This is a genomic window from Rhodoluna sp., from assembly GCF_024641065.1.
Taxonomy (GTDB): Bacteria; Actinomycetota; Actinomycetes; order Actinomycetales; family Microbacteriaceae; genus Rhodoluna.
In genome coordinates, this window is record NZ_JAHEDV010000001.1 from 1 (window position 1) to 57,671 (window position 57,671).

Below are 57,671 nucleotides of genomic sequence, written 5' to 3' on the forward strand. Positions count from 1 at the left end.
GCTAAGACCTCCAGCGCCGATGGTACTGCAAGGGTGACCTTGTGGGAGAGTAGGACACCGCCGGACTTAATTTATGGCAATGGCCACCTTTCGAGGTGGCCATTGTCGTTTAACATGCATATATAAATACTGAGGAGTCATTCATGAGCGATCGCGATTACGGTAAGCGTCCGGCAGACGGACGTTCGCGTCGTGATGACCAGCCACGTGAACGTAGTGCTGGCACGGGCACTGGACGTGGAGGATATGACAAGCGCCAGGATGCGCCATCGGGTCGCGCACAGCGCGGCGAGGGCAATGCTCCACGCCCGGCTTGGCAGGACCGAGTCGCGCGTCCTTTCAATCCTGATAAACCCAAGAGCCCGGTAATCCCAGATGAAATCACTGAACAAGACTTAGAGCTTGGTATTCGAGTTCAGCTAAAAACTCTTACTCCTGAGAACGCTGAGAAGGTTGCAAGACATTTGGCTATGGTTGGCTTGTTGATTGACCAGGATCCTGACCTTGCACATCGTCATGCACTTGCGGCTGCGGAACGCGCTGGTCGAATTGCAATGGTGCGTGAGGTTGTTGGCGTTACTGCATACACAGTTGGCGACTTCGCTCTAGCGCTACGAGAGTTGCTTACCCATCGCCGAATTTCAGGTTCAAATGATCAGCTGCCGCTAATTGTTGATTCAGAACGTGGGCTTGGTCGACCTGAACGCGCATTGGAAGTTGGTCGTTCAGTTGACCGAAACACTCTATCTGCTGGTGTGCGCGTAAACCTTGCCATCGCAATGTCTGGTGCCCGCCTTGACAAGGGTGAAAATGATTTGGCGCTTGCCGAGTTGCAGATTCCTGAGTTAAACCCTGAGAGAGTCTTTAATTATTCGCCCGCATTATTCCGTGCCTATGCCGACACTCTAGATGTGCTTGGCCGTGACGCAGAGTCAAAGCGCTGGTTTGAACTTGCTGATCGTGCAGATTCGGCACTTCTTGGCAACCCTGGTCCTGAAGATGAAGTTTTCCAGGTTCTTGAAGAAATTGAGATTCCAGTTCTAGCCGAACGCAAGGTTTGGGAACCTCGCGAGGGTGAAGAGGATCGTCCTAGACGTGAAGGCTTCGCCCCAAGACGCGAATCATCAGATTCTCGCCGCGACGGTGCGGCACCGAGACGAGACGGCTCTGCACCTCGCCGTGAAGGTTCAGCACCTAGACGCGAGGGGTTTACTCCGCGTCATGATGATGAGCGTCAGGCTCGCAGTTTCAACTCCGATTCGGATCGACCGGCTAGAAGTTCAAGTCGTGACTCAGAGCGTCAGCCTCGCAATTTCGGTAAGCGCCCAGGTGGGTTCCGTGACCGCTAAAGTTTGGGGCCAATACGACGTTCTTCTGTCTGATTTAGACGGAGTTGTATTTGAAGGCTCAAAGGCCATTGCTGGTGCGCCCGAAACTTTAAACACGCTAGCCAACCAGGGACTACCTATTGGTTATGTGACCAATAATTCCTCGCGTAAACCTGAGGCCATCGCCGATCAATTAGCTGGTTTCGGTCTAACCTGTTTGCCTGAAAACATCATTGGTTCTGGCAAAACGGCCGTTGAAATGCTGTCACAAATCATCCCTGCCGGAGCCAAAGTTTTGGTTGTTGGAGGCGACGGCTTGCGTGCTCGCGTTCTTGAGGGTGGATTCATCCTTGCCGAGAATTCTGATGACAGACCTGCTGCGGTGGTTCAGGGTTTTGCGCCCGATGTCGCATGGAAGCATTTGGCTGAAGCAGCGTATTCGATTCAGGCTGGCGCGAAGTGGGTAGCCACAAATCAGGACTGGACTCTGCCACAAGAAAAAGGCTTAGCTCCGGGCAATGGAACATTGGTTTCGGCCGTGCACACTGCTGTTGGTCAGCTGCCGCTTGTTGCCGGAAAGCCTGAGCCAGCGATTTATCACACTGCAACCAATCACTTTGGCGCAAAGAAAGCTTTGTTCATCGGAGATCGCATTGATACCGACATCATTGGTGCCAATCGTGCTGGTATGGATTCGGTTCTGGTTTTGACTGGTGTAAGCACTAGAAAAGAAGTTCTGGGTATCAAACCCGAGGGCAGGCCGACCTACATTGTTGGCAACCTGTCGGAATTGCTCGCGCCATATGACCAGCCGAAAAAGACCAAACGCGGATTCTCATGTGCTGAAGCTGAAGTTGAATTGCTTGGTACCAAAGTGGTTGTTACGCATGGCGACCCTAAGTCTTTGAGCGCGCTGAGAGCTGCCTGCGCAGTTATTTATTCGAGTAATACACCGATTTATGGTTTGGATGTTGAACCAGCGCTTTACGAATAGGCTTAAGTCATGTCAGATGAATTGGTTTCACAGGTAAAAACTGAAGTGCAGAGAATTTCTGAGCTTGAACTCGAAGAACAGCCTTCGGCATTTGCCAGCGTTAGAGAGCAGCTTGAGGCGGTTCTAAACGCAACTCCGAATTCAGCACAAAACTAATGCGCGTTGACTTGGCATTGGTCGAGCGAGGGCTTGCCCGCTCGAGAAATCACGCTGCTTCGCTGGTTGATGCTGATCGTGTTTTGGTAAACGGAAAAGTAGCCCGTAAGGCGTCACAGGGCATCCTTGAAACCGACCGCATTAGTGTGCTCGACGCCGTTGATTACGTTAGCCGGGCCGGTTTTAAATTGGCCAAAGCCTTGGATGTCTTCACCGAGATTGAACTGGTTGGAAAAACCGCGCTTGATGTTGGCGCCTCAACCGGTGGCTTCACCGATGTCTTGCTGCGTCGGGGTGTTTCTCGAGTATTTGCAATTGACGTTGGGCATGACCAAATGGTGCCTGAATTGGTCGAGAATAGCCACGTAATTAGCATCGAGGGCTTCAACGCCCGTGAATTGTCGCTTCAAACGCTGTCAGAGCGCAGCAATGTGCCAGTTTCTGACATTTCGATAGACATAGTTGTTGGTGATTTATCTTTCATCTCGTTGACCCTGGTTTTGGAGCAAATTCGAGACACTGCGCCGAACGCTGAAATGGTATTGCTGATAAAGCCTCAATTCGAAGTCGGAAAACAGTCACTGAGTGCACACGGTTTAGTAACAGACCACCGTTTGCGTGCTGGAGCAATAAAACAGGTCATCGATGAGGCGCACAGACTGGGTCTTGGTATCCGTGGAATTGAAAAATCAGAACTGCCGGGCACTCACGGCAACATCGAATACTTGCTGTGGATTAGTGCGAAAGAACCGGTTAATCGGTCAAAATGGACGGACAGGATTGAATCGCTCGCCAAGGAGACCAAATGAACGAACCTAGGTTTGTTTTAGTTGTTTCTCACACCCGACGCGATGATGCAATTGCCGCTGCTCAGGTAACCGTTCAGCAGCTAGTTGCCGCTGGCATCACTCCTGTAATGACTTCAATTGAACTTCAGGAGTTTAAAAATCACGCACGTGACAGTGAATTGTCACCAGACATTGTGGCTAAAGTTGCCGAATTGGGTAATGGGTGCTTGGAGTCTCAACTAGAGCTAGTGATGGTTCTCGGTGGTGATGGCACTATTTTGAAAGCTGCAGAGATCGTTCGAAGCGAAGCGGTGCCAGTCATGGGCATCAACCTTGGTCACATTGGTTTTCTCGCCGAGAGTGAACGCGATGGCTTATCTGACACTGTTCAAAAAGTTGTTGACCGTGAATATGTGATTCAGGATCGATTGGCTCTTGATGTCTCGGTGATAGTCGGTGGCGCTGAGGTTTACAGAACTTGGGCACTAAACGAGGCAACCATCGAGAAAAGCGCTCGCGAGCGAATGCTGGAGGTTGTGGTCGAGGTAGAAGGAAACCCACTGTCAACTTTTGGTTGCGATGGAATTGTAGTTTCAACCCCTACCGGTTCAACTGCCTACGCGTTTTCTGCCGGGGGCCCGGTTGTCTGGCCATCTGTTGAAGCCCTTCTGCTTGTGCCTCTTAGCGCGCATGCTCTTTTTGCAAGGCCTCTGGTTATCAAGCCTGATGCAAAACTGGCAGTTGAGGTTCTGTATCGAAGCGCCGGTCACGGCATTCTCTGGTGTGACGGAAGAAGATCTTGGGAGTTACCTCCTGGTGCTCGCGTCGAGGTCATGAAGTCAGCAACTCCGGTAAGACTTGCGCGTGTTCATGAGAGTAGTTTCACAAACCGTTTGGTCAGTAAATTTTCACTCCCAGTTGCTGGTTGGCGAGGCCCTGATGAAAGGGCAACCTCTTGATCGAAGAGATTAACATCCGTGACCTCGGAGTTATCGAAGAAGCGCGGCTAACTTTCAAATCGGGTCTGAATGTCTTGACAGGTGAAACCGGTGCCGGCAAAACCATGGTCTTAACGGCCTTGGGTTTGTTACTTGGTGAGAGATCAGATAGCAGTTCTGTTCGCCGTGGCCAAGAATCGGCTTCGGTGGAGGGTCGATGGTTTCTGAACAACTCAGATGACATTTCAGCTCGACTTGATGAGGCTGGAGTTTCACTGGACGAAGGTGAATTAATTCTCAATCGATCAGTTTCTTCTGAGGGACGAAGTCGTGCATCGGCTGCAGGTAGAGCAGTTCCAGTAAATCTACTAAGCGAAATTGGGCAGCGCCTGGTCGTGGTGCATGGTCAATCTGATCAAATTCGACTGAAGTCTGCAGTTGCCCAGCGTGAGGCATTAGACCAGTTCGCAGGGCCGGATTGTGACAAAGCTTTGTCTGCTTACCAGTCGACGTTTAGAAGCTGGCGAGCTTGCTCAGAAGAGCTAGCCGAGCTCAAAACCTCACTGGCTGCCAGGTTAAGTGAAGCTGAGGAATTACGAGCTACCGTTGCAGAACTTGAGGCGGCAAACCTTCAGCCGGGTGAAGATGCTCTGCTTGCTGAGCAAGCAGCAAGACTCGGGTTTACCGAGGAGCTTCGCGTAGCTGCCACCAGCGCGCATGAATACTTATCCACTGAAAATTTTGATGACTCTACAGATGCTGTCTCGTTGTTGGGTAGTGCCCGAAAGTCACTCGAATCGGTAGCAAATCACGACCCTTCTCTGGCATCACTGGCTGAGCGATTGCGAGAAATTGGTTTTCAGGTCAATGATTTGGCTGCTGAAATTTCTTCATACCTAACCGACCTTGAGTCGGAGGGGGCTTTGAATCTCGAGGCCATTCAGGAGCGTCGAGCGCTGATAAATGGCTTGAAGCGCAAACATGACGTTGATTTCGATGAACTGTTAACTTTGGTGGAATCCTCTTCAGATCGCTTGCTGTCGCTAGATTCTTCGGGTGATCGCATCAGCCTTCTAGAATCGCAGGAATCAGAACTCCGCGCCCAGCTCGAGAAAGATGCTCAAAACCTCCATAAAATTCGTGAAACCGCAGGCCAAAGTTTGGCTAGCCAGGTAACCAAAGAACTGGCTACATTGGCAATGGGCGGCGCTACTTTGGTGGTTCAAGTTGTTTCGACCGAATCCTTCACGATTTTTGGTTCTGATTCGATTGAGATTTTGTTGTCTTCTTACCCAGGCGCTGAACCGAGACCACTCGGTAAAGGTGCCAGCGGCGGTGAACTTTCAAGAATCATGCTTGCCATCGAAGTAGTTCTTGCACAAAGCGAGCAAGCACCGACTTTCATTTTTGACGAAGTTGATGCCGGAGTCGGCGGTGCTGCTGCAATCGAGGTCGGCAGGCGACTGGCGAAGTTGGCACAACAGGCCCAGGTGATTGTGGTTACCCACCTCGCGCAAGTTGCTGCCTTTGCGACCCACCACCTCCAGGTGATGAAAAACACCTCTGATTCATTCACAGCCAGCGATGTTCGATCGCTCTCGAATGATGCTCGAGTAGGGGAGTTGGCTCGAATGCTCTCGGGTCTGGCCGATTCCGATTCAGCACGTGTGCACGCAAGCGAACTTCTAGAGCTTGCTCGCGCAGAATTTACTTAAACACGCGATCCTTTTACGCGTTTCGGTCAATCCGGCAGTGCTCTTTTGATAAACTGATATTCCATGGCAGAGACTATGGATTCCGGTATTACACGTCACATTTTCGTCACCGGAGGTGTTGCATCATCACTCGGTAAGGGCTTGACCGCCTCGAGTTTAGGCAACCTTTTACGAGCACGCGGCTTGAAAGTCGTTATGCAGAAACTAGATCCGTACCTAAACGTTGATCCAGGCACTATGAACCCTTTTCAGCACGGTGAAGTCTTTGTCACTGATGATGGTGCTGAAACCGACCTTGACATCGGCCACTACGAGCGCTTTCTAGACATTAACCTTGGGCAGTCAGCCAACGTGACCACTGGTCAAATTTACTCAACGGTCATCGCTCGCGAGCGTCGTGGTGAATACCTTGGTGACACTGTTCAGGTAATTCCTCACATCACTAACGAAATCAAGCGTCGCATGCGCCTGCAGTCCCACGATGTGCCGGCTCCAGATGTAATCATCACCGAAATCGGTGGAACAGTTGGCGACATCGAGTCTCAGCCTTTCATCGAAGCTGCTCGTCAGATTCGCCATGAAGTCGGCCGCGACAACGTGTTCTACATCCATGTTTCACTGGTGCCGTATCTGGCTGCCTCTGGTGAGCTAAAAACCAAGCCAACTCAGCACTCAGTTGCGACTTTGCGATCAATTGGTATTCAGCCTGACGCGGTGGTTTGTCGTTCAGACCGCGCCCTGCCTGATTCAATCAAGAACAAGATCGCCCTGATGTGTGACATCGATGTCAAGGCTGTAATCACAGCCGCAGATGCGTCAAGCATCTATGACGTTCCGACTGTTTTGAATGAAGAAGGTCTCGATACCTACGTGATTGAGCGCCTTGGGCTTGGCAACAAAGCTGGCGAAGTTGACTGGAGCCGTTGGCAGGGTGTGCTGGATGCTGTTCACCACCCTAAGCACCAGGTAACCATTGGTTTGGTGGGTAAGTACATTGACCTGCCTGACGCCTACCTATCGGTGACCGAGGCTATCCGTGCCGGTGGTTTTGCAAACATGGCCAAGGTGAACATCAAGTGGATCGCCTCAGACAGCTGTGAAACCGAAGAAGGCGCTCGTGAAGCCCTTGCTGACGTTGACGGAATTTGTATCCCAGGTGGTTTCGGTGTTCGTGGAATCGAAGGCAAGCTTGGCGCACTCAAGTTCGCCCGCGAAAACAAGATTCCTACGCTTGGTCTCTGCTTGGGACTTCAGTGCATGGTCATTGAATACGCCCGCAACATTGTTGGTCTAGAAGGTGCATCGTCGACTGAGTTTGACGCTGACGCAAAGTACCCGGTAATTGCAACCATGGCAGAGCAGGTAGACATTCTTGCTGGTGGAGACATGGGTGGCACAATGCGCCTCGGTCTCTACACTGCAAAATTACAGCCTGGTTCAATCGTGGCTGGAGTTTACGGTTCTGAAAGTGTCGAGGAGCGTCACCGTCACCGCTACGAGGTGAACAACAACTATCGCTCACAGATCGCCGAAGCTGGCTTGGTGTTCTCTGGAACTTCACCAGACGATCACCTAGTTGAGTTTGTCGAGCTCCCTCGAGAGGTTCACCCATATTACGTAGCGACACAGGCGCACCCTGAGTTCCGTTCTCGACCTACCAAGGCTCACCCGCTTTTTAGCGGCCTTGTCGTAGCAGCGATTGACCGTCAAGCATCAAATAAGTTGTTTGAGGTAAAGGATGCCTAAAGATCAACCTGTCACGCTCGAAGTATCAGGGCGTGAGGTTGTCTTTTCGGGCCGCATCTGGGATGTGGTGCGAGAAACTTTTGATTACCAAGGTGAGCAGCTCAAACGTGAATTTGTGAAGCACACCGGAGCTGTCGCTGTGCTCGCTATTAATGAAGCGAACGAAGTGCTGCTGATTAAGCAATACCGTCACCCGGTTCGGGAATATCTTTGGGAGATTCCTGCCGGTTTGCTAGATCAACCGGGCGAGTCAAAGCTAGAAGCTGCCAAGCGCGAGTTGCTTGAAGAAACCGGCTACATTGCAAATTCCTGGGATGAACTAATCTCGTTCCACACAACTCCTGGCGGTAATGATGAAACCATAAAGATTTTCATCGCGAAAGAGCTACGGCATCAGGGCTATGACCAGCCACTTGAGGGTGAAGAGGTTGACCTCGAAATCACCTGGGTGTCATTCAACGAGGCCCTGACCAGCGTTTTGGCTGGAGACATGAAGAATCCGAGTGCCGTTGTTGGCATCATGGCCGCAGCATTGAAACTGGGTATAACTGCCTAATGTCAAAACTTGACGATGCAATTGGGGTTTACCTCAGACACTTGGCCATCGAAAAAGGTTCTGCGAAAAATACCCTGAAGGCTTATAAAGCGGACCTGCAAAGATATTCAGATTTTCTAGTCACGAAGTCGATTTCGGCACCTGAACAAATCACTGAATCTCACATCCAAGCGTTTGTAATTTTTCTTGGAGCAACCGACGGATTGATTTCAACTTCAATTGCCCGGGTGCTAGCTGCCGTTCGAGGGTTGCATAGATTTTGGCTTTTTGAAGGCATCACCAGTCAAGATGCAGCAGCGCCAATCAAACCGCCCAAGTCGCCAAGAAATATTCCAACAGCAATTTCAATCGAGGCTGTCGAGAGATTGCTGTCTGCAGCAGGCCCAGATGCTCTGACAAGTTCCTACACAGCAGAAATTGGTCTGGCTCAGGTAGACCCCTCACGAGTTCGAAACCGGGCTTTGCTCGAATTGCTCTATGCAACCGGAGCCAGAGTAAGCGAAGTTGTGAACCTAGATCTTGACGACTTGCTTGACCCAACATTGATTCGGCTATTTGGTAAAGGTTCAAAGGAACGAGTGGTTCCGGTAGGTAAATACGCCCAGGCGGCACTTGATGCCTACCTGGTACGAGCACGACCGTTTCTCGTCAGTAAAAACACCGGCACTCCGGCACTGTTTCTCAATCAGCGTGGTTCAAGACTGAGTCGCCAAAGTGTGTGGCAAATCATTTCAGATGCCGCCGCAGATGCTGACCTTGACTCCGAAATCTCTCCGCACACACTTAGACACTCATTCGCCACTCACTTACTTGAAGGCGGCGCGGATGTTCGTGTCGTGCAAGAACTACTTGGTCACGCATCGGTCGCAACCACCCAGATTTACACACTTGTGACAGTTGATCGACTTCGAGAAATTTATGCAACTGCTCATCCAAGGGCAAGGCGCTAGCTAGCTGTGGCGGTAGGCTATTACAAGTAAGTGGTAGCGGAATTTCGGGAGGAAATCATGGCTGAATCTAAGAAGAAGGCAACGGACACTCGTTTTCCTACGCCTAAGCGATTGGCTAACCACGGCCCAGCGAGAATCATCGCTATGTGCAATCAAAAGGGTGGCGTTGGTAAGACCACTACCTCAATCAACATGTCTGCTGCGCTCGCCGAATACGGCCGCAAGGTTCTGCTAGTAGATTTCGACCCACAAGGTGCTTTGTCAGCTGGGCTCGGTGTTAATGCTCACGAGACCACCACAATATATGACCTGATGTTGGATCGCAATCTTGATCCACATTCAGCAATTCAGCAAACTTCGGTGAAGAATCTCGATGTAATTCCAGCCAACATCGAACTGTCTGCAGCTGAGATGAAGTTGGTAAACGAAATTGCTCGCGAGCAGATTCTGGCGAAAATTTTGAAACAGGTTGCCGATGATTACGACCTAATCATCATTGACTGCCAGCCATCACTAGGCCTTTTGACAGTTAACGCACTAACCGCTGCTCACGGCGTAATCATTCCTCTGGCTACCGAGTTCTTTGCACTCCGAGGCGTGGCTATTCTTGAAGACATTATTTCGAAGGTCAAAGAAGGCCTGAACCCAGCTCTTCAGCTTGATGGCATTCTCGCAACGATGTATGACCCACGCACACTCCACTCACGTGAGGTGCTAGAGCGTCTGCACGATGCCTTCGGTCAAAAGGTGTTCCGCAGCGTTATCAATCGCACCGTGAAGTTTCCGGATGCAACGGTAGCGCAGTCTCCAATTACGTCTTTTGCGCCTGATTCTGAGGCTGCAAGTTCTTACCGCACAGTAGCCAGAGAGCTGGTTGACCGTGGTTGCGCTCCTTAACCAAGAAGCGACTGAATCACTAGAAAGCGCTGGCGGCTTTGCCGTATCCCTCGGAAACTTCGAGGGACCTTTCGACCTTCTTCTGTCGCTGATCTCAAAGCACGAGATGGACATCACCGAAGTCTCGCTAAGCAAAGTCACTGATGAGTTCATCTCGTATCTAAAGGGGCTTGACGATGCTGAGGAACTTGACCAAGCCAGCGAATTTCTCGTGATTGCTGCGACTCTGCTTGACCTAAAGATCGCCGGGCTGCTCCCTAAGGGCGAAGTCGTAGATGCTGAGGACGTGACCCTTCTCGAGGCTCGCGACCTACTCTTCGCAAAGTTGCTTCAGTACCGTGCGTTTAAAGAAATCAGTAGTTGGTTTTCAACGGCCATTTCGCTTGAAAGCAATCGAGTGGCGAGAGATGTGCGCATCGAATCGCGCTTTAGAAACCAGCGACCTGAACTTGTTTGGTCACTTTCCTTGGATGAATTCGCCAAGCTGGCTCAAGAGACGCTGACTCCCCGGGAAATTCCTTCAGTAGGTCTCACACATTTGCATGCACCTAGGGTGAGCATTCGCGAGCAGGCGGCCGAAGTTGTCTCGATGCTCAGAAAAGCTAACTCGCTGACCTTTCGAGACTTGATCGGAAGCGTCAAAGATCGCGCTGTCGTAGTGGCGAGATTCTTGGCAGTGCTCGAGCTCTACCGCTTGGCAGCAATCAGTTTTGAACAGGACTCACCGCTTGGCGATTTGAAACTTGCCTGGCGTGCTGAAAACTTTGATGATGAAAAACTAGCCACGCTTGGAGCTGACTATGACTCTTAGAAATGATTTACCTGAGATTTCTGAGGTGAATGCCGACAACCTTCGCAGTGCAGTCGAAGCAATTCTTATGGTTACCGACGTGCCGCTTTCAATTGTTGCGTTGGCGTCGGCACTAGAGATTCCAGTAGCAGAGGTTCGCGAGGCTGTTGTCGCGCTGAAGCTTGATTATGACGGTGCTGCAGGTGGCCCAGTTCGAGGATTCGAGCTTCGCGAGGTTGGTGGCGGCTGGAGAATTTTCGTTCGCGAAGAATTCGACTGGGCAGTAAAAATGTTCATTTCAAATGAGAATCCCACCAAACTAAGCCAGGCGGCCCTAGAAACACTTGCGGTAATCGCCTACAAACAGCCAATTTCTCGAGGCCAAATCGCCTCTATCCGTGCCGTCAATGTTGACTCGGTTGTACGGACACTTTTGAGTCGTGGATTGATTACCGAGTTGTACACCGACTCTGAATCAGGCGCTATTCACTATGGAACCACCGAGCTGTTGCTTGAAGTTCTTGGCATTAACTCCCTTGATGAGATGCCACTCATCAGCCCATATCTACCGGATGCGAATAGTGATTTTGATGCCAAACTTTGAACAAGAGCCTGAGGGCGTAAGACTACAAAAGGTCATGGCTGCCGCTGGCGTTGCCTCAAGACGAGTTTGCGAAGACTTTATTGTGCAGGGGCGAGTCAAAGTAAACGGTCGCGTCGTAACTGAGCTTGGCACCCGCATCAATCCTGAGGTTGACAAAGTCACCGTTGGTGGAACGCCTGTTCAGCTGGACAATTCACGCGTTTATCTGGCGCTGAATAAACCAAAGGGTGTCGTGAGCACGATGGCTGATGAAAATGGACGAATGGATCTTTCGCAGTTTGTGGGTGGATTCGATCGAGTTTTCAATGTTGGTCGACTTGACTCTGAAACCACTGGTTTGATCATCATGACCAACGACGGAGAAGTTGCACACAAACTTGCGCACCCAAAATTCGGAGTCACTAAAACCTACGTGGCACGTGTCGAGGGTGTAATCACCCAAACAGAAATTCACAAGCTGCTGAGCGGTTTTGATCTCGAAGATGGCTTTATCAAAGCTGACAAAGCACACCTGATCGACGTTCAGCCGGGGGAGTCGCTGGTTGAAATCGTATTGCACTCGGGTCGCAACCGAATCGTGCGCAGAATGTTCGACTTTATTGGGCACCCGGTAGTTGGTTTGGTCCGTCGTCAATTTGGACCAATTCAGCTGGGGCCTCTGAAAGAGGGCCGAATTCGCGAACTTAGTAAAGTAGAAATCGGGGCATTGCTCAAGGCAGCTGAGGGTAAACCTGAGCGCGCACCGCGCCCGCCCAAGTCAAATAAGCAGTCAAGTGCAAAGCAGAAAAGGCGATAAAAATGGCTATTCGCGCAATTAGAGGCGCCATCCAGCTAGACCAGGATGAGCGCGAGCACCTGCTCAAGTCAACCGCTGAACTGCTTACCAAAATGTTGCATGCAAACAGCATCGAAAATGGTCAGTTAATTTCTATTCTCTTCACAGCTTCTCCTGACATCACCAGCGAGTTTCCGGCGCTGGCTGCCCGTGAACTGGGTATGGATGACGTTCCACTCATGTGTTTTGTTGAGATGAATGTGGCTCACGCACTGCCTAGAACCATTCGCATCATGATCAATGCCGACATTGAAAAATCGCGTTCAGAAGTTCAACATGTTTACCTTCGTGGCGCAACTGCGCTAAGGGCGGATATCGCAAAGTGAGTTCTGAAATCGGTTCGGTTCGCATCGTTGGTGCGGGCCTCCTCGGAACCAGCATCGGCTTGGCTTTATCCAAGCTTGGCGTTGACGTCAGTATTGATTCGAAATCGCGTAAAAGCGTAGAACTCGCTTGCGAGTATGGTGCCGGTCGACCGGCAGTGGCGACTGACAAACCTCAGATTGTTGTGGTCTGTGTTCCACCACAGCTCACGGCAGCAAAGGTCCTAGAAGCTTTAGAGGCTTTCCCGGATGCTGTTGTCACCGACGTAGCGAGCGTTAAGGGCAGTGTCTTGAAAGAATTGACCGATTCAGGTCAGGCGATTTCTAGATATGTTGGTTCTCACCCAATGGCTGGACGTGAACGTGGCGGTGCAATCGCTGGGCGAGCCGATCTTTTTGTCGGTCGCCCTTGGGTAATCACGAGCACTCCTAATACGAATTCTGAAGCGGCCGAGTCTATCCGTGCGCTCGCTTTGACACTGGGTGCGGCACCGGTTGATGCCACCACTGAACAGCACGACAGGGCGGTTGCTCTTGTCTCGCATGCGCCGCAATTGATTTCTAGCCTGCTTGCTTCACGCTTGGTCGATGCTGAAGACGCTGATCTTGCGCTAGCAGGGCAGGGCCTTAGAGACACCACACGAATTGCGGCTAGCGACGGTCAGCTTTGGAAACAGATTATTGCTGCCAATGCTGAACAGATTTTGCCGGTGCTTGAGAATTTCGCCGAAGATCTTGTTTCGCTATTGAATGCTCTGGCAAATGCAGACGAACAAATCGACGAGATTCTAGAAGTAATTACCGAGGGCAATTTGGGGGTTTCGCGCATTCCTGGAAAGCACGGCGGTAAGCACGCTGATTATGCACAGGTTGTCGTCATGGTAGACGACAAGCCGGGCGAGCTTGCCCGACTGCTTACCGAAGTAGGACAAATCGGAATCAACCTTGAAGAGCTAAAACTTGAACACTCGCCAAGTGCCCAAATTGGTTTAGTCGAACTTTATGTTTTGCCATCGGCTGAGTCGAAACTGATTGATGATCTAGTTTTGCGTGGTTGGAGAATCGCGGGTTGAGTAAATTCATCTTGGCCGTCGACGGCCCAGCAGGTTCAGGAAAGTCAAGCGTCAGCAAAGAAGTAGCCCGACGCCTAAATTTTGGCTACCTTGACACCGGTGCCGCTTATCGGGCGCTTGCTTGGGCGGTTTTAAACCTTCCTGATTTCAATCTTGAAACCTTAAATTCAGCAAATCTGATGAAAACTTTTGACTACGAGATTTCACTTAATCCGGATGAGTTCTGGGTAAAAGTTGGTGGGCAAGACGTCACAGTGGCAATTCGTTCTTCTGAAGTAGCCGAATTCGTCAGTCAGGTGGCAAGAATTCCTGAGGTACGCGGCTTCATGAAAGAGCTGACCCACAAGCTGATAAATGAGTCCAAGCTCAATGGAGTAGTGGTTGAAGGGCGTGACATAACCACTGTGGTTGCGCCAGAGGCGGAATTAAGAATTCTCATGACAGCCAGCGAAGAGGTTAGACTTAAACGACGTTCGGCAGAGCTTGATAAGGCAACTGTTGAGAGCGTCATGCGTCAAGTGTCAGAACGAGACGCCAGCGACTCTAAAGTCGTTGACTTTATGACACCAGCTCCTGGTGTCCAACTAGTGGATTCAACTGATCTCAACTTCAATCAGACGGTTTCAGCCGTGCTGTCTTTGGTCGACCAGGTGAGTTCTAAGGAATCTAATGATTGATGAAGAATTTGGCGACGTGCCTGCGAACCCTGAGTTCGTAGAACGTTTGCAAGCCATGAGCACCGATGAAGAGAACAACCGTGTTCGCGTTTTGCGATCAGGGCTTGAAGACTACGACCTTGATGACGAAGACTTCAGCGTCATTGACACCGAGCTTGACCTGGATGAGGGCCCTCGCTACCTTCCTGCCCTCCCAGTGTTGGCCATCGTTGGTCGACCAAACGTGGGTAAATCAGCTCTGGTCAACCGAATTCTCGGTCGCCGCGAGGCTGTTGTAGAAGACAAGCCGGGTGTTACTCGTGACCGCATTTCTTATAAAGCTGAGTGGAACGACAGAAAGTTCACCCTGGTTGACACCGGTGGCTGGGAGCCTGATGCCAAAGGCATCGACCGCTCGGTAGCCCTTCAGGCAGAAATTGCAGTCGAACTTGCTGACGCAGTCTTGTTTGTTGTCGACGCCATGGTTGGCGCTACGAGCACAGACGAGCGCGTTGTAAAAATGCTTCGAGCCTCTGGAAAACCAGTAGTTCTCATCGGAAACAAGATTGACGATGCTCGCCAGGAACCAGAAGTTGCTTCACTGTGGAGCCTCGGACTCGGCGAGCCTTGGCCAGTTTCAGCACTTCATGGTCGAGGCGTGGCTGACATGCTCGACGCTGCGATGGCAGTGTTGCCAAAAGTCTCAGCGGTTGCCAAAGAAGAGTTCGGTGGCCCTCGTCGCGTAGCGCTGATCGGCCGACCTAATGTTGGCAAGTCATCGCTTCTAAACAAAGCAGTGGGCTCAGAACGAGCCGTGGTCAACGATCTCGCTGGAACCACCCGTGACCCGATCGATGAGCAGGTCGAACTTGGTGGCAAAATCTGGCGCTTTGTTGACACAGCTGGTATTCGACGTCGCGTTCACCTAACCACTGGTGCAGACTTCTATGCATCGCTTCGCACTGCTGCAGCTCTTGAACGCGCTGAAGTAGCTGTGGTCTTGTTCGACGTAACTCAGCCAATCAGTGAAGCCGATATTCGCATTGTCGATATGGCGCTTGAATCTGGTCGAGCATTGGTTCTCGCTTTCAACAAATGGGATGAACTTGACGACGAACGTCGCCGCTATCTCGAGCGTGAAATCGAGCAAGACCTGGCGCACGTTGATTGGGCGCCACGAGTTAACATCTCGGCCAAGACTGGTCGTCACCTAGAAAAGTTGGTTCCGGCGCTTGAAGTTGCCTTGGACTCATGGGATCAGCGCATTGCCACTGGCAAGCTGAATGCCTTTGTTCAAGAGCTGGCTATGGAAACTCCGCACCCAGTTCGCGGTGGCAAGCAGCCTCGAATCCTATTCGCAACTCAGGCAAGCAGCCGTCCGCCAAAGTTTGTTCTCTTCACCACCGGGTTCTTGGATGCCGGTTACCGTCGATTCATTCAGCGCCGCCTTCGTGAGACTTACGGTTTCGAAGGCACGCCAATTGAAGTTGGCATGCGCGTGAGAGAGAAGCGCAAGCGTTCATAAAAACATGTCTATTCAATCGGGGTTATCAATGAGGCAGCAGTTTGCAACACTGCCTAACTTGCTGAGCCTTCTTCGTTTGGCGCTTGTTCCGGTTTTTTTGATTCAGTTAATATCGCGCCATTTCGAAATTGCCATCCTGGTTTTGGCATTGGCAAGTCTCACCGATTATCTGGATGGGTACTTCGCAAGAAAATGGAACCAGGTAACGCGCTTGGGGCAGTTGCTCGACCCAGCAGCCGATCGACTTTATATTTTCTCCACGCTGGTTGGGCTTGCTATAGCAGGCATCATCCCTGTTTGGCTGACCTTGGTAATCATCGGCCGTGATTTGATGTTGGCGATTGTTTATCCGGTGCTTGCAACCCACGGATACGGTCCGCTTCCGGTGCATTATCTGGGTAAGGTTGCGACCTTCTCGTTGCTCTACGCGTTCCCGCTTTTGCTCATGGCTGAGATCTGGGAGGCAGTGGCTTGGCTATTGCCACTTGCCTGGGCGTTTGCGCTTTGGGGCGTTGGTTTGTACTGGTGGGCTGGCTACGTTTACGTGCGCCAAGCTATTCAAGTTGTCAGAAATGACCGAGAGAATATTCCAGTAATCTAGTCGGGAGGAGACAAGAATGAATTTTGCAGAATCGGGCTTTGGGGGCTCGCCAGATGAAGTGCAGTCAACCCTTCGTTTCAACGACGACCTAATTGCAGATCTTGGTCCTCAGGTCAGCAGCGAGGCTGCAGCAGCTATTGCGGCTCTGCCATCTGGTTCGGCGCTACTTATCGTAAAACGCGGCCCTGATGAGGGTTCTAGATTCTTGCTTGACCAAGATCGAACCACTGTTGGGCGTCACCCGAATGCAGATATCTTCTTGGATGACGTAACTGTTTCTCGCCGTCACTCAGAATTCATTCGCAACGGCAAGGGTTTTCGTGTTGTAGACCTCGGGTCGCTAAACGGAACTTATTACCAAGGTGCCCGTATCGACATCGCCGACCTCGAGGACGGCTCAGAGGTACAGGTAGGTAAGTTCCGTATGACTTACTACGCATCAAGATCAGATCTTCCGCAGGTTAGCTAATGGCTCAGCCCGCAACAACGAATCTTTTTGCGGCCAGACCGGTAAAGCTTTACAACATCGGTCATGTGCTGTCAGTTCTAAGCCCGAATTTTCCAGACTTGACCCCTTCAAAACTTCGCTTTCTTGAAGAGCAGGGTTTGGTCTCTCCGCAGCGCACGGCTTCGGGTTATCGTAAATTCACAGACCTTGATGTCGAGCGAATTCAGATCATTCTTGAGTTGCAGCGTGACCAATACCTACCGCTCAAGGTAATTCGTACTTACCTTGCCGATTTAGACGCCGGTAAACAACCGAGCCTTCCGAGTGGCCAGGTCAACAGCCAGCATTTGCGTCAAGGGCGCTTGAAGAAGTTCAGCCGCATTGAACTAATTGCTGAAACTGCCATTACCGACGCTCTAATTGCAGAAGCCCAGGATGTCTCGCTGCTTGGGCAAGAACCCTTTGACGGCTCAGAGGTAGAGATAGCAAAGGCAATCATGCACCTGCAGCGCTTCGGAATTGCACCTCGTCACCTTCGCGGTCTAAAGGCATCTGCCGATCGCGAAATCGGAATCATCGAGGGCGTAGTTGCCCCAGTGCTTAGCAAAAATGACACCGCAAGTCGTTCAAGAGCGGCTCACTACGCAGCTGAAATCGAGAATCAGTTTGCGTCAATTCGATCTGAAATTATTCGGTCGGTAATTGGCAAATTCGACGCCTAAATCCGCGTCATATCTGGCGACACGCCGAAGGTCTTAATTAACAGAGCTAAGTGTCAAAACAGGGCAAGAATTAAACCTGTACTTGAACGTTAGAAAATCTGAGAGGAGCCTGGATGTCTGACCAAGAATCTGGCACTCAGATTGACTATTCGCAAAACATGCTGTTCACCGACGGTTTGCCATCGAGCGACCCAAAGGTTGGATATCGTGGAACTTCTGCGGCTTCTGCCTGCGGCATCAGCTATCGCCAGTTGGATTACTGGGACCGTACCGGTCTAGTTCAGCCAAGCGTGCGGGGTGCTGCTGGTTCTGGTAGCCAACGCCTTTATGCATTCCGCGACATCTTGGTTCTAAAGCTTGTTAAGCGCCTGCTAGACACTGGTGTTTCTCTGCAGCAGATTCGTATCGCTGTAGACCAGCTTCGCGCCGCTGGAATCAATGACTTGGCCGAGATCACCTTGATGTCTGACGGTGCTCGCGTTTACCTCTGCACAACTCAAGACGAAGTGATGGACCTTCTAGGTCGCGGTCAAGGTGTATTTGGAATTGCCGTTGGACGTGTGCTTCGCGAGGTTGAGGCCAGCTTGGTCAACATGAAAGAAAACCACATTGACGACCTCGATGAGCTGGCAGCTCGTCGACAGGTTCGCAAGGCTGTTTAGTCGCCTAGTTGCTCATTTTTGAGCTGCTCAAATTGACTGCGCAGTTGCGCAAAAGCATCGTCTGAGTTTTCAAGTGATTCTTTATCCATTGAATCAATATCAGATTGTTCTGTGATGTCTATGTCAACGGCTGACTCTGATTCTGGGTTTACCAGCGGAACATAAGCCTGAGCTGGTTCAGACCCCTCGATCTGAGTGGCAGTTGCCAAGACTTTCTCAAGACTTTGGCCTCTTCTAATTCTTGAAAGCGCGTTTTTCTTTTCAGATTTTCCGGAGCGCTTGCCAATCGAGTCGCTAAATGAGTCAAGAGCAGCTTCAAGAACCTGGTCGAAAACCTGTGCCGTTTCGGCGGCGATATCGCCTGGCCAGGTGTGAATCGGGCGAGCAGCACCTTGAGCTTGCTGAATAGTGGCTCGTTCTTCAAGGCGAACTTTCAGTAAGTTTTCGCCAAACATGTCCGAAAGTTCATTGGCGCGGAACTCGTGTTCTTTTGACTTTGGTCGAAGTCGGTTGATAACTACACCGAGTGCCTGAAGACGCGGGGTAAGGCCTCGGCGAAGCTCATCAATTGCACGCATGGCGCGTTCGGCTGCCACCACAGAAAAGATCGAAGGCTCAGAAACAATCAAAACGCGGTCACTGGCAACCCAGGCGGTTCGGGTCAAGCCGTTGATTGAAGGGGGAGTGTCGATAATTACCAAGTCGTATTCATCTTCGACGCGACTTAGAGCTTCTTCGAGTTTCCAAACATCACGGATGGTTGGATTCGGGGTGTCAAAGTTGAGCGCCTTCGGGCTGCCTAACATTACATCTATGTGACCAGACCGAACTTTGCCCCAACTACTCGATACGATTGACTGGTGCACAATGTTGTGCCGAGGGCTTTGGAGAACATCGGCAACGGTTTTTCTGAATTCCCCGATGGCGCCTAGGCCTGTAGACGCATCGCACTGAGGATCAAGGTCAACGACCAAGGTTCTGAGACCGCGGGCAAAAGCAGCAGAAGCTAGACCAAGAGAAACGGTGGTCTTGCCGACGCCTCCCTTTAGGGAGCTAACGCTAAGTACATGCACATAAATAGGCTACCTTTTTATTTAGAGCGCCATGCATCCATGTTCGCTAATACGACGCTTGAGGAACCAATGTTCAAGAAGATTCTGGTCGCCAACCGAGGCGAAATTGCGGTACGTGCTTTTCGTGCTGCCTATGAGCTCGGAGCGAAGACTGTTGCTGTTTTCCCTTATGAAGACCGCAACTCTACTCACCGTCTAAAAGCTGACGAGGCTTATCAGATTGGAACAGTAGGCCACCCGGTTCGTGCCTACCTCGATGTATCTGAAATTATCCGTGTGGCACTTGAATCAGGTGCTGACGCAATTTACCCGGGATACGGTTTTCTTTCAGAGAACCCAGAGCTTGCTGAGGCTGCCAAAGCTAACGGCATCACCTTCATTGGTCCATCATCAGACGTACTAGAGATGGCCGGTAACAAGGTAATCGCCAAAGAGGCAGCCATTCGTGCCGGCGTCCCTGTTCTCAAATCTTCACCATCATCATCAGATGTTGACGAGTTGCTTGGCCACGCTGAAGAAATTGGTTTTCCGATCTTCGTAAAGGCCGTTGCTGGTGGTGGCGGTCGCGGAATGCGTCGCGTGGCTGCACAGGCAGATTTGCGCGCAGCGCTGGTTGAAGCGTCTCGTGAAGCCGAGAGCGCGTTTGGCGACCCTCGCGTATTCCTTGAGCAGGCAGTCATTCGCCCGCGTCACATTGAAGTTCAGATACTTGCCGACACCCACGGCAATGTTGTTCACCTGTTCGAGCGCGACTGCTCAATTCAGCGACGTAACCAGAAGGTTGTCGAGATTGCGCCTGCGCCGCTAATCGATGAAGAACTGCGCCAAACCCTTTATCGCGATGCCGTGTCATTCGCACAGCAGATCGGCTACCAGAATGCCGGTACCGTCGAGTTTCTAATCGACACAGTTGGCGCAAACGCTGGCAAGCACGTATTCATCGAGATGAACCCTCGCATTCAGGTTGAGCACACTGTTACCGAAGAAATCACGGATGTCGACCTCGTGCAGAGCCAGATGCGCATCGCATCGGGAGAGAGCTTGCCTGAGCTTGGCCTTACCCAGGACAAGATTCAGATGCACGGTTTCGCCGTTCAGTGTCGAATCACCACCGAAGACCCATCGCAGGGATTCCGCCCAGACACCGGCAAGATCACCACTTACCGCTCACCTGGTGGTGCTGGTATCCGTCTGGATGGCGGAACAGTTTCAACCGGTGCCGAGGTAAGCCCTCACTTTGACTCAATGCTGGTAAAGATGATTGCTACTGGTCGCGACTTCAAATCAGCTGTGACCCGCGCCAAGCGTGCGCTCGCCGAATTCCGCATCCGTGGTGTTTCTACCAACATTGCATTCATGCAGGCAGTGCTTGCCGACCCAATTTTTGAGACCGGTGATCTAAGCACCTCGTTCATCGACGAGCACCCTGAGCTATTCACTGCCAAGCCTTCCCAAGACCGAGGCACCAAGATTTTGTCGTGGTTGGCCGATGTAACGGTAAACCAGCCGAATGGACCACGTGCCGGTCATGTGACTCCGAACCTGAAGTTGCCAAAGATTGACCTTTCGGTGCCAGCCCCAGCGGGGTCGCGCCAGCGATTGCTAGAACTTGGTCCTGCAGGCTTTGCCAAGGCGCTCCGTAACCAGAGCACCGTCGCAATCACCGAAACTACTTTCCGCGATGCGCACCAGTCACTTTTGGCTACACGTGTGCGCGGTCGTGACCTGGTTCAGGTTGCACCTCACGTGGCACGCCTAACCCCGCAGTTGCTCTCAGTTGAAGCCTGGGGTGGCGCCACTTATGACGTAGCCCTTCGCTTTTTGGGCGAAGACCCTTGGCAGCGTCTAGCGGCATTGCGAGAGGCTATGCCAAACCTTTGTATTCAGATGTTGCTTCGTGGCCGAAACACCGTTGGTTACACGCCGTATCCGACTGAGGTTACCGAAGCGTTCGTGGCCGAGGCTGCTGCAACCGGTGTAGACATCTTCCGTATCTTTGACGCATTGAACGATGTTGACCAGATGAAGCCGGCAATTGATGCAGTGTTGAAGACTGGCACCGCTGTAGCTGAAGTTGCACTTTGCTACACCGCTGACCTTCTTGATCCAGAAGAGAAGCTTTACACCCTGGATTACTACCTGAACCTAGCTGAGCAAATTGTTGCCGCTGGTGCCCACATCATCGCTATCAAGGACATGGCTGGTCTTTTGCGCCCAGCCGCCGCTGAGAAGCTTGTGAAGGCCCTGCGTGAACGCTTTGACCTTCCGGTTCACCTTCACACTCACGACACCGCTGGTGGCCAGCTGGCGACTCTGATGGCGGCAATTGGTGTCGGTGTTGACGCTGTTGACGTTGCCTCTGCTCCTATGGCTGGAACAACCAGCCAGCCATCAATGTCTGCTCTAGTTGCCGCACTTGCTCACACCGAACGCGACAGTGGCATTCCACTGGCAGCCGTTGCCGAACTAGAGCCATACTGGGAGGCTGTTCGCAAGGTTTACGCGCCGTTTGAGTCAGGTTTGCCAGGCCCAACCGGTCGTGTCTATCACCACGAGATTCCGGGTGGTCAGCTTTCAAACCTTCGCCAGCAGGCAATTGCGCTTGGCTTGGGTGACCAGTTTGAAAAAGTTGAGAACATGTATGCCTCTGCCAATGAAATCTTGGGTCGTCCAACCAAGGTGACTCCGTCATCGAAGGTTGTTGGCGACTTGGCGCTTCACCTGGTGGCAGTAAATGCTGATCCAGCAGATTTTGCTGAAAACCCACAAAACTACGATGTTCCAGACTCAGTTGTCGGCTTTATGGCTGGCGAGCTTGGCGACCTGCCGGGTGGATGGCCAGAGCCATTCCGCACCAAGGTACTTCAGGGTAAGAATCTAAAGTTTGGTATTACTCCGGTGAATGCCGAAGATCTTGCAGCCCTTCAGGGTGAAAGTTCAGCTTTGCGCCGTTCGACTCTGAACCGACTTTTGTTCCCAGCCCCAACGGCTGAGTTCTTGAAGTCACAGGAATCTTTCGGCAACCTCGATCAGATCGACACCGTTGATTACCTCTACGGGCTTGAAGCCGGTGCAGAGCACGTGGTTCAGATTGGCAAGGGTGTTCAGATCTATGTTGGTCTCGAAGCCATCGGTACTCCAGATGCCAAGGGTTTCCGCACAGTTATGGCGACCCTAAATGGCCAGTTGCGCCCAATCAACATTCGTGACCGTAAGGTTGCCGTTGATGCTGTTCAGGCTGAGAAAGCTGATGCAGCGAACCTCGGTCATGTGGCTGCACCATTTGCGGGTGTCGTGACTCTTTCAGTTGTTGAGGGCACCCATGTTGAGGTTGGGCAGCCGGTTGCAACCATTGAAGCTATGAAGATGGAAGCCACCATTACAGCCAGTGCGTCAGGAACGGTCAAGCGTTTGGCTGTTTCAAAGACTCAGGCAGTAGATGCTGGCGACCTAATTTTGGTTGTCGAAGCTTAGAAAAATTCGCTCGAGTTTTAGCAAGTCGGTAGACTAGCAAGGCTCGCATGTTCGTTTGTGCGCTCAAAAACTAGGAGTTTGATTTGTCATTTTCAGGAAATAAGCCAGAAGACGGTCTAGGAGATTTCTTGGCTCCGCGCTCGGCTGAAGATGAGCAAACTGAACGCACTCACTCACTGGCTGAGATTGCAGTTGATGCTGGTTCGATCGATGTAACCCCGAGTACTTCGTCTATTGAGATCGTGACTGAAGAACCAAAATTCACTCGCGAAGTTGAAGTAGTTGACCCAAACGCCACCCGACGTTCAAATTATTCGCGTCGTGACAGTCTTCGTGGCGAGATTTTCGATCAGCCAGAACCTGCCGCCATGTTGACCGCAGAGCGACTTATCGACGTTTCAGCTCGAAACCGCCCGGCACCAGAATCTGGTCTGCGCCGATTTATCTATTTCTTGACCTTAAAAACCATCAACCTAGGCGACTCGCTTAAGGTTCGTGAACGCAAGGCCGTTGACGCGCGAATTGGCGCTGTGCTTGAAGGTGGCGCGCGCTTTGTGCCGGTTCTTACTCGTAAGGGTGGCGTTGGCAAGACCACTGTGAGCACGCTTCTAGGTATGGCCTTGGCTCTGTCTCGCGAAGACCGAGTTATTGCAATTGACGCAAACCCTGACCGCGGTACTTTGGCGGAGCGAGTGAGCAAGTCAACCCGCTTCACTGTTCGTGACGTAGTGAACCGAGCGGCTGCAATTGATGGTTTCACCGACTTTTCGACAATGGTTTCACGCGATGCAACCCGCTTGGATGTTCTTGCTTCAGACTCTGACCCAATGCTTTCAGAAGCATTCGACGAGGGTGATTACAACGTTGTTGCTGACATGGCGGCTCGTTACTACTCAATTGTCTTGACTGACTGCGGTACTGGTATCGTTCACTCGGTTATGCGCCCGACCCTTCAGCGAGCAAACGGTCTAGTTATTGTTTCTGGGGGTTCAGTTGACGAAGCGCGCCTTGCTTCTGAGACTCTTACCTGGCTTGAGGCAAATGGCTATGGTGACTTGGTTCGCAACTCAATCGTGGCTCTCAACACTGCAACCCAGGCAACTCAACTGGTGAAACTTGATGAGATTGAACAGCATTTCAAGACTCGTGTTCGCAACGTTGTGAGAATCCCTTATGACCCAGCTCTTGCTGCCGGCTCAGTAATCAAGTTCAAAGACCTGAAGAAGGGCACCCAAGAGGCAGCTCGTGAGCTTGCCGCACTTGTTGTAGATGCACTTAACAGCCCTAGCTAAATAATCGTGGCAGTAAGAGAAATTCGCCTGTTCGGCGACCCTGTACTCAAGACGGTTTCAGATCCAGTTCAAGTAATTGACGACAAGATCAAAGCTCTGATTGCTGACCTACTCGAAACCACTCAATTGCCTGGCCGCGCTGGAGTAGCTGCACCTCAAATTGGCGTGAACATCCGAGCATTTAGCTACAACGTGAACGGAAAAGTCGGGTACCTAATTAACCCCGAAATTACCGAACTAAGTGGTGAGAAAATCTTGGTAGACGAAGGGTGCTTGTCAGTTCCAGGTCTGTGGCACAGGACCCCAAGATTTCAATTCGCTAGAGCAGTAGGCATCGACCTAGATGGAAACAAAGTCGAACTCAGCGGCAATGGCTTGATGGCTCAGGCTTTGCAGCACGAATGCGACCACCTCGACGGATTGGTTTACCTTGACAGGCTAGAGCCTGAAGAGCGTCGCTCGGCTATGAAGAACCTTCGCGCTACCGATTGGTTCTTGAAGTGACTAGATCGCTTTAGTCTCTGAGGTTGCCGGCCCTGAGTTATAAATCTCATCGAGGGCTGGGCCAAAGTCACGCATCACAGACTCTCGTTTAATTTTTAGCGACGGAGTCAAGTGCCCTGAATCTTCGTTTAGTTCACGATCTAGAACGATGAATTTTCTAATCGACTCGGCTTTCGAGAAATTTTTGTTCGCTCGATCAATTGCGGTCTGAATTTCAGCCAACACTGCCGGTTCTTTAGCGGCTTGGGCAATGGTCATAGATTTGTCTAATCCGTGGTTGCTAAGCCAAATCGGAAGCATGTCGGCATCGAGCGAGACCAGCGCGGCCACGAATGGTTTTTGGTCGCCAACTACAACTACTTGACCGATAAGCGGGTTCGCTCGAATCGGGTCTTCCAGCAGTGTGGGAGCAACATTTTTGCCACCTGCAGTCACGATCAATTCTTTCTTTCGGCCAGTGATGCTCAAGAAACCATCTTCATCAAGTTCACCGATGTCTCCGGTTTTGAACCACTCGCCATCCATCGCTGCTGCGGTGGCCTCAGGGTTTCGCCAATAACCTCGCATGATGTTGATGCCGCGGAGCCAAATCTCGCCATCCTCGGCAATTTTGATTCCAGTGCCCGGTAGCATTCGACCCACCTTGCCGATTTTGAGGTTGTGTGGTCGGCCGATAATGGCAGGGGCAGTAGTTTCGGTTAGTCCGTAACCCTCGAGTACGACCAAGCCAATTGCTCTGAAGAAGTGACCCAGACGAGGACCTAGAGGTGCACCACCAGAAACCGCGTAGCGAACCTTGCCACCCATGGCTGCACGGAGCTTTTTGTATACCAGCACGTCAAATAGCTTGTGCTGAATTTTGAGGCCGAGCGACGGCCCCTTAGGGGTGTCTAGAGCCTTGGAATAAGCAATGGCTGTATACGCGGCCTTGCGGAATATCTTGCCCTTGCCGGCAGCCTCAGCCTTTTGCTCAGCCGAGTTGTAGACCTTTTCGAAAACACGAGGTACTGCCAAAAGAAAATCTGGCTTGAAGCTAACCATCGCTTCGCCGACATTGCGTGAGTCAGGTTGGTGCCCTACTCGAACACCACCGTGCACACAAAGCACCTCGATGAATCTTGCGAATACGTGAGCCAGTGGAATGAACAAAAGTGTGCTGTGTTTCGGGTTTACAACTTCGGCCAGGTCAAGAGTTGCGTTTTTGCTCAACTCAACGAATCCGCGATGGGTTAGTTCGCAGCCCTTTGGGCGACCGGTGGTGCCCGACGTGTAAATAATTGTGGCGAGGTCAGACAACTTGGATGACTTGCGGCGGGTCTGAATGGTCGCGTCATCGACAGTTTTACCAAGTTGCTTGATTTTGTCGATGTCACCACCCTCGATGGTCCATGAAAGACGGCACAGGGGAGTGTGGCTCTTGATTTCTTCAAATCGAGCAAGGATTTCTTCGGTTTCACCGAAAAATGCGACGCAGTCAGAGTCAGAAAGAATCCACTCAATCTGGCTTGGTGCTGAAGATTCATAAACCGGCACTGGAATTGCGCCTGCGTACCAGATAGCAAAATCAAGAACAGTCCACTCGTATCGAGTGCGACTCATAATTGCTACGGTTTGACCGGCCTGAATGCCAGCAGCAATAAGGCCTTTGGCCACCGAAACTACTTCAGCTTGAAAGTCTGCCGCCGAAACATTAGTCCAGGTGCCGGGAGTAAGTTCTCGCGCGTAAAGTGCGTGATTTGGAGTTTGCGAAGCACGATTTGCTAAGAGATCAGTGATGTTCTCAGTTTCATCGGAAACGATTAGCGGGGCTACGTCGTAAGTCTTCATTGGCTCTCCCGAGGTAAAGGCATTTTGATAACTCTACTTGCCTTTAGCCCCAATTTTCGCGGGTTTTTCTTCTCAAAATTGGTTGGTGTGACAGGTAAACTTGAACGATTGTCAAACTGCGTCAGTGAAGAATCGGCGCCAAGTAACAGAGGTGAATATGCACGCGATTGGAATCGACATCGGTGGAACCAAAATTGCTGGCGCTCTGGTGGCTGAAAATGGCCAAATTCTAAAAGAGACCCGCGTGCCAACCCCAACCAGTGACCCTGCAGAATTGGTCAAAGCTGTCGTTGGTGTCATTCAGGAACTTCGCGATGGGCAGTCAGTTTTGGGTGTTGGTGTGGCTATGGCTGGCTTCATCGATGCGCAGCAATCTTCGGTTATTTACGGAACCAACTTTGGTTGGAAGAACTTTCCGCTCAAAACTGAAATCGAAGCTCAACTCGACCTTCCTGTGATCGTTGAAAACGATGCGAATGCTGCCGCCTGGGCAGAGTATCGCTTCGGAGCAGGCCGCGGCTATCAGCACATGGTGATGCTGACTCTTGGCACTGGCGTGGGTGGAGCAGTAATTGTTGACGGACGCATGCTTCGAGGCGGCTTTGGTGTAGCTGGAGAGCTGGGACATCTGCGCGTTGTACCCGATGGCATCCCATGTGGTTGTGGGCAAAAGGGTTGCATCGAATCATATGCTTCTGGAACAGCCTTGGTTAGAACAGCTCGAGAATTGGCTGCCTCTGGAGACCCAGCAGGTAAGCGCTTGGCCGAACTTCAGGCAGAGGCTGGCGAGTTGACCGGTGCTCAGGTTTATCAGGCAATCACCGAAGGTGACGAAGGTGCACTTGGTCTACTTGCCGATGTTGGTTCTTGGACTGGTCAGGCGATTGCGTCTCTGAGCGCTGTGCTAGACCCAGAGATCGTTGTCATTGGCGGCGGAGTGAGTTCAGCCGGCGAATTGCTGCTTGGATCAATTCGCGAGGCATACCGAAAGCACATGCCAGCTGCCGGCTACCGCCCGGAGCTTGAAATTGTGACGGCAAATTTTGTAAATGATGCCGGTGTGGTTGGCGCAGCCGACCTCGCCCGAGTCGCATTTTCAGACCGATAAACTAGGCTTTCGATGACTTACCAGGGAAGGGAGTAAAACGTGGCGTATTTCATTTTGAAGACCTTCGTGCTCGGCCCCTTGCTCAGGGTTTTGTTTCGTCCTTGGGTTCGTGGAATGGAGAACATTCCAACTTCAGGCGCGGCTATCTTGGCCAGCAATCACCTGTCGTTTTCAGACTCTATTTTCTTGCCTCTTCAGAGCCGTCGCCCGGTAGTGTTTCTTGCCAAGAGTGAGTACTTCACTGGCAAGGGCATAAAGGGTGCCCTGGTTCGTTGGTTCTTCAAATCAACTGGCCAGCTTCCGATCGACCGTTCCGGAGGCAAGGCATCCGAGGCGTCACTGAACACCGGCCTTAAAGTTCTAAGCCAAGGGCAAGTTTTGGGTATCTATCCTGAAGGAACCAGAAGCCCGGATGGACGCCTCTACCGAGGTCGTACCGGAATCGCTCGCATGGTGCTTGAGGCAAAAGTTCCCATCATCCCAGTTGCAATGATTGACACTGAAAAGGTTCAGCCGATTGGGCAACGTTTGCCGAAGATTCGTCGCATCGGCATTGTGGTTGGCAAACCTCTTGATTTTTCACGTTTTGACGGCATGGAGGGTGACCGAATTGTGCTTCGCGCAGTCACCGACGAAATCATGTACGAGTTGCAGAAACTCAGCGGTCAAGAATATGTAGATGCTTACGCATCCTCAGTCAAAGAAAAACGAGCTCGTCTCGCTAGGTAGGAAGTAGCAAAATGAACGAACCAGTAGTTGCAGCGGATCCAGCAGTTCTCGCCGGACTCGACAACTATCTAAGCCTGCCTGCAGCGCAGCAGCCTTCGTGGCCTGACGCGGCAGCAGTGGCTGAGGTGCGCGCTGAACTTGCCACCCTGCCACCATTGGTCTTCGCAGGTGAAGTAGACATCTTGCGTTCACGTCTAGCCGACGCCGCTTCTGGCAAAGCATTCTTGCTTCAGGGTGGTGACTGTGCTGAAACTTTCGTTGACGCAACGGCAGATCGAATTCGCAACCGAGTAAAGACGCTGCTTCAAATGGCAGTGGTTTTGACCTACGGTGCATCGATGCCGGTCATCAAAATGGGTCGCATGGCTGGTCAGTTTGCTAAGCCGCGCTCGAGCGACTTTGAAACCCGTGGCGATGTAACTTTGCCAGCGTTCCGTGGCGACATCATCAACGGTTATGACTTCACCTCTGAGGCGCGCGTTCCAGATCCAAAACGCATGGTCAAGGCTTACAACACCTCGGCATCGACTTTGAACCTTATCCGAGCCTTCACCCAGGGTGGTTTCGCAGACCTTCGCTCAGTGCACGAGTGGAACCGTGGTTTTGCCAACAACCCTGCGAATGAGCGTTACCTTTCGCTGGCCCAAGAAATTGACCGTGCGATCAAGTTCATGGCCGCCTGTGGTGCAGATTTCAACGAGCTTAGAACCACTGAGTTCTACGTGAGTCACGAGGGTCTGCTGATGGATTACGAGCGCCCGTTGACTCGAATTGATTCACGCACTGGTAACCCATACATGACCTCTGGTCACTTTATTTGGATTGGTGAGCGCACTCGCCAGATGGATCACGCTCACGTTGATTACCTTTCACGTGTTCGCAACCCGATTGGTGTGAAGCTGGGCCCAACTACTCAGGTTGAAGATGTAATCGAGCTAATCGAACGCCTTGACCCAAACCGTGAGCCTGGTCGTTTGACCTTCATTACCCGCATGGGCGCTGGCAAGATTCGCGATGAACTTCCTAAGCTGGTTGAAGCTGTTCGTGACTCTGAAGCCAACCCGCTTTGGATCACAGACCCAATGCACGGTAACGGAATCACCACTAAGAACGGCTACAAGTCACGTCGTTTTGACGATGTCATGGATGAAGTCAGTGGCTTCTTCGAGGTGCACAAGGCAGCCGGAACCTATCCTGGTGGTGTTCACGTTGAACTAACCGGTGATGACGTCGCCGAGTGTCTCGGTGGTTCTGAAATGATCGATGAGGCGAGCCTCGAGGAGCGCTACGAATCAGTTTGCGACCCGCGCCTGAACCACATGCAATCACTTGAATTAGCGTTCCTAGTGGCCGAGCAATTGGCTAAACGCTAAATCTGAACCTAATGGTTATCCCCGCCGATAGTCGGCGGGGATAACCATTTAAGTGCGAGCGTGCTTTAGCGCTAGCGGCTGTAAATGGTAATAGTCGAACCTGATTTGACCAGTGTTCCAGCTGGTTGGCTAACTCTTTTGACCTTCACGATTCCCCAGCGGCTGCTCAACTGATCGGTGTCGACTACCACGTTGAATCCTGCTGCTTTGAGAGCTCCTTCGGCTGCAAGTATGGTTTCGCCGACCACTGCTGGAACAGCGACTAGATCGGGGCCTTTGGAGATTGTCAGAGTGACTTCTGAGCCTTCACCAAGAGGCTGGGAGCTTGGAACGAGACTGATAACTTGGCCTTTGGTCACAGTGTCTGAAAATTCTTCAGAGACGCCTGCGACTTTTAGCCCAGCAGCGGCCAGGGCCGCCGTTGCAACTTCTTGACTCAACCCCGCGACAACGGGAATAGCACCCAATGAAACTTTGAGGTCGACGGCAGTGCCACCGGGTAATTCAGCTGTTGTGTCAGCAGAAGTTTCGTAGACCGTTCCTAGCGGTGAATCAACAAACCATGAAGAGACTTTGCCCAGTTTTAGGCCAGCCCCAACCAGCGCGGTGGTCGCCTCGGCTAGGTTTTTACCGAGCAGTTTAGGCACTGTTACGACGGCCGGACCAGCCGAGGTGACAATCTTGATGTCGCCACCAAAATACAACGAGCCTGCGCCCGGCTCTGTGCGAATTACTAATCCGACCGGAACTGACTCATTGCTCTCAGTGATGATTTGAATCTTTGCATTTAGTGATTCGAGGGCAGCAGATGCTTGCTCGCTGGTTCGGTTAGAAACATCAGGAATGGCTTTGAAGCCGCCTGGTCCAGCGCCAAACCACCAGCCCGCTCCCGCTGCGAGTAATACTGTCAATAGAGTTGCGATTGCGATTCGCAGGAGGCGCCGTGAGCGACCCAACTTGGCCAGCTCGCTTTCCTCTTCGGTCGCGACCTCAAAGTCATCTAGAACCGTTGTTGCGTTTAGGTCATCAAGTTTTTCGGTTGAATTGAAATCTGGGATGACCTCCGTCGCATTTGCCTGCAAAGCGCCAGATCCGGTTGCCAACGGAGAAATTACCTCGGTGGTGTCAAGCTTTTGAGTGGTATTGAGTCGTCGACCAGTTCGCCCGTTGTCAAGGTCGCGGCGCGCACGTTGAACTGCAGCAAGGAGTTCGCCTGCATCTGCTGGTCGGTGGCTGGCGTCTTTGGCACATGCCCAGAGCACGAGCTCGTCAACGATCGGTGCAATCTCTGAATTAAGGCTTGAAGGAGCCGGTACCTGGCTATTGGCGTGTTGGTAGGCAATCTGAACTGCCTGCTCGCCTTCGAAGGGCTGGCGACCAGTGAGCATTTCGAAAAGGATGATGCCTGCCGCATACACGTCACTTCTGGCATCGGCAATACCGCGCAGAACTAGCTCGGGTGAGAGGTACGCCACTGTGCCAACCAGAGAGCCGGTGGATGTGTGGTTATCAATGTCTCTGGCCAAGCCGAAGTCGCCGAGCTTGATTCTGCCGTCATCTGCAAGAAATATATTTTCAGGTTTGAGGTCACGGTGAAGAATTCCGGCGCGATGAGCTGCAGCTAATCCGGTGAGAAGTTTTTCAAAAAGCGCTAGCCCGCGCTTTGAGTCGATTGATCCATGCTCTCTTAGCGCGTCACGAAGGGTAATTCCAGGAACATATTCCATCGCGATGTAGGCGAGATGTCCATCCTGGCCTTGGTCAAAAATGTTGACCAAATTTGGGTGTGAGATACGCGCGGCAATTAGTGCCTCTCGCATGAACTTTTCTCTAAAGTCTTGGTCGTTCGACAAGTGTGGGTGGATTATCTTGAGCGCCACCTCGCGTTGCAGGCGAGTATCAATAGCCAAATAGACAGTTGCCATACCGCCGCTAGCAACGAGATTCTTAATCAAATAGCGGCCGCCGATGAGTCGGCCAGAAAGATCCGCCATCGTTTACTCCTAAAAAAGTGGTGCCGGTCGCAATATTGCTGCCCCAATATCATCCCACGAGGCTAGGGGATACCACAGAGGCGCTCAGGTGTGGCAATCTTGTCTTGTGAATGATGTTCTTGATGCAGTGCCTGCTTGGCTAACCGTCCCCGAAGTTGCCGACCAACTCGATATTCCTCTTGGTCGCGTTCGTCGACTAATCGAGGAGCACCACCTGGTTGCGGCGCGACGAGACGGAGTGCTGAAGGTTCCTGCCGAATTGATCGTAGATGGTGAGCCACTAGCAAGTCTTCACGGCACAATAATCGTTTTGCTTGATTCGGGTCTTGACATTGATGAAGCTGTGAAGTGGCTTTACACCTTCGACGACACCCTGCCTGGAACCCCAATGGAGTTTTTGCTCAAGGGTCACAAGTCAGCGGTGCGCCGTTCAGCGATGATGCTTGCGCTCTAATAGAGAAGCGCGATCTAACTAGAACTAATTAAGCGTCACGATTAATAACTAGAAGAGCTAGTTTTTTCAGCTGTTCTTTAGCTCTTGGGTCGAGCTCCAGGCTCTCTAATGCGTTCAAGCTTTCGTCAGCAAGTTCTTGCATCATTCGTTCAGTTTTGGCCAGTGCACCACTGTCGATAATGGTTTGTTGCAAGAACGCAATCTGTTCACCGTCAAGAACTCGACTGGTCAAAAGTTCGTCAAATATCGTGGCAATTGACTTCGGCAAGGTCTCGCGGGTTAGCCCAACCAAAACAGTACGCTTGCCTTCGCGAAGATCATCTCCCGCGGGTTTTCCGGTTACCTCAGGGTCGCCAAAAACACCAAGGATGTCATCTTTGAGCTGAAAGGCCATGCCCAAGGGGATTCCAAAGGCTGATAGCCCGCGAAGCATCGCCGGGGTTGCTCCGGCAAAAGCCGCGCCAATCAACATCGGCGCCTCAATGCTGTACTTGGCTGTCTTATACAAGATCACGCGGGTTGCTCGACCAACCGATTCGCTGGCCGGGCGAGTAAGTGCCGCATTCTCTTCTAGAACGTCTAGGTATTGACCGGCCATTACCTCAACACGCATCTTGCTGAATTCGTTTCGGCAGGCGGTTTCAATCTCTGGAGTTGGTGCGTTCAGTAGGGCATTGCCGAATAGCTCGCTGCTCCAACCCAACATGAGGTCGCCAACAAGCACTGAGCCGGCTGTTCCGAATCGCTCTGGGCTTCCCGCCCAACCAGATTCTTGGTGCAGGGCTTCAAACCTTTTGTGCACGGATGGAGCTCCGCGTCGGGTGTCCGACTGGTCGAGAAGATCGTCGTGAACCAGGGCTGCAGCGTGGAACATTTCAAGGGCGGCGGTGATGCTCACCATTGCTTCAGCCGATGCGGCGCGTTGCTGCTCTGATTGCTGAAGGTCGGCCGATTCGAGTGCGCCCACCCAAGACCAGTAGGTGAAAAGTGCACGGAATCTTTTGCCGCCGCGAAGAAGGTCTTGGGTGTAGTCAACAACGGGAACAAGATCTGGAGAAATCATTTCGAATTCAACTCGTCTGGCGTTGCAAAATTCATCCAAGTTTTCTTGAATTAGCCCAAGTAGCGCTTTAGATTCAGTCACGGCACTAGCCTAACGCCGAACTGGAGCCTACAATTTGAACTAGTGGCGCGATGCGCAGTTTTAGGAGTTTCGATGGGTCTGTCTGAGCAAGAGCAAAAGCTTCTTGATGAGCTAGAACGCGGTTTCTATGCAACCGACGCGAACCTCGCTTCAAAGCTCGGCGAAGGTCGTGTTATTTCACCGCGAAGAATTATCGCCGGGGCAGCAGTTGCCATTATCGGATTGTCACTTTTGATTGTGGCAGTGATGTTGCAGGTGGCCGCATTCGGTGTGGTCGGTTTCTTGGTGATGCTTGCGGGTCTTATTTTGGCCAGCTCAAATGTCAACCGCACCATCACCAGCTCAAAAAAACCGGTTGCAGGCAAGGCTGCCAAGCAGGCTGGTCAGGCAAAAAACTTCTTCGAAGACCGCTGGGATCGCCGCCAGGGGCAATAAACCGAAAAACACTCCAAACCCACCCAAATCGGGTGGGTTTTTTGCTTTAACAAGGATTTTTCCTCCACAGCCAAAAACCGCTTGAATTCGCGACACGCTGGCGATAAGCTCATAAAATTCCGCTAAATATCCACAATTGTGGAGCGAAGTGGAGTAAAGTGGAGTTAGTTGTAAATGTCGATCGAGAAAGGGGGCGAAGATGCTACTCGGTACGCACACGCCCAAGCTCGATGACAAAGGCCGTGTAATCCTTCCGGCCAAGTTCAGAGACGAACTTCAAAGCGGTTTGGTTATCACCCGTGGTCAAGAGAACTGTCTGTATGTTTTTAGTGCTGCCGAGTTTGCAGCCGTGCACGACAAGATTCGTCAAGCGCCGGTTACCAATGTCGACGCCCGCAACTACCTTCGTGTTTTTCTTTCTGGCGCCTCAGACGAGCAACCAGACAAGCAGGGTCGGGTAACTATCCCAGCGGCCTTGCGTCAATACGCCGGCTTAGACAAAGACCTAGTCGTCATCGGTGTTGGTTCAAGAGCTGAAATCTGGAATGCATCAGCCTGGAACGAATACCTGAAGCGTCAAGAGTCGCAGTTTGCCGAAGTTGCGCAGGAGGTGATTCCTGGACTTTTCTAGTCCCGGATAACCAATGGCTAAGCTCATCTCTGAACTGCACGACCCAGTACTTCTAGAACGCGCAATCGAACTTCTTGGCCCATCATTGACCACCGATGGTGCCGTGCTCGTAGACGGAACCTTGGGCTTGGGTGGCCACAGCGAGGCTTTTCTCGAGCGCTTTCCTAACATCACCTTGGTTGGCATTGACCGCGATCCTTCAGCGCTTGCTCTCGCGGGTGAGCGCCTGCAGCGTTTCGCCAATCGAATTCACCTGGTGCACGCGGTTTATGAAGAGATCTTGGATGTTCTCGACGAACTAGAGATTTCTGCAGCTAATGGCATTTTGCTCGACCTTGGTGTTTCATCCATGCAATTAGACGAACGCGACCGCGGATTTGCATACTCTTACGAGGCACCGCTAGACATGCGCATGGATTCAACCGTAGGAAAAACCGCGGCTGACATCGTCAATAACTACACCGAGGCTGAACTTGCCAGAATCTTCAAGGAATTCGGTGAAGAGCGCTACGCAAAAGCTGTTGCCCGTGAAATCGTTTCAGCACGCAAGATCAAGCCTTTTGAAACCAGCACCGAGCTGGCCACACTAATCGCCAAGGTGATTCCTTTTATCCCAGGTAAATCAACCGGTCACCCAGCAAAACGAGTTTTTCAGGCGCTGCGCATCGAAGTGAATGGAGAGCTCGAAGTACTTGAGCGCACCATGCCGGCAGCGCTCGATGCACTGGCAGTCGGCGGACGCATCGTGGTCATGAGTTACCACTCACTCGAAGACAGAATCACCAAGCAGGCCTTTTCGGCCGCAGCAAACTCTTCAGCGCCGATTGAACTTCCGATTGAACTTCCTGAGCACGCACCAACAATTCGACTGATTGTAAAAGGTGCCGAGCCAGCATCAGCCGAAGAAATTGCCCGAAACCCAAGAGCAGCGTCGGTTCGCCTTCGCGCAGCAGAAAAAATCCGGAGTAAAGCATGAGCACAGCACGTCTAAGCCAGCGTTCAGTCCAGCCGCAGCAGCGAGTAAACCTTCGCGCCTTGCCTGCGATGGGTGCTGCGCGTGCCAACCGTTCAGCGATGGTGTTTCTAGCAATTTGCGTTGCAGCGATTGCCGTACTGAACCTGTGTATTCACATCATGACTTCAAACGCTGTTTACGAGTTGGCTGACTTGCAGGCCCAGAAGCGCGAGCTAACCACCAACGCTCAGATCTTGAGTGAGCAGGTAGATTCGCTGTCTTCACAGCAGAACCTTGCTGATTCTGCCCAGAAGCTTGGAATGATTGCCAACGCAAACCCAGTTTTCTTGCGTATTTCAGATCAGACCGTTCTTGGTCAGCCAAAGGCTGCGCTAGACACCAGCGGTCGTGTTGCTTCTAACTTGATTCCTAATGCCGCGCTAACCGAGCGCACCGGTGATATTTCATCGATGGTTGCGAGTTCAGGCGCTTCAGCAACCGCCGCCGTGGTTGCTGAGACTGTGGTCAGCTACGGTGGCCAAATTGCCGCTTCACCAACCAGATAATTTGGTGAACCATGGCCTACCTAAATCCAGGTGAACCTCAAAAGCGTCTAAAGCTTTTTGTTGGCATCGTTACCGTTATTGCGTTGCTCTTTGTTGGTCGCCTTTTTTACACCCAGGTCATTGATGCTGAACGGCTAAATACAATCTCGAGTGACCAGCGTTCGGTACCTCGCACACTTCCTGCGATTCGAGGCACTATCTACGATGCCGAGGGCAAGGTCTTGGCAAAGACCGTCATGCGCTATGACATAAATGTTGCTCCGAGCAAAGTGGCCGAATTCACTCGAACCCTAAACGACCAAGATGTGCAGGTAACTGTAGACCAAGCTGCCGGCGAGATGGCGTCAGCACTTTCAATGACTAAAGCGGCAGTCTTGAAGAAAATTACTGGCACTGGCGAGTATGCCCAGGTCAAGAAGCGTGTTGACGCCGCTGCCTATCGTCAAATCAAAGATTTGAAAATTCCTTGGGTCTACACCGACGCGATCGCTGACCGCCTATATCCAAACGGAGCTGTGGCCGGAAACATCGTCGGTTTTGTCAATGCCGAAGGCATCGGCGTGGCTGGTATCGAGCAGATGTATGACAAGTGTCTTGCAGGTGTTTCGGGCCAAGAAACCTTCGAGACCGGTGCTGACGGAATCAAAATTCCTGAAAGCACTGTGACTATTACCGAGGCTGTTCCTGGTCGAGATGTTCACCTGACCATCAACGCAGATTTGCAGTATTACGCGCAGCAGGTAATGGCATCGACAGTTAGTTACTTGCGTGGTGACTGGGGTTCGGCCACGATTATCGACATTAAGACAGGTCGAATTTTGGCAGCTGCCGAGGCTCCGACCGTTGACCCAAACGCACCAGAGAAGAGCAAAAGCGAAGATCGCGGTGCCCGTATATTTCAGCAAGCGTTTGAGCCAGGCTCAACTCTGAAGACCATCACCGCTGCAATCGCAATTGAAGAGGGCAAGGCAACTCCTGAAACCAAGGTGACAGTTCCATATTCTTGGCCATTGCCGGGCGTTAACTACAACATCACCGACAGCCACGTTCACCCAACCGAGCAATTGACTACCACGGGTATTCTTCGCGATTCATCCAACACCGGTATCGCACAGATCGGTGGTTTGGTTGACTATAAGATTCGCCGAGCCTACCTAGACAAATTCGGCCTCGGTTCTAAGACTTCAATTGGTTTTCCAGGCGAACACTCGGGTCTGCTGAACACCCTAGAAAACTGGGATGGAATCAAGCGCTGGGTATCAACCTTCGGGCAGGGTGTCAGTGTTACCCCAATTCAATCAGCCATGATGTATCAGGCCCTTGGCAACGGGGGAGTATTGCTTGAGCCAACTCTGACCGATGGCTGTGCAGACGAAAACGGAAAGTATGCAACTGCTCCGGTAAAAGCTGGCAAACAAGTAGTCTCTGCCGCAACGGCCGAATCAACTCTTTTGATGCTCGAAAAAGTTGTTGAACACGGTGGTATTGGTCACTACGGAGCGGTTCCGGGCTACCGAATCGGAGCCAAAACCGGTACCGCTCAGATTACCGACCCTGCCACCGGTCGATACGGTTCGCTACACGCGGTGTCTTATATTGGCTTAGGTCCGATTGAAGACGCCCAGTTTGTGGTTGCAGTCACGGTTTATAAGTCGAGAACGATTTCAAACTCATTTGGTGTTGCGGGACCGTTCAAAAAAATCATGCAACAGACACTCCGAACATACCGAGTGCCTCCATCTACCACGAAATCGCCCAACATTGCTGAAGAATGGTAGAGATGACTATTCAAGAGCAAATTCCACCAATTTTGAGACCAGAGGCCGTTGTGCCAGTGCCTCTGAAGGCTTTTGCACAAAAATTCTCATTAGATTGGGCGCCTGAAGCCTCCGATGTAACCCTCACCGGCATCAGTATGAACACCGGCGATCTTCGCAGCGGCGACCTTTTTGTCGCTATGCCAGGAAGAAAGACTCACGGTGCCAAGTTCATGGCACAAGCTCTCGAACAGGGCGCAGTTGCCGTTCTAACCGATGCAGCGGGTGCAGCAGAACTCGGTCAGCTTTCGGTTCCAGTGCTCATCCTTGAGAACCCACGGGCTCACCTAGGCGATTTGGCCGCTTATGTCTATGGCAATGTGCCAGGCAACATGCCAAAGCTTTTTGCAACCACGGGCACGAACGGTAAGACCTCGACCAGTTATCTGCTCGAAGGTATCTTGCGTCAAATGGGTGAGGTTACCGGCCTAACATCAACCGCTGAGCGTCACATTGCCGGTGAAGTCATTGTCAGCCGCTTGACCACTCCTGAGTCGCCTGAAATGCAGGCTTTGATTGCTCGCATGCGTGAGAAGGGTGTGACCGCAGTAGCCGTAGAAGTCTCGGCTCAGGCACTGTCGCAGTTGCGAGTTGATGGCATGCACTTCGATGTGGTTGGTTTCACCAACTTGAGTCACGATCACCTCGATGACTATGCCGATATGGATGAATATCTGGCCGCTAAGCTGCCACTTTTCACCAAACGTCGAGCCGACCGCGGTGTGGTTTGCCTAGATTCAAAATACGGCCGCCTGGTTGCAAAGCAGTCAGAGATTCCAGTAGTTACTATCACTAGCGAAATGGGTGTAGACGCAGACTGGCATGTGGCTGTGACCGCCGAAACTCCACGATACACCTCATTTGTGCTAGCCGGCCCAAACGGCATCAACATTCGCTCACGCGTGCCACTACTTGGCATTCACATGGCAGCAAATGCGGGTCTTGCCATTGCAATGTTGGTAGAGGCCGGTTTTGATGCCAATCGAATCGCAGAAGCTATCAAGGATGGAATTGACGCCTATCTACCGGGTCGCACCGAGCGAGTAACTGGCGAGACCGGCCCAGACGTCTATGTTGATTTCGGCCACAGTCCCGATGCTTTCTTGAACACCCTGGCTGCGGTCCGAAAAGTAACTCAGGGTCGAGTCTTTATGGTCTTTGGTGCCGATGGAGACCGAGATGCCTCAAAGCGCCCGGCTATGGCCCAGATTGCTGCTGAAGGCTCGGATGTTTTGGTAATTACCGACCACCACCCTCGATTTGAAGACCCAGCCTCGATCAGAAAAACCCTGGTCGATGCAGCTCGTGCTGCGAGGCCCGAGCTTGAAATCATCGAGGTAAGCCCGCCAGAGGCAGCAATTCGCAAAGCCGTGTCTATGGCCCAACCGGGTGACGCCATTCTTTGGGCTGGCCCTGGCCATCAGGATTACCGTGACATTCGCGGTGTTCGCACTCCATACTCGGCCCGAGCAGAAGCTCGTGCAGCACTCAAAGAGTCTGGCTGGTCATGATTGCAATTTCATTAGCCGAGATTGCCAAAGCAATTGACGGCGAACTCATTATTGGCAGCTCGGGCTCGCAAGAAACTCTGGTTAGCGGTTCGGTCGAAACCGACTCAAGGCTGGTAAAGCCGGGTTCGCTATTTTTCGCAAAGCCGGGTGAGGTTACCGATGGGCACCTGTTTGTGCCAGCTGCTGTGCAAAATGGTGCCACTGCTGCCGTAGTTGAGCGCTACCTGCCTGAGCAGAACGATATTGCGCAAATTATTGTCAAGGATGTTGTTCTCGCTTTAGGCAAATTGGCTGGCTACGTATTGCAAAGCATCCGTGCTGTATCTGACTTGAAGGTCATTGGCATCACCGGTTCAAATGGCAAGACCACGACCAAAAACATGCTTCGCGCTATCTTGAGTCAAGTTGGCGAAACCATCGCACCGATCGAGTCTTATAACAATGAAGTTGGTGCGCCATATTCGATGCTTCAAACCACCTTCGACACCAAATATTTGGTTGTCGAGCTGGGCGCTGGTGGCCCAGGCAGCATTGCTTATTTGACTGAAATTGCAAAGCCAAATATCGGTGTTGTTCTGAAGGTTGGCTTGGCACACGTCGGTGAATTTGGTGGCATCGAAACCACAGCAAAAATCAAGGCGGAACTGCCAGCGAGATTATCGGCAAATGACCTCCTAATTTTGAACAGCGATGACGGTTACGTGCGTGATATGGCCGAACTCACCGAGGCGAAGAAAATCACTTTCGGTACCTCAGGCGATGCTGTTTACCGCGCGACCGGCCACGACCTCACAATCGATGGCACAGCTTTTGAATTGCACTGGCCAGATGCCGAAGTATCGAAACTGACTCTCCAGATTTTGGGGGAGCACCATGTCATGAATGCACTTGCTGCTGCGGCGGTTTCTGATCAACTTGGCGTTTCTCGTGCAGTTATTACCGAGGCGCTCGAATCAATGCCATTGGCTGAGCGCTGGAGAATGCAAACTACCCATCGCAGCGATGGTGTGACCGTCATTAACGATGCTTATAACGCCAGCCCAGACTCAACAAAAGCTGCGCTTCAAACCCTTGCTCACCTCGGAAAATCTGGCCGCAGAACCATCGCAATTTTGGGTGAAATGGCAGAACTGGGGCATGCTTCGCGTGAGCAGCACGACGCTATTGGTCGCACAGTTGTGCGGTTGAACATCGATCAATTAATCGTTGTTGGAGAGGCAGCCAAGCTAATCCACATGGGTGCTGAACAAGAGGGCTCCTGGGGCGGCGAATCGAAATTCTTTGAGGCGATTGACGAGGCTTTGGCGTTTGTTCGTGGAATGCTTATGGCTGGCGATATTGTGTTGGTGAAATCATCCAAGTCTGCCAACCTCAGACACCTGGGTGATGATCTTTTGGAGGTTCGTTCTTGAGAGCGATTTTGCTAGCCGGTGGAGTCTCAATGGCTTTCACGCTTTTGGCGACCCCTGCCTTTATTTGGCTGTTCCGCAAACTTAAGTGGGGCCAATTTATTCGCGATGACGGGCCTGAATCACACCACACCAAGCGTGGAACACCAACCATGGGCGGTGTGGTGATTATTGTTGCCGCGGTTATCGGATATTTCGTTGGCAAGCTAGCCAACAACGAGGTGCCTTCTGCCTCAGCACTCTTGGTTTTGCTCATGCTGGTTGGTCTCGGCCTGGTTGGCTTCATCGACGATTTCATCAAAACCCACAAGCAACGCAGCCTCGGTCTAACCGGCTGGGCGAAAATTGCCGGCCAAGGTGTGGTTGCTACCGTTTTTGCATTGCTTGCCTTGCAATTTCCAAACGAGGATGGTCTAACGCCAGCTTCAACCTTTATCTCTGCTATCAGAGACACCAACATCGATCTAATGATGTTTGGCACCATCGCGGGTTTGGCAATCTTCTTGATCTGGATCTACATTCTCGTTGCGGCAGCCTCAAACGGTGTGAATATCGCGGATGGCCTCGATGGGCTAGCAACCGGCTCTTCGATAATGGCTATCGGCGCTTACACAGTGATCGGCTTCTGGCAGTTCAACCAAGCTTGTGGATCGGTGCTAGAGAACGTTTCAGCCTGTTATTCGGTTCGCGACCCGCTAGACCTTGCTGTGGTCTCTACCGCAATCGTTGGAGCCCTAACCGGCTTTCTTTGGTACAACACCTCACCGGCGCAAATTTTTATGGGTGACACCGGTTCGCTTGGGCTTGGTGGTGCACTGGCGGCTCTTGCGATTCTTTCTCGCACCGAACTCCTTTTGCTTCTGATCGGCGGTATTTTTGTGATCGTCACCGGCTCAGTTGTTATTCAGCGAGTGTTCTTCAAACTAACCAAGTGGAAGACCGGCACTGGGCGACGCGTTTTCTTGATGAGCCCGCTGCACCACCACTTTGAGTTGAAAGGCTGGGCCCAGGTTACCGTTGTTGTTCGTTTTTGGATCATCGCCGGTCTTTGCGTGCTCAGTGGCATCGGCTTGTTCTATCTTGAGTGGATTGCTGGCTAAGCATTCTGATGACCGATTTTTCTCAGCTAAATAGTTGGCACGCCAATTGGCGTGACCTGCGTGTTGTTGTTTTTGGGCTCGGAGTGACTGGCTTCTCGGTCGCAGACACCTTGGCTGAGCTTGGTTGCAAAGTGCTTGTCGTTGCTGAAAAAGCTGATGCCGAACTTCTAGACATCCTTGATGTCATTGGCGTTGACCACATCAGTGGTGAAGAGGCAAAGGGAGTGCCCGCGGCTGTAAAAAGCTTTGAAGCGCAACTGGTGATTACTTCTCCAGGAGTAAAGCCAGAGCACGAACTTTTGCGCTGGGCTGCCGACGTGGCGATTCCGGTTTGGGTAGACATCGAACTTGCTTGGCGAGTTCGCGATAAGAACCCTGAGCGCGTTGCTGACTGGCTGATGATCACTGGCACCAACGGCAAAACCACTACCGTTCAAATGGTTGAGGCAATGATCAACCAGTCCGGCAAACGTGCCATCGCCTGTGGCAACATCGGTACTCCGGTATTGGACGCTATTCGTGAACCGGATGGTTTCGATGCTCTTGTTGTTGAGTTATCAAGTTTTCAGCTTCACTACCTAGGTACGGTTAAGCCATTTTCGGCCGCTGTTCTAAACCTTGCTGATGACCACCTAGATTGGCACGGATCTTTTGAGGCCTACCGTGATGCCAAAGCGAAAATTTTTGAAAACACCCAGGTTGCCTGTGTTTATAACGTTGCCGACTCACAGACCGAGCGCATGGTTGAAAATGCTGATGTTCAAGAGGGCGCACGCGCAATCGGGTTCACAATTGGTACTCCTATGCGCAGTCAGATCGGCTTTGTCGAAGACATTCTTTGCGATCGTGCATTCCTGGATGACAGGGCAAATAACGCACTCGAAATCGCGACGCTCGAAGATCTCTCAAACATCGGTGTTATGACTCCGCATCTGATGGCAAATGCAGCTGCAGCGACTGCGCTGGCACGTTCATACGGGGTTTCACCGGTTGACATTAAAGCTGCTCTCAAGAAATTTAGACTCGACGCACACCGAATTGAATTAGTTGCTGAAGCAGATGGCATTCGATGGATTGATGACTCGAAAGCCACTAATCCGCACGCGGCTGCGGCATCGCTGAATTCATTCGACAACATTGTCTGGGTAGTAGGTGGCTTGCTAAAGGGTGTTGACATCAGTGAGGTAGTCAAAAAGTACTCTGCTCGAATAAAGGCTGCCATTGTGATCGGCAAAGATCGCGAACCGGTGCTAGAGGCGCTTTCACGCCATCTTGGTGCCAAGCCGGTAATCGAAATCTTGGCAGATGCCGGAGCTCAAGTCATGGCAGAAGTAGCGACAGCGGCAGTGTCGTTGGCGCGTGACGGAGACACTGTCTTGCTTGCACCAGCAGCGGCTTCAATGGACCAATTCAAGGATTACGCCGATCGAGGCAATTCATTTGCTGAAGCTGTCAGGATGGCGCTCAAGTGAAAAAGGCGCACGAACGACGTCGTCCACCAGTAGCTAAACCGGTTCGACCTCAACTGAACATTTCTTCAAGCGTGCGTGAGCTGAGAGCTAACTCGGGTTCAGCCGCCCGCGGAATGTATAACCGAATTTTCGCTGCACAGTCCCAAAACTTTTATCGACTGCTCGCGTTCACCTTCTTCTTGCTGGTTTTTGGTTTGGTGATGGTGTTTTCTGCTTCGTCGATTGACTCACTAAAAGACACGAATAACTCGCTCACCATCGGCGGGCGTCAATTGTTGTTTGGTGCAATCGGACTGGTAGCACTGGCAGCAGCTTCAATGCTTTCGATTCAAACCATCAAGCGTTTCGCAAAGTTTGCCTTCGTAATCACGATGGGCATGCAGCTACTTGTTTTAGTCATCGGAAAAAGCGTTGGCGGTAACCGAAACTGGATTCAAATTCCGGGAGTTGGTGCAATTCAGCCATCCGAGTTTTTGAAAATTGGCTTGATTTTGATGCTTTCACTCTGGATGGCAAAGCGACAGGATCGCCTTTATGACGGCCGGGTCTGGTGGCAGGCCTTGCTAATCGCAGTCGCGGCCATGGGTTGCGTGCTATTGGGTAGCGACCTCGGAACAGTAATTGTTATGTTTGCATCAGTCATGATGCTGTTGAACCTGGCTGGCATGCCTAACCGTATCAATTTGACTGTAATTGCCGCGGTAATTATTTCTGTGCCGATGCTTCTGACAGTTGGTTCGGGGTCGCGCGTGGGCCGAATTATGGCTTGGTTGAATCCGAGTGCACCTGACCCTAATGACTACAACTGGCAACCGATTCATGGTGAATACGCGATTGCAGCCGGCGGTATTTTTGGCTCGGGTCTGGGCGAATCCAAAATGAAGTGGAGTTGGATTCCGGTAGTAGAAAACGACTTCATTTTTGCGGTTATCGGCGAAGAGCTTGGTCTAATCGGCGCGGCTGTACTCATTGGCCTCTTCGTGTTTTTGGCGATTTCGTTTCGACGAATTTTTGAAAATACCAGGGATGACTTCGCGCGCTTCGTTGTTGGCGGCGTCATGTCTTGGATCGTGCTGCAGGCACTGATCAACATCGCCGTGGTTCTCAGATTGCTTCCGGTGTTGGGTGTGCCACTGCCACTGATTTCTCAGGGTGGTTCATCGTTGGTTGCAACTCTCGGAGCCATCGGTCTGGTTCTAGCCATCGAACGAGACAACCACCTAAACTTCTCTAACTTTCGTCAGCCTAGGAGAGTGCGATGACTAACTTTCTTTTGGCTGGTGGCGGCACTGCCGGGCACGTCAATCCATTGCTCGCGCTTGCCGACAAAATTGTCGCCCGATCAGCAAGCGACCAGATTTGGGCTCTCGGTACAGCTGAGGGGCTCGAGGCTGAGTTGGTTCCCGCCCGTGGCTATCAACTTTTGACTATTGCAAAGTTGCCTTTTCCTCGAGGCCTGGGCGGTTATGCAATTAAGTTTCCAGCCAAGTTTCAGGCCACTATCAAGCAGGTTGAAAAAATCATCCTGGATAAAAAAATCGACGTGGTTGTTGGTTTTGGCGGGTACGCCAGCGCGCCCGCCTACCTAGCGGCAAAGCGTACCAAAGTTCCGTTCGTAGTTCACGAGGCGAATGCTTTGCCCGGTTGGGCTAATAAACTCGGCTCGAAGTTCGCTGCCGCAGTTGGGGTTGCTTTCAAAGCTACGAAACTCAAGAATGCAACTTTTGTGGGTATGCCGCTGCGGAGCGAAATAGAAGCATTGGCCAACCACAGTGATCAAGCTTCGGCTCGCGTCCATTTTGGCTTAGACCCTGAGACGGTGACATTGCTGGTCACCGGTGGCTCGCTAGGGGCCAAGCGCATCAACGAGACTATTGAAGCTTCAAGGCGCGTTTTGAATGCGGCAGGAATTCAGGTGCTTCACATCGTCGGCGGAAGGTCAGAGTTGCCGCCGGTTAGTGAACCAGGATTTGTGCGAATCGCATACTGCGACCGCATGGATCTTGCGATTTCGGCAGCTGACTTTGCCATTTCGCGAGCCGGAGCATCTACAGTCAGCGAGTTTGCCGCGGTCGGATTACCGGCAGCATATGTTCCGTATCCGGTGGGCAACGGTGAGCAACGCTTCAACGTGACCGAGATTGTGGCTGCTGGCGGCTCAACCATGGTGCTTGATTCAGGCTTCACGCCTGCCTATGTTGCATCAGAAATCGTGCCGCTCATGTCGAACCGACGCTTGCTCAAAGCTATGTCAGATGGCGCCAAGTCTGTCGGAGTCGCAGACGGTTCGGAGCGCCTTTTGAGTTTGATTCTCGGTGTTTTGTAATCAAATGTTCAGGCGTAATGCCTAGTCTTAGTACCGAGCGTAAGGAACCAAATGATTAAGCCAGACTTCACCCAGCCGGTGCCTGCCGACCTCGGCACAGTTCACTTTATTGGCATTGGCGGGTCAGGAATGAGCGGAATCGCTCGCATACTTCTTGGCATGGGCCACAAAGTAACCGGTAGCGACTTGCGTGACACCGACACGGTTGCTGCACTGCGCGAACTAGGTGCAGAAATCGCAATTGGCCATGATGCCGCGAACCTAGGAAACCCAGACACCGTCGTGGTTACTTCAGCACTCTGGCCGACTAACCCTGAGTACCTGCTGGCAAAAGAGCTCGGTATTCCGGTTATTCACCGCTCTCAAGCTCTGGCCTACCTAACCTCAAAGCGCGAGGTAATTGCGGTTGCTGGCGCGCACGGCAAAACTACGAGCACAGGCATGATCATCACCGGCCTTCTTGGTCTTGGCGAGGACCCAAGTTTTGTTAACGGTGGTGTAATCGCAGCATTGAACGCATCTTCTGCTGCCGGATCTGGTGACTTGTTCGTCATTGAAGCCGACGAGTCAGATGGCTCATTCCTTCACTACGACACCGCAGTTGCTTTGATTACCAACGTTGATGCAGATCACCTAGATCACTACGGAAGCGAAGCGGCATTTGAAGCCGAATTTGCGAAGTTTGCAAATGGTGCCAAAGATTTTGTCGTAATTAGTGCTGATGACCCAGGTGCCGTTCGCGTCACCAAGCTAATTACCAGCAAACGAGTGATCACCTTCGGTCAAGAAAATTCGGCTGATGTGCGACTGTTTGACGTTGACGCAACTGGCGCCCGAGTTTCGTTCAGCGTGAGTGTTGAAGGAAAAGTTTTGTCGGCCAAGCTGAGTGTTCCAGGCGAACACAATGCAATCAATGCCGTCGGTGCGCTTGCGGTGTTGGTTGGTCTTGGTTTTGATGCTGCAGAAAGCCTCAAGGCAATTGAAGCCTTTGGCGGCACTGATCGTCGTTTTCAGCTTCACGGTGTTGAGCGCGGAGTTTCGGTGTATGACGATTACGCTCACCACCCAACCGAGTCTGCTGCCGCTATCAAAGCTGCTAAAGCAGTGGTCGGCGATGGTCGATTGATCACTGTCTTTCAACCGCACCTTTACAGCCGAACCCGAATCATGGCCCAAGAGTTTGCCGATGCTTTATCGGCAAGCGACGAAGTTATCGTGCTCGACATCTACGCGGCTCGTGAAGACCCAGAGCCAGGTGTTACCGGCGCTTTGGTGAGTGACCGTTTCAAGAACCAAGCCCAGGTTCACTACGTACCGAACTGGGATGATGTTCCTGCCGTTGCAGCTTCACTTGCCAAGTCGGGTGACTTCATCATGACCATGGGTTGTGGTGACATTTACCGAATGTGTCCAGAGCTTCTTGAAGCGCTGAAGAAGTAGCTTTGAGAAAACCGCAAACTCGAAACTCGTCGGCCAAGCCGTCGAGTAATTCGGCTTTGCCTAAAAAGCCAGTGCAATTGCCGGTAGCTCCATCCGAGAAATTAGCAAAGACCAAGCCCGCCAAGCGAAAGTCAGCTAAATTGCCGGCAGCTGTGAAGAAAGAGCAAAAGCGCCTAAGCCTGGTTCGAAAAGCTACATCGCGCAAGGGCCTAGCAAAAAAACTTTCGCCTGAAGCGCTCAGGTTTACCGCATATTCTCGAAATCGACGCCGGGTAATCATCGCCGTTATCGCATCGTTCAGCGCACTCATCGCTCTCGTGCTTGCCACGATTTTCACACCGTTACTGGCGGTAAAGAAGATCTCGGTCGCCGGCGAAGTGCGACTCTCTGAAAAATCAATTTTGAACGCCATCAAAGATCAAATGGGCAAGCCGCTGCCAATGATCAGTTCAGAAGAAATTGGTGTTTCGCTCAAGGCGTTTCCACTGATCGAAAGCTTCTCGGTGGTCAGCCTTCCGCCTCACGGTTTGTTGATTCAAATCACCGAGCGCCAGCCCATTTGCATAATTCGCATCGGGGGAGTGGATTACCTATATGACCCAGCCGGGGTGCGTATTGGCAAGGCCACTGCAAAGGATCGTTACCCAACAGTTTCGGTTTCTGGTGACCCAAGTAAATCGGAGCAATATCAAGCCGCAGTTGATGTGCTTCTGGCGCTACCGGTTGAGTTGTTTCCGAAGGTTTATTCCATGGATGCAAAGTCAAAAGATAACGTCACCATGGTTTTGCGCGGCTATGCCAAACAGCGGGTTATTTGGGGTGACAGTTCTCAGTCGGTCTTGAAGTCGAAAGCTCTTTCTGCACTGATTGCCAACCAAAAAGCTAACGTTCGAGTGACCTACGACGTCTCGTCACCGAACGCACCAACAGAAAACTACTCAAAGTTCTAGACACGCCTGCAAAAATGCCATGGATAAGGCCCTGCAGCGAATAGTTTCTTGGCGCAACGCAATTAAATCGAGAAACCATAAGGTTCAGGTTGAACCTTTGATCTCAAAGATTGCTTTTATAAGTCCGGAGGAACATCGTGGGTCTAGAGCAGAACTATCTAGCGGTAATTAAGGTTGTCGGCGTCGGCGGCGGTGGCGTAAATGCCATCAACCGAATGATCGAAGCTGGGCTCCGCGGTGTCGAGTTCGTCGCTATCAACACTGATGCGCAGGCCTTGCTGATGAGCGGTGCCGATGTAAAGATCGACATTGGTCGCCAGCTAACCCGCGGCCTAGGCGCAGGTGCCGACCCAGAGATTGGCCGTCGCGCAGCCGAAGACCACTCTGAAGAAATTGAAGCCGCTCTAAAGGGCGCTGACATGATCTTCGTGACCGCGGGCGAGGGTGGCGGTACCGGAACCGGCGCAGCTCCTGTAGTGGCGCGCATAGCTAAAACTCTTGAAGCTCTAACTGTCGGTGTTGTAACTCGACCATTCGGTTTTGAGGGCAAGCGTCGTGCTCAGCAGGCTGAGCAAGGCATCGACACCCTGCGCAACGAAGTTGACACTCTTATCGTGGTTCCAAACCAGCGTTTGCTAGAGCTGGTCAACAAGACTGTTTCAGTAGTGGAGGCCTTTGCAACGGCAGACGACGTACTTCGCGCTGGTGTTCAGGGAATCACCGACACCATCACAAACCCAGGCCTAGTGAACCTTGACTTCGCAGACGTGAAGTCAGTCATGAAGGGCGCTGGCTCGGCATTGATGGGTATCGGAACCGCCAAGGGTGAAGACCGTGCTGTTCGCGCAGCTGAAATTGCAGTTTCAAGCCCATTGCTTGAGGCCAGCATCGACGGCGCTCACGGTGTCTTGCTCCTTATCCAAGGTGCCAACGACATCGGTTTGCACGAGGTTGACGAGGCAGCACGACTAGTTCAAGAAGCCGTTAGCCCAGAGGCCAACATCATTTGGGGTATGTCAGTTGATGACAGCCTTGGTGACGAAGTTCGAATTACTGTTATTGCGGCTGGCTTTGATGGCGGCGCACCACGTCGCGTTGAGCGAGCACCGTTCAGCTCAATGGCAGCTCCGGCTTCGCCGGTTATTGCACCGGTTGTACCTCCGGTGGTAACCAGTAGCACTTCTTGGTTCGAATCTTCAAACCCAACTACCGAAGCTGTTGCTGTGATTTCTGGTGTTGACGAAGACGAAATCATCGCCGAGATCAAGGCGTCAGACACCGGCAAGCCTCAGTCAGCTGATGGCACCTGGGGCGACGACCTAGACATCCCTGAATTTCTTCGCTAGAAATTTTGCTGAATTTGCCATTAGCCCAGCGCCTGGTCGAAGTTCGAAATCGAATCGCAACCAGTGCTGAGGCTTGCGGCCGATTGGCCAGCGATGTAGAGCTTGTGGTGATTACTAAGAATCACGAGCCGCAACTTGTTCTAGACCTAATTGACCTGGGTGAACGAAATTTCGGCGAGAATCGCGATCAAGAAGCTAATCCAAAGTCAAAGTGGGTTGCTGAGCGCAGCGATGAAGCTATTACCTGGCACTTCGTAGGCCAGTTGCAAAGCAACAAGGTGAAGTCGGCGCTTGAGTACGCAACTGTCATCCACTCGCTTGATCGCCAGTCTTTGCTTTCTGCATTGATCAAAAGCGCGATTGATGCACCTAAACCGGTTGGGGTATTCGTTCAGTTGAACCTCACCGAGGATGCAGCTCGTGGCGGAATCGAACCGGCCAATCTAGAGCATTTTGCTAATGCAGTTCTTGAATCCCAGAATCTCTACCTCCTAGGCGTCATGGGGGTCGCCGCGTTAGATCGCGACCCAAGAATAGACTTCGAAACCATCGCTAAAGCGAGTGCGCAATTGCAGAAAATTTCTGCGGACTCAAAGTACATCTCAGCGGGCATGTCTCACGATTTTGAGGCTGCCATTGAGTTTGGCGCGACACACTTGCGCATTGGCACGGCAATCACAGGCAATCGCTCAAAATAGCCATATTCTGGCTAGAGAAGTAATCCTCAGGAGGATAAAAATGGCAAATATTTTTTCACAGGTCGGCAACTGGCTTGGCGTAAGTGGCGGCGACGAAGCTCTACCAGCTCGTCCAGTAGCTGCACCGACTGCAACCCCAACCGAGCGTCCTGTTGCTCGCGTTACTCCAATGCGTTCACGCGGCCGTGGCGTCAGCGATGTCAACGAGATCTTTACCATTCAGCCTTCTTCTTATGAAGATGCAGTGGTCATCGCCGAGTACTTCCGAAGTGGCATCTCGGTAATCGTAAACATGAGCGAGCTGTCAGAGAGCGACGCCCGCAACATGGTTCACTTCTTGCTTGGCCTGCAGCACGGCCTAGAGGGTCACATCAAGCGCGTTACCGGCAAGGTTTTCTTGCTCAGCCCTTCACACGTTTTGGTTAACGAAGAAGAAGAAGACGCCGTCGGTCTTGCCGACGAACTAATCGTTCGTCCTTAGCAGTTCGCCGAAATGGCAATATTTCTCAACATCCTTGGATGGCTTCTGGCCATTTTCAGTTATGCGTTGATCGCTAGGGCAATCATTGACCTGGTAATCGCGTTCAAGCGCGGTTTTAGGCCGACCGGTGCCTTGGTTGTGCTTTTCGAAGTAGTTTTCACCGTGACAGATCCGCCGCTCAAGTTTGTGCGTCGTTTTGTTCCGCCGCTGAGGCTTGGTGCGATTCAATTTGATTTGGCTTGGCCAATTTTGCTAATAGCAATTCGACTTGTCGGCAATCTGCTGAAACAAATCGCAATTACCTACATTTAGCAACTCTGTTTCCAACCTTTGAAGACCTGCGGTAACCTGTCTTTAGTAGCAAGCCGACCTCCCCAATCGGCTCCTAAACCAAAACGAGGTATCTAAATGCCATTGACTCCCGAAGACGTAGTCAACAAGAGATTTCAGCCAACCAAGTTCCGTGAAGGCTATGACCAGGATGAAGTCGATGATTTTCTCGATGAAATCGTCGTTGAACTTCGACGCCTGAGCGTTGAGAACGAAGACCTTCGCCAGCGACTATTGGCTTCTGAATCAAGAATTGCCGAATTGCAGCGCAGTGGAGCAGGCTTGGTTGACCAGCTGAATGCGCCTTCGGCAGATTCGATCTCGAGTTCTACAATCGCTCCTTCGGCGGCCAGCCCATTCCCTGAGGCCACCCAAGACCCAGGTTCACTAGATACCAACAACACCAACAACTTGCTTCAGTTGGCCCGCAAACTACACGAAGAGCATGTTCGTGAAGGTTTGGCTAAGCGCGATGCTCTTATCGCTGAAGGCCATGCAACAGCTGCTCGCGTTGTTCGTGAGGCAGAGGCTCAGCAGCGTGCCGACATGAGCCGCCTTGAGCAAGAGAAGGCCCTGATCGAGCATCGCATCCAAGAGCTTAGAAGCTACGAGCGTGAGTACCGCACCAAGTTGCGTGCCTACATCGAGGCCCAGTTGACTGACTTGGATGAATCTGACGTTGCACCGACCGATCGTCCGGTAACTTCGCCAGCATTGACCTACAACTTCGAAGCAGCGGCCGCGCAGGCCGACCAGCCATTTCAGGTAAATGGTTTCGAAAACAACGACTCAAACATCTAAGCAGTGGCAAAAAATAGAGTCATTGGCCGCTTTGCTGTTGCGGTTGTAATCACCGCGTGGATCGTGATTGCGCTTGACCAATGGGCCAAGGCAGTCGCGATGGCAAATCTTCAACCGGGTGAGTTGGTTCCATTCATCGGGCAATTGGTTCAGTTGCGACTAGCCTTCAATGATTCAGCCGCCTTTTCGCTTGGCTTCGGAATTACCTGGATTTTCACCATCATTTCTAGCCTGGCGGCGCTTGCCATTCTCTGGTTCAGTCGCAAAATCGAAACTTTGAGCTGGGCGATTATGGCCGGTGTCTTACTTGGCGGCGTTGTTGGCAATCTAATTGATCGAATTACCCGTGCGACTGGTTTTGCTGACGGCACTGTTATTGATTTCATCCAGTTGCCATTCAATTTCGCGATTTTCAACATCGCCGACATGGCAATTGTGATCACCTGCACTTTGGGCGCGCTAAGGCTCATCCGTGGTGAACAAATTGGAAAAGCCAAGCTAGAAGAGGCTCAAGTCGAACCTAAATCAGCTTCACTGACTGGCAACTAGTTTTATGAGTGAAATCAAGCACCTACCCGTACCTGATTCACTGATTGGTGAACGAGCCGATGCGGCAATTGCCAAGCTGATGGGCCTGTCGCGCTCAGCGGCAGCTGAACTTCTAGTCGAAGGTTTGGTATCACTTAACGGGCGTGAAATCGGTAAGTCAGACCGTTTGGTTCAGGACGCAATTATCGAGATATCGATGCCAGCTCCAAAGACTCCGCTGGCTATCGTGCCAGTTGAGGTTCCTGGTTTTCGAATCGTTTTTGAAGATGAAGACATAATCGTTGTCGACAAGCCTGCCGGTGTTGCAGCTCACCCGTCAGTGGGCTGGGATGGCCCGACCGTTCCTGGTGCTCTCTTGGCCCTAGGTGTTCAGATCACGACCTCGGGTGCTGCAGAGCGCCAAGGTATTGTTCAGCGCCTTGATGTTGGCACCAGCGGGCTAATGACATTGGCGAAATCAGAATTGGCATATTCACGTCTCAAGCAAGCGTTTCGCGATCGAACTGTGCACAAGGTTTATCACGCTGTGATTCAGGGGCTAGCCGACCCTCTTGCCGGCACATTTGATGCACCCATCGGCAGACACCCAAAGGCCGAATTTAAATTTGCCGTCATGAACGATGGCAAGCATTCGGTGACCCATTACGAAACCCTCGAGGCTTTTCCGGCTGCATCTTTGGTAGAGGTGGTTCTAGAAACTGGGCGCACGCACCAGATTCGCGTTCATTTCTCTGCATTCAGACACCCGCTTGTTGGCGACACAATGTATGGGGCTGATCCAAAACTCGCCGCAAGATTGCAGCTAGATCGTCAGTGGCTACACGCGATGAAACTTAGTTTTGAACACCCAACCAAGGGTGGAATCGTTGAATTCGAGAGCGAATATCCTGCCGACCTGAGCCATGCATTAGAAGTGCTTCGCTCAAACTAGAAACAGCGGCGATAGCTGCCGGCTGGCGCTGGTATTGGGGGATAGGCTGGTCTATCCGAGTGAAAAGTATGTGTGAAAGGAGTCAAATTGAATAAAGATTCATTTGTACACCTGCACGTGCACACCGAGTACTCAATGCTCGACGGCGCAGCTCGCGTGAAGCCACTCATCGAGGCAGTTGTTGAACAGGGCATGCCAGCGATTGGCATTAGCGACCACGGCAACAACTTTGGTGCATTCGACTTTTATAAAACTGCCAAAGCGGCTGGCGTTAAACCGATCATCGGCATCGAAGCCTACCTAACCCCTGGCACCAAGCGTCAAGAGCGAACCAAGGTTCGCTGGGGTAGTGGTGGCGAAGACGACATTTCGGGTGCTGGTTCATATACCCACATGACGATGTTCGCGCGGAACACCGCTGGTATGTACAACCTGTTCCGCATGTCATCCAAGGCCTGGCTCGATGGCTTTTATTTCAAGCCACGAATGGACCGCGAGCTGCTGCAAACCTATGGTCAGGGTGTAATCGCGACTACCGGGTGTGTTTCTGGAGAGATTCAGACCCGACTGCGTCTTGGTCAATACGATGAGGCCAAGAAAGCAGCTGCTGAATTTCAGGATATTTTTGGCAAAGAGAATTTCTTCGCTGAAATCATGGATCACGGTCTAGACATTGAGCGTCGAACCATGTCTGACCTACTGAAACTAGCCAAAGAGCTAGACATGCCGCTATTGGCTACCAATGATTTGCACTACACCCACGCCGGCGATGCAGCCGCTCACGAGGCATTGCTGTGCGTGCAATCTGGCTCAACCCTCGATGATCCAAATAGATTCAAGTTTGATTCCCAAGAGTTTTATCTCAAATCCGCTGCACAGATGCGCGACCTCTTCGCTGACTATCCAGAAGCTTGCGACAACACCCTGCTAATCGCCGAGCGATGTGAAGTTGAGTTTCAAGAACGCGAACTTATGCCGCGTTTTCCCGTTCCTGAAGGTCACACCGAGGCCTCGTGGTTTGAGCAAGAAGTAGCCGAAGGCATGGCGCGCCGCTACAAGGGCCAAGTTCCCGAAGCGCAAGCCAAGCAGGTTTCTTATGAAGTTGAAGTCATCAAGCAGATGGGTTTCCCCGGCTACTTCTTGGTAGTTGCCGACTTCATCGCTTGGGCGCGTGCACAGGGAATCCGCGTTGGCCCGGGTCGAGGTTCGGCCGCAGGTTCGATCGTTGCTTATGCACTCGGAATCACCGAACTTGACCCAGTGAAGCATGGTCTCATCTTTGAGCGATTCTTGAACCCTGAGCGCGTTTCGATGCCCGATATCGATGTTGACTTCGACGACCGTCGTCGTGGCGAAGTTATTCGGTACGTCTCTGAGAAATACGGCGACGACCGTGTGGCGCAAATCGTCACTTTTGGAACCATCAAGGCCAAGCAGGCCCTTAAAGATGCCGGACGCGTTTTGGCCATGCCATATTCGGTTGGTGAAAAACTAACCAAGGCCATGCCTCCGATGGTTTTAGGTCGCGACATCGCGCTAAATGACCTGATTAACAAAGATTCAGAGCGCTATAAAGAAGCGCAAGATTTCAGAGATCTAATTGAAGGCGACCCAGATTCAGCCAAGGTATTCGAGCTTGCTCAGGGTCTTGAGTCGCTGAAGCGTCAGTGGGGTGTTCACGCTGCGGGTGTAATCATGTCTGCAGAGCCATTGATCGACGTAATTCCGATCATGAAGCGCGAAGACGATGGCGCTGTCATCACTCAGTTTGACCAACCGCCTTGTGAAAAGCTCGGTTTGCTCAAGATGGACTTCTTGGGTCTCCGAAATCTAACCGTTCTTGATGACACGCTCGCAAACATCAAGTCGAACCGTAATCAAGTAGTTGTTCTTGAAGACCTAGATCTTGACTCTGACCCAGCAACATTCGAGTTGCTTTCGCGCGGAGACACCCTTGGCGTATTCCAGCTTGATGGAACAGCCATGCGATCGTTGTTGAGGCTACTGAAGCCAACCCTCTTCGAGCACATATCGGCGGTAATCGCCTTGTACCGTCCTGGTCCAATGGGTATGAACTCGCACACCAACTACGCTCTTCGTAAGAACGGCCTGCAAGAGGTTGATTCGGTTCACCCAGAGCTATCAGAGTCGTTGGCTGAAGTTCTTGACCCGACCTATGGGCTCATTGTTTACCAAGAGCAGGTAATGGCTGCGGCTCAAAAGGCTGCCGGATTTACTCTCGGTAAAGCCGACTTGCTGCGTCGTGCAATGGGTAAAAAGAACAAAGAAGAACTAGACAAGCAATACCAGGGTTTTTCTGATGGCATGAAAGCCAACGGATACAGTGATGAAGCCATCAAGGCACTTTGGGACACACTGCTACCGTTCGCCGACTATGCCTTCAACCGGGCACACAGTGCAGCCTACGGTGTCTTGTCTTACTGGACGGCTTATCTGAAGGCGAACTTTCCGGCCGAGTACATGGCGGCACTACTCACCTCGGTTGGCGATTCGAAAGACAAACTTGGGCTTTACCTGAGCGAATGTCGCCGAATGGGAATCAACGTTCTAGCGCCAGATGTCAACGAATCGATCGCAGCATTTAGCGCTGTGGGCGAAGACATTCGATTCGGGCTCGGTGCTGTGCGTAACGTCGGACTTAACGTTGTCGATGGCATTGCTAAGGCTCGCGCCGAAAAAGGTCGTTTCACTTCGTTCCATGATTTCTTGCGCAAGGTTCCAGCCACAGTTTGTTCAAAGCGAGTGATTGAGTCGCTAATCAAGGCTGGTGCATTTGACTCACTAGGCCACACTCGACGCTCTCTCATCGAAATTCACGAAGAGGCTGTCGAGTCACAGGTTTCACTCAAGAAAAATGAGGCAGTTGGTCAGGTCGACCTATTCGGCTCATTGTTCGATTCTGAAGAAGGCATGGATGAAGCCTTCGGCGGAACCGTTCCTGATCGACCAGAGTGGCCGAAAAAAGAAAAGCTTGCCTATGAGCGCGACATGCTCGGGCTTTATGTGAGTGATCATCCACTCGCCGGACGTGAAGCTCAGCTAGCCAGATATTCTGAGCAAACCATCGGCGCGGTAGCTTCGAGCGAAACCATCAAGGATGGTGAGCAAGTCACGATTGCCGGCCTGATTACAATGGTGCAGCATCGCGTTGCTAGGGCTTCTGGAAACCAGTACGGCGCGGTAACCCTCGAAGACTTTGAAGGCGAAATTCAAGTCATGATGATGGGCAAAACCTACCTTGAATACGGTCGCAATCTTCAGGCCGACCAGGTGGTAGTGGTTCGTGGTCGCGTGAGCCAGCGAGACGACGGCAATTCAATCCATGCCTATTCGGTAGAAACTATCGAGGGCACCGGTGAGGGTTCGAGTGGTCCGCTCACGATTCGAATGAACGAAACTGACGCGACCCGAGAAACCTTGGATGAACTCAACCGTATTTTGCGCGTTCACGCTGGGCGCGAAGAAGTGCAAATTGCTCTGATGAGTGATGGGCAAGAACGCTTGTTCAAATTGCAAGCCAAGGTGTCTGTCACCATGGACCTGTTTGGCGAGCTAAAAGTTCTGCTCGGTGCCCGCTGCCTTAGCTAAGGTGCTTTCCCGGGCTCATGTAGCCGCGCTGGTAATAGAGCAAGGCCGGGTCAGTTTCGCCCAGAAGGCCTTCAACTACGTCGACAATTACGACCGCGTTCGATTCGACGCTGTGAATCTCACGGATTTTTACTATCAAAACAGCTGTGGCTGCGCCGAATATTGGCAGTCCGTATGGGCCGGCATACCAGTCGGCCTCGACAAAACGCTTGGTGTGATCGGCTGCCATTTTTTGTGCAAGTTCGAGGTTCTTTTCACCCAAGGTGTGAATTGCGGCATATTCCGCTGACTCGATTGCGGCCCAACTGCTCGAACCGCGCGAAACGTTGAAGCTGGCTAGGGGAGGGTTTGCACCCAAAGAGGTCATTGATGTGGCGGTGAATCCAACCGGTTTACCCTCGCCATCGAGCAGAGTGATCACAGAAACCCCAGATGCGTGACGGCGGAATGTACCGCGGAGTGCTTCGATTGGGTCTTTTTCAACTTCTAGCTGTGACATTGTCTACCGTTCTTTGATTCCTTCAAGCGTATCGAACCGAGCTCTCGGTTTACACTTGAAGTAAATCCAGGAGGAAAAAAATGGTTCAGCCTAAACCAGTCGATTTGCGTCTGATTGATGCTCGCGGCCGCGCACTCAGCAGTGCTCAGGTTAACCAGCTGGTTCCTCGTGCCTCGGTTGATATTCAGCAGGCCATAAGCCAAATTGAGCCGTTGCTGGCTGAAGTAAAAGCTTCGGGTGAATCTGCAATCGTTGACGTGACCATCGCTCGTGATGGTGTCGACCCTCGGCCGCTAAAGGTCACCAAAGAAGAACTTGCTCGAGCAGTTGCCGAGCTGTCGCCCAGTTTGCGTCGTGCCATTGAAGAGGCAATCGAGCGGGTCTTCAAGGTCTCACGGGCTAACCTGCCTCAAGACACCACTGTTAAGTTGGCTGAGGGAGCCTTGGTTCACCAGCGTTGGCAGCCGGTTGACTCAGTTGGCCTTTATGTGCCTGGCGGTAAGGCTGTTTATCCGTCCAGCGTGATCATGAACGTG

54 protein-coding genes and 1 pseudogene (1 of these 55 running past the window's edge) are annotated in these 57,671 nt (G+C 51.9%); 50 read left to right on the forward strand and 5 right to left on the reverse strand.

The genetic code is table 11. The annotated features are described in order from the left end of the window. Positions 1-143: 143 nt before the first annotated feature. From Q0L26_RS00005 to Q0L26_RS00105, 21 genes are all read left to right on the forward strand, one after another. On the forward strand, positions 144-1,349 hold the full coding sequence (locus Q0L26_RS00005) for a hypothetical protein (RefSeq protein WP_296645743.1): 1,206 nt from the start codon (positions 144-146) through the stop codon (positions 1,347-1,349). Then, a complete protein-coding gene (locus tag Q0L26_RS00010) occupies positions 1,339-2,322 on the forward strand; it encodes an HAD-IIA family hydrolase (protein WP_296645746.1) in 984 nt (327 codons plus the stop codon). The genes Q0L26_RS00005 and Q0L26_RS00010 overlap by 11 nt, the downstream gene beginning before the upstream one ends. A gap of 9 nt (positions 2,323-2,331) precedes the next feature. Further along, complete coding sequence (locus Q0L26_RS00015; RefSeq protein WP_296645751.1) at positions 2,332-2,478, forward strand: hypothetical protein; 147 nt, start codon at positions 2,332-2,334, stop codon at positions 2,476-2,478. After that, positions 2,478-3,287, forward strand: coding sequence for a TlyA family RNA methyltransferase (locus Q0L26_RS00020; protein WP_296645755.1), 810 nt, complete (start codon positions 2,478-2,480; stop codon positions 3,285-3,287). Before Q0L26_RS00015 ends, Q0L26_RS00020 begins: the two co-directional genes overlap by 1 nt. After that, entirely contained in the window at positions 3,284-4,225 is a 942-nt protein-coding gene (locus Q0L26_RS00025; protein ID WP_296645757.1) for an NAD kinase, read from the forward strand. Before Q0L26_RS00020 ends, Q0L26_RS00025 begins: the two co-directional genes overlap by 4 nt. Further along, positions 4,222-5,919, forward strand: coding sequence for a DNA repair protein RecN (gene recN, locus Q0L26_RS00030; protein WP_296645759.1), 1,698 nt, complete (start codon positions 4,222-4,224; stop codon positions 5,917-5,919). The genes Q0L26_RS00025 and recN overlap by 4 nt, the downstream gene beginning before the upstream one ends. Before the next feature lie 63 nt (positions 5,920-5,982). Beyond that, positions 5,983-7,665 carry a CTP synthase gene (locus Q0L26_RS00035; RefSeq protein WP_296645762.1) on the forward strand — a complete coding sequence of 561 codons (1,683 nt, stop codon included), beginning with the start codon at positions 5,983-5,985 and terminating at the stop codon, positions 7,663-7,665. Next, complete coding sequence (locus tag Q0L26_RS00040) at positions 7,658-8,221, forward strand: NUDIX hydrolase (protein WP_296645765.1); 564 nt, start codon at positions 7,658-7,660, stop codon at positions 8,219-8,221. Before Q0L26_RS00035 ends, Q0L26_RS00040 begins: the two co-directional genes overlap by 8 nt. Next, positions 8,221-9,171, forward strand: a complete 951-nt coding sequence (gene xerD, locus Q0L26_RS00045; RefSeq protein ID WP_296645769.1) for a site-specific tyrosine recombinase XerD — start codon at positions 8,221-8,223, stop codon at positions 9,169-9,171. The genes Q0L26_RS00040 and xerD overlap by 1 nt, the downstream gene beginning before the upstream one ends. A gap of 57 nt (positions 9,172-9,228) precedes the next feature. After that, the gene (locus Q0L26_RS00050) at positions 9,229-10,068 is read left to right on the forward strand and encodes a ParA family protein (protein WP_296645772.1); all 840 of its coding nucleotides are present in this window, start codon (positions 9,229-9,231) and stop codon (positions 10,066-10,068) included. Next, positions 10,052-10,879: a ScpA family protein gene (locus Q0L26_RS00055; protein WP_296645774.1), complete on the forward strand. Its 828-nt coding sequence runs from the start codon at positions 10,052-10,054 to the stop codon at positions 10,877-10,879. Before Q0L26_RS00050 ends, Q0L26_RS00055 begins: the two co-directional genes overlap by 17 nt. Next, positions 10,869-11,462: an SMC-Scp complex subunit ScpB gene (gene scpB, locus Q0L26_RS00060; protein ID WP_296645776.1), complete on the forward strand. Its 594-nt coding sequence runs from the start codon at positions 10,869-10,871 to the stop codon at positions 11,460-11,462. The genes Q0L26_RS00055 and scpB overlap by 11 nt, the downstream gene beginning before the upstream one ends. After that, positions 11,449-12,258, forward strand: a complete 810-nt coding sequence (locus Q0L26_RS00065) for a pseudouridine synthase (RefSeq protein WP_296645779.1) — start codon at positions 11,449-11,451, stop codon at positions 12,256-12,258. Before scpB ends, Q0L26_RS00065 begins: the two co-directional genes overlap by 14 nt. A gap of 2 nt (positions 12,259-12,260) precedes the next feature. Next, positions 12,261-12,623 (forward strand): chorismate mutase, encoded by a 363-nt coding sequence (aroH, locus tag Q0L26_RS00070; protein WP_296645781.1) that lies wholly within the window; start codon positions 12,261-12,263, stop codon positions 12,621-12,623. Next, positions 12,620-13,693: a prephenate dehydrogenase gene (locus tag Q0L26_RS00075; protein ID WP_296645784.1), complete on the forward strand. Its 1,074-nt coding sequence runs from the start codon at positions 12,620-12,622 to the stop codon at positions 13,691-13,693. The genes aroH and Q0L26_RS00075 overlap by 4 nt, the downstream gene beginning before the upstream one ends. Next, on the forward strand, positions 13,690-14,370 hold the full coding sequence (gene cmk, locus Q0L26_RS00080) for a (d)CMP kinase (RefSeq protein ID WP_296645786.1): 681 nt from the start codon (positions 13,690-13,692) through the stop codon (positions 14,368-14,370). The genes Q0L26_RS00075 and cmk overlap by 4 nt, the downstream gene beginning before the upstream one ends. Before the next feature lie 55 nt (positions 14,371-14,425). Then, positions 14,426-15,874 carry a ribosome biogenesis GTPase Der gene (der, locus tag Q0L26_RS00085; protein WP_296646703.1) on the forward strand — a complete coding sequence of 483 codons (1,449 nt, stop codon included), beginning with the start codon at positions 14,426-14,428 and terminating at the stop codon, positions 15,872-15,874. Positions 15,875-15,878: 4 nt separating this feature from the next. Further along, positions 15,879-16,475: a CDP-alcohol phosphatidyltransferase family protein gene (locus tag Q0L26_RS00090; RefSeq protein ID WP_296645790.1), complete on the forward strand. Its 597-nt coding sequence runs from the start codon at positions 15,879-15,881 to the stop codon at positions 16,473-16,475. A 16-nt stretch (positions 16,476-16,491) separates the two neighbouring features. Continuing rightward, complete coding sequence (locus Q0L26_RS00095; RefSeq protein WP_296645793.1) at positions 16,492-16,944, forward strand: FHA domain-containing protein; 453 nt, start codon at positions 16,492-16,494, stop codon at positions 16,942-16,944. After that, positions 16,944-17,645, forward strand: coding sequence for a MerR family transcriptional regulator (locus Q0L26_RS00100; RefSeq protein WP_296645795.1), 702 nt, complete (start codon positions 16,944-16,946; stop codon positions 17,643-17,645). Before Q0L26_RS00095 ends, Q0L26_RS00100 begins: the two co-directional genes overlap by 1 nt. A gap of 113 nt (positions 17,646-17,758) precedes the next feature. Further along, a complete protein-coding gene (locus Q0L26_RS00105) occupies positions 17,759-18,307 on the forward strand; it encodes a MerR family transcriptional regulator (protein ID WP_296645797.1) in 549 nt (182 codons plus the stop codon). Positions 18,308-18,621: 314 nt separating this feature from the next. Here the strand turns inward: Q0L26_RS00105 and Q0L26_RS00110 are convergent. Further along, positions 18,622-19,380 (reverse strand): annotated as a pseudogene (locus Q0L26_RS00110) (ParA family protein); the annotation flags it as partial. A 69-nt stretch (positions 19,381-19,449) separates the two neighbouring features. Between Q0L26_RS00110 and Q0L26_RS00115 the strand changes: the two are divergent. The 3 genes from Q0L26_RS00115 to def all read left to right on the forward strand — a co-directional run bounded on the left by Q0L26_RS00115 (position 19,450) and on the right by def (position 24,650). Then, a complete protein-coding gene (locus Q0L26_RS00115) occupies positions 19,450-22,854 on the forward strand; it encodes a pyruvate carboxylase (RefSeq protein WP_296645799.1) in 3,405 nt (1,134 codons plus the stop codon). A gap of 83 nt (positions 22,855-22,937) precedes the next feature. Then, complete coding sequence (locus tag Q0L26_RS00120) at positions 22,938-24,146, forward strand: MinD/ParA family protein (RefSeq protein ID WP_296645801.1); 1,209 nt, start codon at positions 22,938-22,940, stop codon at positions 24,144-24,146. 6 nt (positions 24,147-24,152) lie between these two features. After that, positions 24,153-24,650 carry a peptide deformylase gene (gene def / locus Q0L26_RS00125; protein WP_296645804.1) on the forward strand — a complete coding sequence of 166 codons (498 nt, stop codon included), beginning with the start codon at positions 24,153-24,155 and terminating at the stop codon, positions 24,648-24,650. Here the strand turns inward: def and Q0L26_RS00130 are convergent, their stop codons facing one another. Further along, positions 24,651-26,477: an AMP-dependent synthetase/ligase gene (locus Q0L26_RS00130; RefSeq protein WP_296645806.1), complete on the reverse strand. Its 1,827-nt coding sequence runs from the start codon at positions 26,475-26,477 to the stop codon at positions 24,651-24,653. Between the two features lie 157 nt (positions 26,478-26,634). Between Q0L26_RS00130 and Q0L26_RS00135 the strand changes: the two genes are divergently transcribed. From Q0L26_RS00135 to Q0L26_RS00145, 3 genes are read left to right on the forward strand one after another with little or no spacing between them, the layout of a single operon-like run. Beyond that, positions 26,635-27,585: an ROK family glucokinase gene (locus Q0L26_RS00135; RefSeq protein ID WP_296645813.1), complete on the forward strand. Its 951-nt coding sequence runs from the start codon at positions 26,635-26,637 to the stop codon at positions 27,583-27,585. A 39-nt stretch (positions 27,586-27,624) separates the two neighbouring features. Continuing rightward, a complete protein-coding gene (locus Q0L26_RS00140; protein WP_296645815.1) occupies positions 27,625-28,314 on the forward strand; it encodes a lysophospholipid acyltransferase family protein in 690 nt (229 codons plus the stop codon). 11 nt (positions 28,315-28,325) lie between these two features. Beyond that, positions 28,326-29,687, forward strand: a complete 1,362-nt coding sequence (locus Q0L26_RS00145; protein WP_296645818.1) for a class II 3-deoxy-7-phosphoheptulonate synthase — start codon at positions 28,326-28,328, stop codon at positions 29,685-29,687. Positions 29,688-29,758: 71 nt separating this feature from the next. On the opposite strand, the gene pknB is transcribed toward Q0L26_RS00145, so the two are convergent. After that, positions 29,759-31,681 (reverse strand): Stk1 family PASTA domain-containing Ser/Thr kinase, encoded by a 1,923-nt coding sequence (gene pknB, locus Q0L26_RS00150; protein ID WP_296645821.1) that lies wholly within the window; start codon positions 31,679-31,681, stop codon positions 29,759-29,761. A 106-nt stretch (positions 31,682-31,787) separates the two neighbouring features. Between pknB and Q0L26_RS00155 the strand changes: the two genes are divergently transcribed. Continuing rightward, on the forward strand, positions 31,788-32,135 hold the full coding sequence (locus tag Q0L26_RS00155) for an Rv2175c family DNA-binding protein (RefSeq protein ID WP_296645822.1): 348 nt from the start codon (positions 31,788-31,790) through the stop codon (positions 32,133-32,135). Between the two features lie 28 nt (positions 32,136-32,163). Here Q0L26_RS00155 and Q0L26_RS00160 read toward each other — a convergent pair whose 3' ends face one another. Further along, positions 32,164-33,279 (reverse strand): polyprenyl synthetase family protein, encoded by a 1,116-nt coding sequence (locus tag Q0L26_RS00160; protein WP_296645825.1) that lies wholly within the window; start codon positions 33,277-33,279, stop codon positions 32,164-32,166. Positions 33,280-33,351: 72 nt separating this feature from the next. Here Q0L26_RS00160 and Q0L26_RS00165 point away from each other — a divergent pair, with 72 nt between their 5' ends. The 21 genes from Q0L26_RS00165 to dnaE all read left to right on the forward strand — a co-directional run bounded on the left by Q0L26_RS00165 (position 33,352) and on the right by dnaE (position 56,636). Further along, complete coding sequence (locus tag Q0L26_RS00165; RefSeq protein ID WP_296645827.1) at positions 33,352-33,714, forward strand: DUF3040 domain-containing protein; 363 nt, start codon at positions 33,352-33,354, stop codon at positions 33,712-33,714. Positions 33,715-33,913: 199 nt separating this feature from the next. Then, entirely contained in the window at positions 33,914-34,345 is a 432-nt protein-coding gene (gene mraZ / locus Q0L26_RS00170) for a division/cell wall cluster transcriptional repressor MraZ (RefSeq protein WP_296645828.1), read from the forward strand. 13 nt (positions 34,346-34,358) lie between these two features. After that, positions 34,359-35,321, forward strand: coding sequence for a 16S rRNA (cytosine(1402)-N(4))-methyltransferase RsmH (rsmH, locus tag Q0L26_RS00175; RefSeq protein WP_296645831.1), 963 nt, complete (start codon positions 34,359-34,361; stop codon positions 35,319-35,321). Next, positions 35,318-35,866, forward strand: coding sequence for a hypothetical protein (locus Q0L26_RS00180; protein WP_296645833.1), 549 nt, complete (start codon positions 35,318-35,320; stop codon positions 35,864-35,866). Before rsmH ends, Q0L26_RS00180 begins: the two co-directional genes overlap by 4 nt. An 11-nt stretch (positions 35,867-35,877) precedes the next feature. After that, positions 35,878-37,644, forward strand: a complete 1,767-nt coding sequence (locus Q0L26_RS00185) for a penicillin-binding protein 2 (protein ID WP_296645835.1) — start codon at positions 35,878-35,880, stop codon at positions 37,642-37,644. 2 nt (positions 37,645-37,646) lie between these two features. After that, positions 37,647-39,194, forward strand: a complete 1,548-nt coding sequence (locus Q0L26_RS00190; protein ID WP_296645836.1) for a UDP-N-acetylmuramoyl-L-alanyl-D-glutamate--2,6-diaminopimelate ligase — start codon at positions 37,647-37,649, stop codon at positions 39,192-39,194. Further along, entirely contained in the window at positions 39,191-40,606 is a 1,416-nt protein-coding gene (murF, locus tag Q0L26_RS00195; RefSeq protein ID WP_296645839.1) for a UDP-N-acetylmuramoyl-tripeptide--D-alanyl-D-alanine ligase, read from the forward strand. The genes Q0L26_RS00190 and murF overlap by 4 nt, the downstream gene beginning before the upstream one ends. Further along, the gene (gene mraY / locus Q0L26_RS00200) at positions 40,603-41,703 is read left to right on the forward strand and encodes a phospho-N-acetylmuramoyl-pentapeptide-transferase (RefSeq protein WP_296645841.1); all 1,101 of its coding nucleotides are present in this window, start codon (positions 40,603-40,605) and stop codon (positions 41,701-41,703) included. Before murF ends, mraY begins: the two co-directional genes overlap by 4 nt. Positions 41,704-41,711: 8 nt before the next feature. After that, positions 41,712-43,175 carry a UDP-N-acetylmuramoyl-L-alanine--D-glutamate ligase gene (murD, locus tag Q0L26_RS00205; protein WP_296645844.1) on the forward strand — a complete coding sequence of 488 codons (1,464 nt, stop codon included), beginning with the start codon at positions 41,712-41,714 and terminating at the stop codon, positions 43,173-43,175. Beyond that, positions 43,172-44,437, forward strand: coding sequence for a putative peptidoglycan glycosyltransferase FtsW (locus Q0L26_RS00210; RefSeq protein ID WP_296645845.1), 1,266 nt, complete (start codon positions 43,172-43,174; stop codon positions 44,435-44,437). The genes murD and Q0L26_RS00210 overlap by 4 nt, the downstream gene beginning before the upstream one ends. Further along, on the forward strand, positions 44,434-45,501 hold the full coding sequence (locus Q0L26_RS00215) for a UDP-N-acetylglucosamine--N-acetylmuramyl-(pentapeptide) pyrophosphoryl-undecaprenol N-acetylglucosamine transferase (RefSeq protein WP_296645848.1): 1,068 nt from the start codon (positions 44,434-44,436) through the stop codon (positions 45,499-45,501). The genes Q0L26_RS00210 and Q0L26_RS00215 overlap by 4 nt, the downstream gene beginning before the upstream one ends. Positions 45,502-45,552: 51 nt before the next feature. Next, a complete protein-coding gene (gene murC, locus Q0L26_RS00220; RefSeq protein WP_296645849.1) occupies positions 45,553-46,941 on the forward strand; it encodes a UDP-N-acetylmuramate--L-alanine ligase in 1,389 nt (462 codons plus the stop codon). Positions 46,942-46,997: 56 nt separating this feature from the next. Next, positions 46,998-47,891, forward strand: coding sequence for an FtsQ-type POTRA domain-containing protein (locus Q0L26_RS00225; RefSeq protein WP_296645851.1), 894 nt, complete (start codon positions 46,998-47,000; stop codon positions 47,889-47,891). A 137-nt stretch (positions 47,892-48,028) separates the two neighbouring features. After that, complete coding sequence (gene ftsZ / locus Q0L26_RS00230; protein ID WP_296645853.1) at positions 48,029-49,237, forward strand: cell division protein FtsZ; 1,209 nt, start codon at positions 48,029-48,031, stop codon at positions 49,235-49,237. A 14-nt stretch (positions 49,238-49,251) separates the two neighbouring features. Further along, the gene (locus Q0L26_RS00235) at positions 49,252-49,935 is read left to right on the forward strand and encodes a YggS family pyridoxal phosphate-dependent enzyme (protein WP_296645855.1); all 684 of its coding nucleotides are present in this window, start codon (positions 49,252-49,254) and stop codon (positions 49,933-49,935) included. A gap of 40 nt (positions 49,936-49,975) precedes the next feature. Next, positions 49,976-50,416 carry a cell division protein SepF gene (gene sepF / locus Q0L26_RS00240; RefSeq protein WP_296645858.1) on the forward strand — a complete coding sequence of 147 codons (441 nt, stop codon included), beginning with the start codon at positions 49,976-49,978 and terminating at the stop codon, positions 50,414-50,416. 12 nt (positions 50,417-50,428) lie between these two features. Next, complete coding sequence (locus Q0L26_RS00245) at positions 50,429-50,728, forward strand: YggT family protein (RefSeq protein ID WP_296645860.1); 300 nt, start codon at positions 50,429-50,431, stop codon at positions 50,726-50,728. 96 nt (positions 50,729-50,824) lie between these two features. Further along, entirely contained in the window at positions 50,825-51,547 is a 723-nt protein-coding gene (locus Q0L26_RS00250) for a DivIVA domain-containing protein (RefSeq protein WP_296645861.1), read from the forward strand. A gap of 3 nt (positions 51,548-51,550) precedes the next feature. Beyond that, the gene (locus tag Q0L26_RS00255) at positions 51,551-52,096 is read left to right on the forward strand and encodes a signal peptidase II (protein WP_296645864.1); all 546 of its coding nucleotides are present in this window, start codon (positions 51,551-51,553) and stop codon (positions 52,094-52,096) included. A 4-nt stretch (positions 52,097-52,100) separates the two neighbouring features. Then, entirely contained in the window at positions 52,101-53,027 is a 927-nt protein-coding gene (locus Q0L26_RS00260; RefSeq protein WP_296645867.1) for an RluA family pseudouridine synthase, read from the forward strand. An 87-nt stretch (positions 53,028-53,114) separates the two neighbouring features. After that, complete coding sequence (gene dnaE, locus Q0L26_RS00265; RefSeq protein ID WP_296645869.1) at positions 53,115-56,636, forward strand: DNA polymerase III subunit alpha; 3,522 nt, start codon at positions 53,115-53,117, stop codon at positions 56,634-56,636. Here dnaE and Q0L26_RS00270 read toward each other — a convergent pair. Further along, positions 56,629-57,135, reverse strand: coding sequence for a flavin reductase family protein (locus tag Q0L26_RS00270; RefSeq protein ID WP_296645872.1), 507 nt, complete (start codon positions 57,133-57,135; stop codon positions 56,629-56,631). The genes dnaE and Q0L26_RS00270 overlap by 8 nt on opposite strands. A gap of 80 nt (positions 57,136-57,215) precedes the next feature. Here Q0L26_RS00270 and hisD point away from each other — a divergent pair, with 80 nt between their 5' ends. Further along, on the forward strand, positions 57,216-57,671 hold the start of the coding sequence (hisD, locus tag Q0L26_RS00275) for a histidinol dehydrogenase (protein ID WP_296645874.1). Its footprint extends 873 nt past the window's final position; only the first 456 of its 1,329 coding nucleotides appear in the window; its start codon is at positions 57,216-57,218; its stop codon lies beyond the right edge, outside the window.

Coding starts and splice junctions, on each gene's coding strand:
- Q0L26_RS00005 (WP_296645743.1), top strand. CDS start 144: ATGAGCGATCGCGATTACGGTAAGCGTCCGGCAGACGGACGTTCGCGT.
- Q0L26_RS00015 (WP_296645751.1), top strand. CDS start 2,332: ATGTCAGATGAATTGGTTTCACAGGTAAAAACTGAAGTGCAGAGAATT.
- Q0L26_RS00020 (WP_296645755.1), top strand. CDS start 2,478: ATGCGCGTTGACTTGGCATTGGTCGAGCGAGGGCTTGCCCGCTCGAGA.
- Q0L26_RS00025 (WP_296645757.1), top strand. CDS start 3,284: ATGAACGAACCTAGGTTTGTTTTAGTTGTTTCTCACACCCGACGCGAT.
- Q0L26_RS00035 (WP_296645762.1), top strand. CDS start 5,983: ATGGCAGAGACTATGGATTCCGGTATTACACGTCACATTTTCGTCACC.
- Q0L26_RS00040 (WP_296645765.1), top strand. CDS start 7,658: ATGCCTAAAGATCAACCTGTCACGCTCGAAGTATCAGGGCGTGAGGTT.
- xerD (WP_296645769.1), top strand. CDS start 8,221: ATGTCAAAACTTGACGATGCAATTGGGGTTTACCTCAGACACTTGGCC.
- Q0L26_RS00050 (WP_296645772.1), top strand. CDS start 9,229: ATGGCTGAATCTAAGAAGAAGGCAACGGACACTCGTTTTCCTACGCCT.
- scpB (WP_296645776.1), top strand. CDS start 10,869: ATGACTCTTAGAAATGATTTACCTGAGATTTCTGAGGTGAATGCCGAC.
- Q0L26_RS00065 (WP_296645779.1), top strand. CDS start 11,449: ATGCCAAACTTTGAACAAGAGCCTGAGGGCGTAAGACTACAAAAGGTC.
- aroH (WP_296645781.1), top strand. CDS start 12,261: ATGGCTATTCGCGCAATTAGAGGCGCCATCCAGCTAGACCAGGATGAG.
- der (WP_296646703.1), top strand. CDS start 14,426: ATGAGCACCGATGAAGAGAACAACCGTGTTCGCGTTTTGCGATCAGGG.
- Q0L26_RS00090 (WP_296645790.1), top strand. CDS start 15,879: ATGTCTATTCAATCGGGGTTATCAATGAGGCAGCAGTTTGCAACACTG.
- Q0L26_RS00095 (WP_296645793.1), top strand. CDS start 16,492: ATGAATTTTGCAGAATCGGGCTTTGGGGGCTCGCCAGATGAAGTGCAG.
- Q0L26_RS00100 (WP_296645795.1), top strand. CDS start 16,944: ATGGCTCAGCCCGCAACAACGAATCTTTTTGCGGCCAGACCGGTAAAG.
- Q0L26_RS00105 (WP_296645797.1), top strand. CDS start 17,759: ATGTCTGACCAAGAATCTGGCACTCAGATTGACTATTCGCAAAACATG.
- Q0L26_RS00115 (WP_296645799.1), top strand. CDS start 19,450: ATGTTCAAGAAGATTCTGGTCGCCAACCGAGGCGAAATTGCGGTACGT.
- Q0L26_RS00130 (WP_296645806.1), bottom strand. CDS start 26,477: ATGAAGACTTACGACGTAGCCCCGCTAATCGTTTCCGATGAAACTGAG.
- Q0L26_RS00135 (WP_296645813.1), top strand. CDS start 26,635: ATGCACGCGATTGGAATCGACATCGGTGGAACCAAAATTGCTGGCGCT.
- Q0L26_RS00145 (WP_296645818.1), top strand. CDS start 28,326: ATGAACGAACCAGTAGTTGCAGCGGATCCAGCAGTTCTCGCCGGACTC.
- pknB (WP_296645821.1), bottom strand. CDS start 31,681: ATGGCGGATCTTTCTGGCCGACTCATCGGCGGCCGCTATTTGATTAAG.
- Q0L26_RS00165 (WP_296645827.1), top strand. CDS start 33,352: ATGGGTCTGTCTGAGCAAGAGCAAAAGCTTCTTGATGAGCTAGAACGC.
- mraZ (WP_296645828.1), top strand. CDS start 33,914: ATGCTACTCGGTACGCACACGCCCAAGCTCGATGACAAAGGCCGTGTA.
- rsmH (WP_296645831.1), top strand. CDS start 34,359: ATGGCTAAGCTCATCTCTGAACTGCACGACCCAGTACTTCTAGAACGC.
- Q0L26_RS00180 (WP_296645833.1), top strand. CDS start 35,318: ATGAGCACAGCACGTCTAAGCCAGCGTTCAGTCCAGCCGCAGCAGCGA.
- Q0L26_RS00185 (WP_296645835.1), top strand. CDS start 35,878: ATGGCCTACCTAAATCCAGGTGAACCTCAAAAGCGTCTAAAGCTTTTT.
- Q0L26_RS00190 (WP_296645836.1), top strand. CDS start 37,647: ATGACTATTCAAGAGCAAATTCCACCAATTTTGAGACCAGAGGCCGTT.
- murF (WP_296645839.1), top strand. CDS start 39,191: ATGATTGCAATTTCATTAGCCGAGATTGCCAAAGCAATTGACGGCGAA.
- murD (WP_296645844.1), top strand. CDS start 41,712: ATGACCGATTTTTCTCAGCTAAATAGTTGGCACGCCAATTGGCGTGAC.
- Q0L26_RS00215 (WP_296645848.1), top strand. CDS start 44,434: ATGACTAACTTTCTTTTGGCTGGTGGCGGCACTGCCGGGCACGTCAAT.
- murC (WP_296645849.1), top strand. CDS start 45,553: ATGATTAAGCCAGACTTCACCCAGCCGGTGCCTGCCGACCTCGGCACA.
- sepF (WP_296645858.1), top strand. CDS start 49,976: ATGGCAAATATTTTTTCACAGGTCGGCAACTGGCTTGGCGTAAGTGGC.
- Q0L26_RS00245 (WP_296645860.1), top strand. CDS start 50,429: ATGGCAATATTTCTCAACATCCTTGGATGGCTTCTGGCCATTTTCAGT.
- Q0L26_RS00250 (WP_296645861.1), top strand. CDS start 50,825: ATGCCATTGACTCCCGAAGACGTAGTCAACAAGAGATTTCAGCCAACC.
- Q0L26_RS00260 (WP_296645867.1), top strand. CDS start 52,101: ATGAGTGAAATCAAGCACCTACCCGTACCTGATTCACTGATTGGTGAA.
- Q0L26_RS00270 (WP_296645872.1), bottom strand. CDS start 57,135: ATGTCACAGCTAGAAGTTGAAAAAGACCCAATCGAAGCACTCCGCGGT.